The sequence below is a fragment of the Streptomyces sp. WAC 04229 genome, assembly GCF_003947455.1.
Lineage (GTDB): Bacteria > Actinomycetota > Actinomycetes > Streptomycetales > Streptomycetaceae > Streptomyces.
The window spans coordinates 1-51,972 of sequence record NZ_QHJH01000036.1 but is presented as its reverse complement, the minus strand read 5'-3'; the positions used below and the strand labels follow the sequence as shown (position 1 = coordinate 51,972).

Genomic DNA, 51,972 nt, shown 5'->3' with positions numbered 1-51,972 from the left:
CCGCCGGGGGCCCAGCGGCGGGCCCGCGCCGGGCTCGGTCGGCACGCTGTCCGCGGGCGTGCCCGGTGTGACACGCTCGGCGTCGGCCGGGCTGTGACACGCCGGTCGTCATGTGGAACGTCGGCGGGCCCCGAGCGGGGCCGGCACCGTGGAGAGGCGACGGCATGCGTATCGGACTGCTCGGCACCGGCCCCTGGGCCGACATGGCACACGCCCCAGCCCTGGGCGGGCACGACGGCCTGGACTTCGTCGGGGTGTGGGGGCGGCGTCCGGACGCCGCCAAGGAGCTGGCCCAGCGGCACGGCACCCGCGCCTACGACGACGTCGACACCCTGCTCGCCGACGTGGAGGCCGTCGCCGTGGCGCTGCCCCCGGGCGTGCAGGCCGAGCTGGCCGTGCGCGCGGCACGGGCCGGGCGCCATCTCCTGCTCGACAAGCCGCTCGCGCCGACGGTGGCGCAGGGGCGGGCGGTGGTGGAGGCGGTGCGTGCGGCGGGCGTGGCCTCGGTCGTCTTCTTCACCGCCCGGTTCCAGCCCGAGACCGAGGCGTGGATCGCCGAACAGGCCGAGGAGGAAGGCTGGTTCACCGCGCGGGCGCAGTGGCTCGGCTCCGTCTTCGGCGGCGACGACAGTCCCTTCGCGCACTCCCCGTGGCGCCGGGAGAAGGGCGCCCTGTGGGACGTGGGTCCGCACGCCCTGTCCGTGCTGCTGCCGGTCCTCGGGGACGTCCGGCGTGTGCCGGCGGCGGTGCCGGGTCCCGGGGACACGGTCCATCTGGTCCTGGACCACTCCGGCGGGGCGTCGAGCACCCTCACGCTCAGCCTGACGGCGCCGCCCGCCGCGGCCGGGGCGACGGTGGAGCTGCGCGGGCGGGCCGGTGTGACGCTTCTCCCGGAAGCGGTGGAGGGGCCGGTGCCCGCGCTGCGGCGGGCCGCGGACGCGCTGCGCACAGCGGCGGGCGGTGGGCGGCCGTCGCCGTGCGACGCCGCGTTCGGGCTGCGGGTCACGGAGATCCTCGCCGACGCGGAGGCCCTGCTGACCGACCGCCGGTGACCCGGCTCAGCCGTCGACGCCCGCCCGTTCGAACGGTTCGTCGCTCCACCGGAACCACGCCCGATCGCCCTCGATGTGCAGCAGGAACTCCGCGACCGGGCCGTCCGGCGAGAGCAGCCGCACGCGCCGTTCGATCTCGGCGCAGACCTCTTCCCACTCCGCCCGGTGGCCCGCGTCGTCCCGTTCCACGAGGGCGAGTTCGCGGGCGAACAGGTCCTGGACCGCGGCGTGGGCCGGTCCGGGCCGGAACCGTCCCGACAGCCAGGGGAAGTCGGCGTCGTCGATCAGGATCTCCCCGACCAGGGCGCCCGCCGCCCCCTCACCGCAGTCGCGGGAGCGCACCTGCCAGATCTCGCCCTCGAACCCCGCACCGCCTCCGCCACGCACTCCGGCGGTCACCGGCCCGCCACCGGCGGACGGAAGTTGATCCGCTCGCGCACCACGGGGTAGCCGGCCTTGGCGAAGTTGGCGGCCATCGGATGGTTCCCCCGGTCCGTCGCGGCGGACACGAACTCGGCGCCCCGCTCGACCAGGACGTGGGTGCACTCGACGAGCAGGTCGTAGGCGTACCCCCGGCCGCGGTGCTCCGGCAGGACGCCGATGAAGGCGACGCACGGGCCGGACGGATTGTGCGCGGGGATGTGGATGCCCCCGAGCTCGCCCTCCGCCGTGTACGCCACTTGCCACCACGCGCGCGGCGAGGGGCACCAGTGGAAGAAGTCCAGCTCGGCCTGGGCGGCGCGGTCGAGGCCGTGCTCCTCGATCTCCCTCAGCGCGTGGGCGTCGAGCGTGGCGGAGTGGATGCGGCGCAGCGCGTCGAGGAACACCGCGTCGTCCGGTTCGGGCCGGAACTCCAGGCGCCCGGGGCGGGCGGGGAGCCCGCACTCCGGGGTCCACCGGTACAGGAAGCGTTCGACCAGGGGGGCGTAACCGGCCGCCTCGGCCGCGGTGAGGCGGGCCTCGACGGCGGCCCGCCCGGCGGGGTCCTCGCGCCAGGTGCCGGGCGCGTTCAGTTCGAGTTCGACCTGCCAGGGGGCGGTGCGCAGGAGTTCGGCTCCCGCGTCCTCCTCGCCCTCGGCCACGTCGAACCAGTTGACGTTGACGGGTTCGGTGTCGTCGGGGCCGCCCCACCAGGCGGCGCGGGCGACCACGGTGCCGTCGCGCAGGGCGACCCGCTTCCAGTCGGGCCGGTGCCGGGTGAGCCGGTGGCCCTCACGGGCGCCCAGCGGGTCGGGCATGGCGTCGAAGAGGGCGACGTCGCTCTCGTCGAGCGTGCGGATGACCGGCTCGGTCACGGAACCTCCGGGGTGCGACGGGCGCTCGCGTGACCCGGACGGTCTCGCGTCGGCCGAACGGTACGTGAGGCGTACGCGAGGGGCCACCGGAATTCGAGGCGGGATTAAGCGAGTCTTAAGCACCGGTTAAGCGTTCCTCCCCCCGCACCCCGGGCGCCAAGTCCCATCAGGAACAACGCACTTGAGGACGGACGGAGCCGGTTGGCCGGCCCATCCTCCGTGCGTACCATCGGCGCACCGCGTGAGAGCGCTCTCAGGAGCCCTGCCGGATCCCCACTCCCACGCCGTCATGTCCCGATCACTCTGGAGACCCCCCACATGACTCCTCGTCACCAGCGTCCGCTCGCCCGTCGCAAGCTGCTCGTCGCCCTCGGCGGAGCCGTCGTGGCCGCGCCCGTCGCGGCGGCCGTCGCCCCGCACGCCCTCGCCGGCGTCGGCTCGGACGGCGCGGCGGACTCCCCCGCGACCAAGGCCGCCGGTGCCCTGCCGCTGACGATCGTCAACAGCACCGGCACCTTCGGCAACGCGGACGTCCACGTCTACATCGTCGGCAACCTGGACGGCCGGCAAGTACGCGTCACCTCCGACGGGTCCGTCGCCCCGGTGGCGCTGTCGGACAACGGCGCCGACGGATACACCGACTACGCCATCGGCCTCGCCGGCAGCGGTGAGACGAAGCTGAACCTGCCGTACCTCTCCGGGCGGATCTACGTGTCCCTCGGCGAGAAGCTGAAGTTCAAGGTGGTCGCGGACGGCGCAGGAAACCCCGCCCTGCAGTACCCGGCGGGCTGGGTGGAGTCCGACCCCAACCACGGCGTGCTGCACGACTGCGCCGAGTTCACCTACAACTCCTCCGGCATGTTCTGCAACACCACGATGGTCGACATGTTCAGCGTGCCGCTCGCCATCCGGCTGACCGGCGCCAAGGACCAGACCACCGGCACCGTGCGGCCGGGCGGACGGGCGGCGGTGTTCGACGCGCTGCGCCGGGTCGAGGAGTTCGCGCCGCTCGTCGTGGACGACACCCGGGTGATCGCCCCGGGGCACGGGCTGGACGCCGGCCTGTTCGCGAAGGACTACCTCGCCCCGTACATCGACGAGGTCTGGAGCACCTACACCGGCAAGGACCTGCGGATCACCACCAACGCGGGCACCTTCACCGGCCGGGTGCGCGGCGGGCGGCTCACCTTCGACGGTCCCGCCCAGGTGTCCTTCGCCAAGCCGTCCACCCGGGACGTGCTGTTCTGCGACGGCGCCCTCGCCGCGCCCAACGACGGCACGACCGGCCCCGTCGCCGCGGTCCTCGGCGCCGGTTTCAACCGCTCCACGCTGGTGTCCTCCGCCGAGCAGCCCACGACCGACCCGGCGACGTTCTACGGGACCGGCCTGACCAACCACTACTCCAAGGCGGTGCACGCGGCCACCGAGGACGGCAGGGCGTACGGCTTCGCCTTCGACGACGTGGCCGACTTCGCCTCGTACATCCAGGACACGGCGCCGACCGGCTTCCGGCTCACGCTGACCGCGTTCTAGCCACCCGCCGCGGGCCGCGACCCGCGCGGTTCGGCGTGCGGGCGGCGGGGCGGCGTAGGAGCGTGGTGGTGTGCGAATGGTGTCCGGCCCGCCGCTGCACCCGGGTGAGGACCGGCGGAGCTGGCTCAGCGGGGCCCCGCCGCCCCGCTGGGTGCGGCTGCTGCCGCCGGCCCTCATCCTGCTGATCTGCCTGGCGACGCTGCTCAGTGACGACCGTCTGGACATCGGTTTCCTGCTCGGCGCCATCCCGCCGCTGGCCGTGCTGTCGTACGGTCCGCTGGCGACGGCCGCGCTGTGCGGCGCCGTGATCACGCTGCTGACCGTGCCGGTGTTCCAGCTCGACCGGCCGGGCGACGCCGACCTGCTGACCGTCGTCTTCGTCGCGGTGCTGAGCGTCTTCGTGTCCTTCGTGCGCAGCCGGCGCGACGCCCAGCTGGGGCTGGAGCGCGCGGTCGCCGAGGCCGCGCAGCGGGCGGTGGTGCCCCCGCTGCCCGAGCGGGTGGGGGCGGTGCGCTGCGCCGGGCTGTACCGGGCGGCGCAGCGCGGGACGCTGGTCGGGGGCGACTTCTTCGACGTGCGGGACGGCCCGTTCGGCGTACGGGTGGTGACGGGGGACGTACAGGGGCACGGGCTGTCGGCGGTGTCGACGGTCGCCTCGCTGCTGGGCGCGTTCCGGGAGGCGGTGCTGGACCGGCCGGACCTCGCGTCGGTGGCGGGGCGGATGGACCGCAGGCTGCTGGTGGACTCGGCGGACGCGCGGCACGCGGAGCTGTTCGCGACGGCCGCGCTGCTGGAGTTCTCCGCGGACGGCCTGGAGGTGCGCGTCGTGGTCTGCGGCAACCCGCCGCCGCTGCTGCTGCGGGACGGGCGGGCCACGGAGCTGGAGGTCGCCCCGTGGACGCCGCTCGGGCTCGGACTGGCGGACGCGGGAGCCATCGAGGTGTGCACGGTGCGGCTGCGCCCCGGTGACCGTCTCTTCCTCGCCTCCGACGGCGTGGTCGAGGCACGCGGCGACGGCGGCGCCTTCTACCCGCTGGCCGAACGACTGGCCGCGCTGGCGGGCGCCGACCCGTCCGCGCTCCCCGGGCTGGTCTGGGCCGACCTGCTGCGGTTCTGCCCGGACGTGCAGGACGACGTGACGATGCTCGCCCTCACCCCCGCGCCGCCCGCCCGGGGCTGACGCCCCCTTCGTGCTCGCCCTCCGCGTCGATGTGCGGGAGGATCCGGTCGAGCCACCGGGGCGTCCACCAGGCGTGCCGTCCGAGCAGCGTCATGACGGCGGGCACCAGGAGCAGGCGGACGATCGTGGCGTCGATGAGCACGCTCACGGCGAGGCCGAGGCCGAGCATCTTGACCACGATGTTGTCGCTGATGATGAACGCGGCGAAGACGCTCACCATGATCAGGGCCGCACAGGTGATGACCCGCGCGGTGATCTCCAGGGCGTGGGCCACCGAGTCCTTCGCGTTCCCGGTGCGCAGCCAGGCCTCGTGGACCCGGGAGAGCAGGAAGATCTCGTAGTCCATGCTGAGTCCGAAGATGATCGCGAACATCATCATCGGGACGTAGCTCTCGATGGGCACGGTGCCGGAGACCCCGAGCGCCGGGCCGCCCCACCCCCACTGGAAGACGGCCACCACGACGCCGTAGGAGGCGGCGATCGACAGCACGTTGAGGACGGCGGCCTTGAGGGCGACCAGCGGGCCGCGGAAGACCGCCAGGATGATCAGGAAGGCGAGCGCGACCACCACGCTGATGATCAGCGGCAGGCGTTCGGCGACGATGTCGCGGAAGTCCACCTGCGAGGCGGTGGCCCCGGTGACGTAGCCCTCGGCGTCCGTGCCGGCCACGGCGTCGGGCAGGGTGCTGTCGACCAGCCGGTTGGCCAGGTCGGTGGTGGCGGCGCTCTGCGGGGCCTCCTTCGGGTACACCGTGGCGAGCAGCACGTCGCCGTCCTGGGTGGGGGTCACCGGTGTCACCGCGGCCGTGCCCCAGACGCCGTCGAGGCTCTTGGTGACCTGCGAGGAGAGGTCCGAGCGCTGCGACTGGGGTACGCCGCTCTGGTCGACGACGACGGTCAGCGGGCCGTTGGAGCCGGGCCCGAAGGCGTCGGTCATCAGGTCGTAGGCCCGCCGGTCGGTGAAGGAGGTGGGGTCGGCGCCGTCGTCGATGTGGCCGAGCTGTATTGAGAACACGGGGACGGCCAGCACGACGAGGGCCGCTACACCCGCGGCCAGGAAGCGCCACGGCCGCCGCTCCACCCGCCGTGCGTAGCGGTGCCAGGTGCCGTGCGGTTCGCTGCCGGGCTCGGCGTCGGTCTCGGCGACCGGACGGCGTACCCGCAGCCGGTCGATGTGCCGGCCGACGAGCCCGAGCAGGGCGGGCACCAGGGTGAGGGCACCGAGGACGGCCGAGACGACGGTCACCGCGGCGGCGATGCCGAGCTTGCCGATGAAGGACACCCCCGACGCGTACAGGCCGAGCAGCGCGACGATCACCGTGCAGCCGGAGACGAGGACCGCCCGGCCGCTGGTGCCGGTGGCGTGACCGGCCGCCCGCACCGGGTCGGCGCCGTCCATGAGGTTCTGCCGGTGCCGGGTGATCAGGAACAGGGCGTAGTCGATGCCGACGCCCAGGCCGATCATGGTCGCCAGGGTCGGGGAGACGGTGGCGAAGGTGAACGCCGCCGCGAGCAGGCCGAGGCAGGCCAGCCCGCCGACCACCCCGATCAGCGCGGTGACCAGCGGCGCGACCGCGGCGATCATGCTGCCGAAGCCGATCAGCAGGACGACGACGGCGACGCCGAAGCCGATGAGTTCACTCACCCGGTCGTCGGCCGCCGGACGGGCCAGCTCACCGAGTGATCCGCCGTACTCGACCTCGGCGCCCGCCGAGCGCAGCGGGTCGACGGCTTCGTCCACGCCGTCGAGGTAGCCGTCGCCCAGCTGGGCGGGCTGGATGTCGAAACGGACGGTGATGTAGCCGGTGCGGCCGTCCGTCGAGACGGGGCCCGCGTTCTGCTGGGAGGAACCGGACTGCGGGGTGGCGGTGAGCGGGTTCTGGGCGGACAGGACGTGCGGGAGCTTCCCCAGATCGCTCACGGTGGTGGACATCTGGGAGCCGAGCGAGGTCATCCCCTTGTCGTCGTGCACGACGATCTGGCTGCTGTAGCCGCCGGCCGCCGGATCGTGCCGCTCCAGGACGTCCAGGCCCTGCTGGGACTGGGAGGAGGGCAGGTTGAAGTCGTCGGCGTAGTCGCCGCCGAAGGAGCGGTTCGTCAGGGTCAGCGCGACCAGTGCGGCCAGCCAGGCGACGACGACTATCACTGCGTGCCGGGCGCACCACTCGCCCCAACGCCGCAGTCCTCCCCCGCCGCCTGTCCCCCGTCCCCCGGCGCCGGTGCGCCTTCGTGCCATGGCCGTGGTCCTTCTGCCGGGCGACAGGTTCGATCGGTCCGCCGTCGCGTGCCCTCCATTACACGCCGGGGCACCCCGGGCGGCACGTCGGATCGTCCGGCACTCCGGATGCGCGGGCGGAATCCGCATTGAATGGTGTTATCGGGATATTCGGGACCGACAACAGCACGGCACCGAAGCAGCGATCCGGATCCGAGGAGCACTGATATGTCGACGTCACAGCCCGACGCCTCCCGACCGTCCGAAGCCCGTCCCGGCGACGACCGCGCCACGCCGGACGACCTGCTCCACGCGCGCACCGGCACGGAGGTGTCCCCGGAGGACGTCGTCCTGGCGGCCGGCCGGGACGTCACGCCCAAGAACCTGGAATGGGCCAGGCGGAAGCTGGCCGACGAGGGCCCCGCGGCCCTCGACAAGCTGCTGCCCTGACCCTGCGGGCCCGGGTTTGCCCGGCCCCGGCGGGTCAGCCCGTCCGGCCGGGGCCCGTTCCGTCGTCCTCGGCGTCCGCGGGCGCCGTCTCGTCCGGTACGACGTGCATGGCGGCCTCCTCGGCGCCGGCGGCTCCGCCGTCGATGCCCACGTCCTCGGCCACCGTCTCCTTGGTGGTGTCGGCGCGTACGCCCTCGTCGGGGGCGACCAGGCGCCCCGAGCGTTCCGTGCCCGCCTCCGGGTCGACCGGTTCCCCCTCGCCGTCGGGCTGGTCGCCCACGCCGTCGCCGTCCGGCACCGCGACGTCGGGCACCTCCTCGGCGAGCCGCTCGTCGAGGCTCTCGCCGTCGTGCTGCTCGGCGGCCGTGGTGCCGTGCCGGTCGACGCCCAGGGGCTTCTCCGGCGGGGAGTAGCCCTCGTCGAGCGTGTCGTCGTAGGTCCGCTCGTCGACGGCGTCCTGGAGGTCGAGGGGCGCGGCGTCGGCCTGCTCCTCGTTGGTTCCGGTGGGCTGGTAGGCGTCGTCGGCCATGGGGTCGGTGCCCATCACTGCCTCCCTCTCGCGCTGCGTCGGACGTCTCGTTGCCCGGTTCGCGTTTCCCGATACGCGATCTTTAACCCGGGGGTGCGACGCGGACGCTCAGGTCGGTGATGCGGTGCGGGGTCCAGTCGCGGGCGTAGCCGGGCGCGGTGCCGCCCGGTCCGGTGATCGCGGCGACCGGGATCCTGGACGCGGTGTCCACGATCTCGGCGGCGGTGGTGTTCCCGTTGTTGCCGCTGGTCTCGCCGGACGAGCAGCCGGTGTAGTACCCGATGGGGATCGACTCGTGGCCGGTGACCAGGCAGGGCGGGCGCACGCCGAGCCGGTGCAGCTCGTCGGCGACGCGGGTCCAGTCCTGGCGGCTGTCGACGTTGCGGTTCACGGCGCCCATGAGAACGGCCGTCTGGGCCGCGAGGTGCCCGGCCAGGGCGAGTGCCACCAGCGGGGCGAGCACCGGCCGCCACCGGCCGCGCCCGTTCCTGACCAGGTGCCACAGCGCGTCGGCGACGGGGACGGCCAGCAGGGCGTAGGCGGGCTGGAGGAAGCGGGGCGCCGCGTACCCGATCATGAACAGGTACGGCAGCGCGGACGTCACGGAGCAGGCGAAGGGGACCAGGGCCGTCGCGGTCCGCCGGGCCCGGACCGCGACGGCGACGCCGAGGGCGGCGAGCAGCGGGAGCACCACCCACCACAGGGTGACCAGCGGGTTCGGCATCGCTCCGGTGCAGGGTCGGCACAGCCCGCGTCCGCCCAGGCTGCGCATCTGGTCGTCGACGGCGAAGTTCCAGCCGAGGCCGCCCTGGATCTCGGAGGCCCTCGACAGCCGCTCGCCGAGACCGCCGTACCAGGCGTACGCCTCGATCACCCACTCCAGCCCCCCGGCCGCCAGGCCCCCCGCCAGCGCGACCAGCAGCATCCAGTGGCGGCGTGCGAGGACGAGCAGCAGCAGCGGTACGGCCACCCAGACGGCGTCGGTCGGCCGCATCAGGGCCATCAGGAGGGCGCCGGCCGCCACGCCCCAGAGCGCACGCCGGCCGGCCTCGCCCCGCAGGACCCGGAGGAAGCAGCCCACGCAGATCAGGGCGCCGACGGCGACCCAGTAGTTGGGCATGGCCTGCGGACCGTAGAAGAGGGTCACCCACAGGGTGGCGAAGAAGGCTCCGGCCGTGGCCAGGACGTGGGACGGGAACAGGCCGCGCCAGGCGCGCAGCGCCAGATACAGGCCCACGCCGGAGAGCACGGCCAGGTAGACGCGCAGCAGTTCGGTGGAGGCCGACCAGGAGGCGACGGGTGCCACCAGCAGGGGGACGCCCCGGGAACGCGGTGCGCTGAAGAAGGCGGCCGGGTGATGGGTGGTGACCTGGCTGACGTAGACCGTCTCGTCCCAGCCGAGACCCATCGAGGGATGGACCAGGACCAGTTGGGCGACGGTGAAGACGGCGGCCACCGCCGCGAGCAGGAGGTCCACGGGCAGGCGCCGAGGAGTGCCGGGCGTTGCCCTCTCGCCCCGCCGTCCGCCGACGAGAATGGCGTTCGCGCCGCCGGCCATCGTGCACCCCTCACCCCCGCACCTCGCGGGGCCGCTCGGTCTTCACCTCCTGCCGCCCGTGGCGGGAGCCCGGAAACCCGGAGATCAAGGTCAAACTAACCTGCGGCTCAGCGAAGTGCAGGATGGAACTCGGCCAGTCGGGCGGTGTCGTGCGTCACGGTGTGCTGAGGTTCGACGCCAACCGGTCAGCGGTCGTTGGGGCGCCGGTGCAGAGGCTGTTCGGGTGTCGGGCGCCGCTTCGGCGCCGGGACGGGGAGGGTGACGGGGCCGTCCCCGTTCACGTGGACCTCCGTCCCGTGGTGACGGATGGTCAGGGGATCGCCGGTCAGCAGCCGGTACGTGGCCCGGTCGGAGTCGATCTCCACGCTCAGGCACCGGCCGCGGAACTGGAGCCGGAAGGCGAGGCGGCTGAACTTCTCGGGCAGGCGCGGTGTGAACCGGAGGCTGTCGCCGTCCCTGCGGGTGCCGCCGAAACCGGCGACCAGGGCCATCCACGTACCGGCCAGCGAGGCGATGTGGAGTCCGTCACGGGTGTTGTGCTCCAGGTCCGCCAGGTCCATCAGGGCGGCCTCGGCGGCGTAGTCGTAGGCCAGGCGCAGATGCCCGGTCTGGGCGGCGACGACGGCCTGGCAGCACGCGGACAGTGAGGAGTCCCGCACGGTCAGCGGCTCGTAGTAGGCGAAGTTCGCGGCGATCTGGTCCTCGTCGCAGTGGGCGTCGAACCAGCTGCCGCAGGTGTACATCGCCAGCACCAGGTCGGACTGCTTGATCACCTGCTTGCGGTACAGGTCGAAGTAGGGGAAGTGCAGCATCAGCGGGTACTGGTCGGCTTTGGTGGCAGCGAAGTCCCAGCGCTGGTAACGGGTGAAGCCGGCGTGCTGCTCGTGGACGCCGAGCTCGTCGTTGTAGGAGATGTGCACGGACTCGGCGGCGTCCCGCCAGGCGGCGCTCTCCTCGTCGTCGACGCCGAGGTGGGCCGCCTCGTCCGGGTGGCGTTCGCAGGCGTCGGCCGCGGCGAGGAGGTTCGAGCGCGCCATGAGGTTGGTGTAGGTGTTGTCGTCGGCGATGGCGCTGTACTCGTCCGGGCCGGTGACGCCGTCGATGTGGAAGACGCCGTGGTGGTCGTGGTGGCCCAGGGAGCGCCACAGGCGTGCCGTCTCCACCAGGAGCTCCAGGGCCGTGTCGCGTTCGAAGTCGGTGTCGCCGGTCGCCGCCGTGTAGCGCACCGCGGCGTGCGCGATGTCGGCGGCCACGTGGAACGCGGCGGTGCCGGCCGGCCAGTACGCGGACCCCTCCGACCCGTCGATCGTGCGCCACGGGAAGGCGGCGCCGCCCAGCCCGAGTTGGGTGGCGCGGTCCCGGGCGGCGGGCAGGGTGTCCTGGCGCCAGCGCAGCGCCTCGGCGACGGCCTTGGGGGCGGTGTAGGTGAGCACGGGCAGCACGAACATCTCGGTGTCCCAGAACGCGTGCCCGTCATATCCGGAACCGGTGAGTCCCTTGGCCGGAATCGCCCGCTGTTCGGCGCGGGCCCCGGCCTGGAGGACGTGGAACAGGGCGAACCGCACCGCCTGCTGGATCTCCTCGTCGCCGTGCACCTCGACGTCCGCGCTGGCCCAGAAGTCGTCCAGGTAGGCGCGCTGTTCGGCGACCAGGCCGTCCCAGCCGCCGTGCGCGGCGGCGGCCAGCGCCGCCTCGACCTGGTCGCTCATCGCGGGCCGGGAGCGGGCGCCCGACCAGCCGTGGGCGACCGTCTTCTGCACCCGCAGCCGCTGTCCCGGCTCCAGGACGGAGGTGATGGTCAGCCGGGCCACGTCGTCGTTGCTCTCCACCCCGGTGGTGGTCTCCCCGGGGGCGTCCACCACGTGGTCGGCGGCGACGGCGACCCTGAGCCCGCTGCGGCGGGTGCGGTGGACCAGGCGGAGCCGGGACCCCTGGGCCAGGTGTTCCTCCGGCTCCAGCGGGGACTGGAGCGCCTGGGCCGCCCTGGGGTCGCCGTCGGGCTCGGGCAGGCTCTCGTTGGTGACGAGTTCGGACTGGATGACCACCCGGGTCCGGCTGTCGAGGGGCTCGACCTCGTACTCCACGGCGGCGATGGCGCGCTGGGTGAGGGAGACCAGCCGGGTGGAGCGCACTCGGATGGTCGTACCGGCCGGGGAGGTCCACTCGCAGGTCCGCTCCAGGACGCCGCGCCTGAAGTCCAGGGTGCGTTCGTGCTTGCGGAGCCGTCCGTAGCGCAGGTCGAAGGGCTCGTCGTCGACGAGGAGCCGCAGCAGTTTGCCGTTGGTGACGTTGATGACGGTCTGGCCGGCCTCGGGGTAGCCGTAACCGGCTTCGGCGTACGGCAGCGGGTGCAGTTCGTACACGCCGTTGAGGTAGCTGCCGGGCAGGCCGTTGGGCTCGCCCTCGTCGAGGTTGCCGCGCCACCCCACGTGTCCGTTGGACAGGGCGAAGACGGACTCGCTCTGGGCCAGGAGGTCGAGGTTGAGGGACGTCTCGCGCACGCGCCACGGTTCCACGGTGTACGTCCGGTTGGTGATCACGCGCGGCCTCCCAGCTCGGCGAGGTCCTTGACGACGCGGTCCGCGCCGTGCGCGTAGAGGGCGTCGGTCTGGCCGACGCGGTCGACGCCGACGACGAAGCCGAAGTGTCCGGAGCGGCCCGCGTCCATGCCGGCCAGCGCGTCCTCGAAGACGGCGGCGCGGGACGGGTCGACGCCGAGGTCGCGGGCGGCGGCGAGGAAGGTGTCGGGGTGGGGCTTGCCCGGCAGCTTCCGTTCCCGGGCGACCACGCCGTCGATCCGCACGTCGAACAGGCCCTCGGCGTCGATGGAGTGGAGCACGTCCCGGGTGTTGGCGCTGGAGGAGACGATCGCGGTGGCGAGGCCGGCGGCGCGGACCGCGTCGATGTAGCGCAGGGTGCCCTCGTACGGCTCCACGCCGTCGGAGCGGATCTTCGCCAGGAGCAGTTCGTTCTTGCGGTTGCCGACACCGTTGACGGTGGGCGCGTCCGGTGGGTCGTCGGGTCCGCCCTCGGGCAGATCGACACCCCGGGAGGCGAGGAAGGAGCGGACGCCGTCGGCGCGGGGGCGGCCGTCGACGTACTCGTCGTAGTCGGAGTCGGTGAAGGGGCGGAAGTCCGCGCCGTCGCGCTCACGCAGGAAGGCGTCGAACGTCTCCTTCCAGGCGGCGGCGTGCACCACCGCCGTCCTGGTGACGACCCCGTCGAGGTCGAAGAGACAGGCTTGGATGTCCTCGGGAAGTCCCAGCTGCGTACTCATACACCCCACAGTTCCCCGCCGGGGCCCGTCCCACCGGGTGACACACTGTGCGGTGTGCCGCTGACCTTCGACGACCTCCTCGCCCGTGCCCGGTCCCTCCCGTCCGGTGGACGGCGCGCGGTCCTGGGCATCGCGGGCTCCCCCGGCGCCGGGAAGTCGACGCTCGCCGAGCGTCTGGTGCGGGAGCTGAACGGCTCGGGCGGGCCCTGGGCGGCGCACGTCCCCATGGACGGCTTCCACCTCGCGGACGCCGAACTGGACCGGCTGGGCCGCCGGGACCGCAAGGGCGCGCCGGACACCTTCGACGCGGCCGGGTACGCGGCGCTGCTGGGCCGGCTGCGCGAGGAGGACGACGACGGCATCGTGTACGCGCCCGGCTTCGAGCGGGTGCTGGAGCAGCCGCTGGCCGGGGCCGTGCCCGTGCCGCCGTCGGCGCGACTGGTCGTGACGGAGGGCAACTACCTGCTCCTTGGGACCGGTGCGTGGCAGCGGGTGCGGTCCCGGCTCGACGAGGTGTGGTTCTGCGGGCTCACCGAGGCGGAGCGGATCCGCCGGCTGGTCGCCCGGCACGAGCGGTTCGGCAAGTCCCCCGAACAGGCGCGCGCCTGGGCCCTCGGCACCGACCAGGCCAACGCGGACCTGGTCGCCGCGAGCGGGCACCGGGCCGACCTGGTGGTACCGGCGGAGGTGCTGGGCGGCTAGGAGGCGTCCGAGGTTCCCGTCGTCGCCCGGCCCGGCCGTCCCGGCGGGCGGGTCACTCCTCGGCGTAGTCGTCCGGGCGGACGTGCGCCTCCTCCAGGGCCTCGCGCAGGGTCCGGCCGGTGCCGCCCGGCGGGCGCGGCGGCTCGTCCTCGCGCCGGTCCGGGGCGGCTTCGGTGGTGTCGGTCTTCGGCCGGTTCTCTTCCGGGACGGTCATGACCGGGCTCCTCGTCCGTGTCCGCGTGCTGTTCCGTGTCCGCGGGCCGCACGGGCCGGCGGGACCTTCCGTCGCGGCGGGTTCCCGGACGGCGCGCCGCTATCCCCCGCCGGGCGGGCTCGTCGGAGCGCCGTGCCCGCCACGGGGGGTGAGCTATGTTGACCTTCGTGGGAGACAAAGGAGGCGCACCCGTGCCATCGCCGCAGCAGGCACGCGCACAGGCATCGGCGATCACCTCGGGACGGGCGGCCCCGGAGGCGGCGGCCTCCCCCACCTCCCGGCTCCGCACGCTGTTCGACCGGCCCCGCCTCTCCCCCGGACAGCGGCGCATCGCCCAGTACCTGATCGAGCACCTGCACGAGGCGGCGTACCTGTCGATCACCGACCTCGCCGACCGGGTCGGGGTGAGCCAGCCCTCGGTGACGCGGTTCGCGTCGGCGGTCGGCTTCAGCGGCTACCCGGCGCTGCGCGAGCGGCTCCAGTCGATCGCGCTGGGCAGCCGGGGCACGGTGGCGGCCGAGGAGAACCGGGGCAACGAACTCCAGGCGGCCGTGGACGCCGAGATCGAGAACCTGGAGAACCTGCGGCGCGACTTCGCCGACGCCGACCGGGTGATCGACGTCGGCCGCAAGCTGGCCGCCTCGGCGCCGCTGACCGTCCTCGGGCTGCGCATCTCCGTCTCGCTCGCCGAGTACTTCGCCTACGCGGCCCGCCGGGTCCATCCCGACGTACGCCTGGTGACCCGGGGCGGCACCGTCGCCTACGACGCCCTGCTCCAGTCCCGGGAGGCGGGCGGCACCTGGGTGCTGGCCTTCTCCATGCCCCGGCACGCCCACGAGACCCTGGGCGCCGTGCGCGTGGCACGCGGTGCCGGCCTCAAGGTGGCGCTGATCACCGACCTGGCGCTCGGCCCGGTGGTGGACGAGGCCGACGTCACCTTCGCCACCGGCACCGGTTCGCGGCTGGTCTTCGACTCCTACGCGGCGCCGGGCGTGATGTGCGCGGCGCTGCTCCAGGCCATGACCGACGCCGATCCGGAACGGACGCAGGCGCGGCTGGAGGAGTACGAGCAGGTCGCCGACCAGCACCACTTCTTCCTGCGGGACTGAGCCGCGGGGACGGGTCGCCTCCTCGACGAGGGGGCGGCGTGGAGATTGGTCGGCGCATACGGGGGCCATCCACGGCAAAGCAGGCATGAATGTTTTCATACGTCTTGCAAAGCGGATGGCATATATAAATACTGCTCACGGATCGCGACCCGGCCGTCCCGGACCGCGTCCACACCTGCCGCGAACATCTCCGGACGCCGATTCCTACCCGCTCCGGCGCACCGGGATGTTCCGGTCGGGCATCGCCAGCGCGAGCGCCCGCGGCGGTCCCGGTCGTCCCCTGGACCGGGACCGCCCCCACCCGTCGCCCACCCCGTCGACGCCGCACACCCGGAAGCGATGATCATGCCCCTGACGACCACGCGCATCAGCCCGGACTGGCCCTGCCAGGTCAAGGCCCCCGGCAGCTACGACTGGGAACGCTCGGCGGCCAAGTGGCTGCGCGAACTGGTGCCGGCCCGGTACGCCGGCTATCCGGCGCTGATCCGGCACCCCGTGCTGCTCGCCCGCCACGCGCAGATCCAGGTGCAGCACGAGATCCGGGTGGCGCGCACCGCGCTGCAGACCGCGCGGGCGGACCTGCCGCGGCTCGGTCTGCACGAGGGGGTCATCGAGCACACCATCAAGCTGTACGCGGCGGAGGTGCTCCAGTTGCAGCACATCGCACGCAGCGTGCGGGCCGTCACCGAGGCCCTGGTCGAACGGGGCTCCGCCGGACGCTGACCCCGCGCCGGGGTCAGTCCACCGGGTGGCCGGGGCGGATGGCGCGGGCGTCGTCGAGGCGCAGCAGCGGTCCGGAGGACGTCTCGCGCCCGCCCCACTCGACCGGTTCGAGGACGAAACCCACGTGGTCGCCCCCGGGCGCCCGCGCCACCACCCGTCCTACGAACCACGCCTCGGCGTCCTCCAGCACGACGGCCCCGCCGTACCCCTCGCGCCGGCGTACCCCCTGGAACTTGTCGACGTCGTCGCCGGTCCGCCCGCCGAACAGCTCGGCGGTCCCGCGCTGGTCGCGGGCGAGGAGATGCACGGCCAGGACGTCGGCGGACGACGCCACCCGGTAGGTCCGGTTGACCTCGGAGAGCCACACGACGTACCGGACGGGGTCGATGGAGCACTGCGAGGAGAACCCGACCAGGCACCCCGCCCGCTCCCCGCCCGCCGCGGCCGTCACCACGCACATGTCGGGGTCGAGCCGGTGCAGGAAGACGTCCATGGCGGCCATGGCGGCCATGCTAGGTCCTGTCGGCCTCGGCGGGCCGGGTCGCCAGGAGGCGACGCAGGGCGGTGCGCAGCGCGCCGACGAACGCGTCGCGGGCCGGTTCGTCCAGGGCGTCGAGCGACAGGTACGGGTTGAGGTCCTCCAGTTCGACCAGCAGCAGCTCACCGCCGGGCGCCCGGCAGGCGTCCACGCGCTGCACGCCGTGGTCGACGCCGTTCCACTCGATGAACCGCCGCGCGAAGTCGAGGTCGGCCACGGTGGCGTCGTACGGCTCCAGTTGCCAGCGCCGTTCGGGACGCGGCGCGTACAGGGCGTACTGGAAGTCGTGGTCGACGAAGTAGAAGGACACCTCGTACGCGAAGTCCACGCGCGGCTGGACGAGCAGGTCCCCGGCGCCGGTGCCCAGCGCCTCGCGCACCCGGCTCGCGGGCACGATCCGCAGGCCCGCCGAGTCCGCGCCGAGCCTGGGCTTGACGACGTACTCGTCGGCCACGGGCAGCAGGTGCAGGTCCTCGGCCCGGTCGGCGGTGGGGATGACCGGGAACCCGGCGGCGGTCAGGTCGAGCAGGTACTGCTTGCCGGCCATGTCGGCCCGGCCGGTGAGCTGGTTGTAGACGAGGGTTCCGCGCTCGGCGGCCCGCTCGCGGAAGGCGTCGTACGCGGCCTCGTGGCCCAGCACCGGGCCGCTGTTGCGGACGACGACGGCGTCGAAGGCGTCCAGCAGCGCGGCGGCGTCCCGCGGGTGGCACAGGGCCAGGTCGAACTCCTCGCGCAGCCGGGAGGCCAGGAAGATGTCCTCGTCGCAGTAGCGCCGTCCGCGTGCCTGGTAGGCCAGGTCGGTGACGTACAGGAGGCGGGGGCGGGCGGACGGCATGCGGACTCCTCGTTGCTGATCGGAGGTGATCGTATGCGACCGGGACTGCCCGGCGACGAGCGCACTCAGTTCCCTCTGCGGGCTGCACTCAGTGCCATGATCGTTGGTGAGCTGCTACGTTCCCCCTCATGAGCACCAGCAGTGCGGCGCCCCGCCGCGGGGACGGGACGGACGCGGCGGGTGCCCGGCCGCCGATGCGGGAGGCGCTGGTCGCGGCGGCCTTCCGGCTGTTCCTGGAGCGCGGCTACGAACAGACCACCGTCGACGACATCGTCGCCCTGGCCGGGGTCGGACGGCGGTCCTTCTTCCGCTACTTCCCGTCCAAGGAGGACGTGGTCTTCCCGGACCACGAGCGGTGCCTGGCCGACATGACGGCCTTTCTGGCGGCCTCGCCCGAGGACGCCGACCCGGTGCGGCGGGTCTGCGACGCCGCCCGTCTGGTGCTGCGCATGTACGCCGAGAACCCGGACTTCTCCGTGCAGCGCTACCACCTCACCAAGCAGGTCGCCGGGTTGCGCGCCTACGAGCTGTCGGTGGTGTGGCGCTACGAGCGGGCCCTCGCCGAGTATCTGCGCGGGCGCCTGGGCGCACGGCCGGACGGCCGCCTGCGCGCCGACGTGATCGCGGCCGCGGTGGTCGCGGCGCACAACAACGCCCTGCGGAGCTGGCTCCGTTCGGACGGCCGGGACGACGCGGGCGCCGCGGTGGACCACGCGCTCGGCTACGCCCAGTCCACGTTCGGCGACGTCCCGGTGGCGCCCCGGAGCGGGTCGCCCGAGGACCTGGTGGTCGTGGCCGCGCGGCGCGGGACGCCCCTGTGGCAGGTCCTCCGGGAGATCGAAACGGCCTTCACGGACGACTGTCCGCCCAATTGAGGGTACGGAGTGCCTTTACGTGTGACACTGAGTGCCATACGCTCGTCGCGTGCACGGTGGCACGGACCAGCCGCGCACACGCGTGCCCGGTGACCGCGCACGCGGGATTCCGGCCCGAGTGCAGGGAGTTGACCAGCGTGTACCACCACTCAGGAAACGTCGCTCAGCGGACAGCCGGCTCCCCGACGGGCGTCCTCGACCCCCAGGCGCCCGACACCGAGGCCGTCTTCTTCCAGCGCTGCACCTGGTGCGGCACCGCGATGTACCACCGGGTGCTCTGCCCGGTCTGTCGCGGCAGTGAGCTGCGCACCGAACGCAGCGAGGGCACGGGCACGGTGCGCCACGCCACGGTGGTGCACCGCAACAGCCCCGCCGCGCGCAACGTGTCCCTGATAGAGATGGCCGAGGGCTTCGTGCTGCGCGGCCGTGTCATGGGTCCGCTCATCGGCATCCACAGCGGCGACCGGGTGCGCCTGTCCACGGCCAAGGACCCGGTGCGCGGCGAGCCGGTCTTCCAGCTGGTCGACGAGCCGTACCGGGCCTGGACCTGAGGGGCGGTCAGGGCCCGGGCGTGATGCGGATGCCCACGGTGCCGTCCAGCCCCCGGCGCAGCCGGCTGCCGAAGAGGGTGAGCCTGCCGAGGACGCCGTACTTGCGGGCGAGCAGCTTGCGGTAGCGGGCGGTGGTGGCCGCGTCGCAGATCTCCGCCGTCCCCGGTACCTGGTCGCCGGTCGGCCGGCCGCGTACGTCGCACGGGCCGATCAGCACGTCGGCGCGGTTGCGCACGCGCTTGACCTTCCAGGAGTCGGCGGCGGTCCAGACGCCGAGCGCGTCGCCGTCCCGTACGACCCACACCGGCGTGGCCACCTGGGTGCCGTTCTTCCGGTAGGTGGTGACCAGCAGGTACTTGCCGGCGCCGAGCCGGTCCAGTGACGCGTCGTCCATAGTCCCGAAGTCTAGGCCCAGGCCCCCGGTTCACACCGTGCGCCCGTCACCCCGTCCTTCACTCCAGGGCCGCCCGCATCCGCCGCACCGCCTCCGTGATCACCTCCGGCGAGGTCGCCAGGTTGAGCCGCAGGTGCCCCGCCCCGCCGGTGCCGAACGGGATGCCGGAGCTGAGGGCCACCCGCCCCCGGTCGAGGAAGACCCGAGCCGGGTCGTCGCCGAGACCGAGCGCCCGGCAGTCGAGCCACGCCAGGTAGGTCGCCTCCCCGGCGCGGTGGACGACCCCGGGCAGCTGCTCGGCGAGCAGGCCGGTGAGCAGCCGCCGGTTCTCGTCGAGCCCCGCGAGTACCGCGTCCAGCCAGTCCGTGCCGTCGCGCAGGGCGGCGGTGTGGGCGAGCACGCCCACGTGACTCGGCCCGTGGCCGACCTCCTCCGGCATCCGGGCCAGGTCGTCGGCGGCGCCGGGTCCGGCGAGGGCGAGTGCGGCCTTGAGCCCGGCCAGGTTCCAGCCCTTGGACGCGGACATCAGCGCGAGCCCGCGCCCGGCGCCGGGGACGCTCAGGTAGGGCACGAACCGCGCGTCCCCGGTGACGACCGGCGCGTGGATCTCGTCGGCGACGACCCGGACGCCGTGGCGCTCCGCGAGGGCGGCGACGGCGGCCAGCTCGTCGGCGGTGTGCACGGTGCCGGTCGGGTTGTGCGGGCTGCACAGCAGGTAGGCGGCCCGCCCTCCGCCGGCCACGGCCGTCCGGAACGCCTCCTCCAGCGCCCCGAGGTCGATCCGGAGGCCGGGGCCGAGCGGCGCCTCGACGATCCGCCGGTCCATGTGGCCGACGAACTGGTAGAACGGCGGGTACACGGGCGGGTTGACGATCACGGGGTCGCCGGGCCCCGTGACGAGCCTGAGCATCTCGACGACGCCCAGCATCACGTCGGGCACAATCGCCGTGCGCTCCACCGCCAGGCCGTCCCAGCCCCACCTCTTGCCGGCGAAGTCCGCGAGGGCCTCGGCGTAGGCGGTGCCGGCGGGGTAGCCGGTGTCGCCGAGTTCCATCGCCTCGGTGACCGCGCGCACGACGGCGGGGGCGAGCGGCACGTCCATCTCGGCCACCCACAGCGGCAGTACGTCGGCGGGGTAGGTGCGCCACTTCATGCTCGTACGGCGGCGCAGCCGGTCCAGGGTGAGAGCGCGCAGGGGGTCGGGGTCGCCGGGCCGGTCGTGCGGGATGCGGGTCATGGGGCACAAGATAGGCCGCCCCGCCGGAGCGGGGAAACAAGGCCACCGGCCCGGTGAACACCCGCGTGTCCGTCCCCGTATGGGAGGAGGGCGCTCGACGTCCGGAGGCCCCCGCGGTGGTGACGCCGCGTGTCGGGGTTCGGGAGCGCACGCATGAGGCACGCACGACGACGCATGGTCCGGCGAGCGGCACGGCTGGCCGCCGTCGGCGGACTGCTGGTCGGGGGGACGATGGTCACCCGGGCCGTGGCGAGCGAACCGCCCGACGTGTCGGCGGCGCCGCGCACCCTGGCGCAGACGGCGTCCGGCGCCGGTGCCGGCCTGGTGTCGGAGCTGGGCGAGGAGCGCACGGCGGGCCACTGGGTCGGTGCCGACGGGCGGCCGGTCGTCGCGGTCACCGACGAGCGGACGGCGGAGACGGTGCGGCGGGCCGGTGCCGGGGCGAAGGTCGTACGACACAGCATGTCGGAGCTGAGGTCGGCGGCCTCGACGCTGCGTTCGGCACCCCGGGTGGCGGGCACGGCGTGGGCGCTCGACTACCGGTCCAACGAGGTGGTGGTCCGCGGTGACCGCACCGTCTCCACGTCGGACTGGTCGCGCCTGACGGGAGTGGCGGAGGGCATCGGCGGTTTCGTCCGCATGGAGCGCACCGAGGGGGCCTTCACCACGCGCCTGAACGGCGCGGTGCCGATCCTGTCCACGGCGGGTCGCTGTTCGGCGGGGTTCAACGTGACCGACGGGCGCAGTGAGTTCATCCTGACCGCCGGTCACTGCGGGCCGACGGGGTCGGTCTGGTTCGGTGACGGCGGGAGAGACCGGCAGGTCGGCAAGACCGTCGCGGGCAGCTTCCCCGGGGACGACTTCTCCCTGGTGGAGTACGCGAACGGCAAGGCGGGCGACGGCGCCGACGTGGTGGCGGTGGGCGACGGCAAGGGGGTGCGCATCACGGGCGTAGGCGAACCGGCGGTCGGACAGCGGGTGTTCCGCAGCGGCAGCACCAGCGGGCTGCGGGACGGGCAGGTCACGGCGCTGGACGCGACGGTCAACTACCCGGAGGGCACGGTCACCGGGCTGATCGAGACCGACGTGTGCGCCGAACCCGGGGACAGCGGTGGGCCGATGTTCTCCGAGGGCGTCGCTCTGGGAGTGACCTCGGGCGGCAACGGCGACTGCGCGAAGGGCGGTACGACGTTCTTCCAGCCGCTGCCGGAGGCCATGGAGTCGCTCGGCGTCCGCCTGATCGTCGCCGGGCAGCAGGGGACCGGGCCGGGCGCCGCGCCCTCGGCGCCGGCCGCCGGTGGCGGCGCTCCCGGCGCCGCGGCACCGGGGGCGGCGGCTCCCGTGACGGGCGTCGACGGCTCGACGCTGCTCGCCCGGCTGACGGACCGACGCAACGTGGGCCCGGGACTGCTGGTCGTGGCGGGCAGTCTCATGGCCCTGGTGGCCACGCGGTGGATCCGCGCCGAGGCGGACCGCAAGGCGTACCGGCGGCACTACTCGGCGACGTGGGGCTGAGCCGGGGGCGACGAGAAGGGCGTCCGCGTGGGGCGGACGCCGCGGGCCGGGGGCGCCGATGCGCCGAGGAGGGCTCGGGCGGCCGTCAGGCGGCCTTCGCCGCCTCCGGGGCCGCGTTGGCCCACTCCATGACGAGCCGCTGGTACTCCGCGCGCTGCTCGACGCTCAGTGTCCCGCCCGACCGGAGCCAGAGGGCCCGGATCTCCTCGTTGACCTCGGCAGCCGATCGCTCGGAGGAGGGTTCAACAGTGGTGGACATGCTGTGAAGCATACGGCGACGGACGTGAAGACGATGTGAGTAATCGCGAGCCAAACGGACATATCGGACCGTGTTGCTGGTCACGTCGTGCGACTCATCTGTCAAGGCCCACCTGCGAGTTCGTCACCGCCGCACGTGTCCCACCGCACACGGGGGCCGACTTCAGGCCTGCGCCGCCCCCAGCACCAGTACCTGGATGGCCAGTACGGCCGCGCCGCGCGCCCAGTCGTGGAAGTCGGACACCTTGGTCTCCAGGGCGACAGGTGCCGCCTGCGGGTGCCGGTTGTCGCGGACGGCGTCCTCGACCACCTTTCCCGCCACGTCCATCAGCCCCACCCCCTCCCCCGCGAGCAGGATCTTCTGCGGCATCACGAAGTTGGCGATCTGGGCCACCAGGGTGCCCAGGGCGCGTCCGGCCTCCTCGGTCACCCGGGCGGCCATGGACTCCTCGGCGGCGGCGGCCGCGAGGATCTCCTCCCAGGTCAGGTCATGTCCGGTGGCCGCCCTGACCTGGTAGCGGATGTTGGGGATGGTCAGCAGCGACACCGCGCTGCCGCGCCGCCCGTCGGGGGTGAGCGGGCCGTGCGGGTCGACGATCCAGTGACGCCCGAAGCCCCGGTCCTCGTCCCCCGCGTACGGCACCCGCCTGCCGCCGAGCACGAGCCCGTAGCCGATGCCGGCACCGATGGTGAGGACGACGAACCGGTCCAGACCGCGCCCCGCCCCGAACCAGGTCTCGGCCTCCACGAAGGCGGCCGTGTCGTTCTCCACGACGACCGGCAGCCCGGTCCGCTGCTCGACGAGCGCGGCGAGCGGCACGCCTCGCCAGCCGAGGAAGGGTGACTCGCCGACCACGGCCCGGTCCTCGACGAGTCCGCCGACACCGATGCCGATCCCGGCGACCCCGGGGCGCCCGCGCGACAGCTCGCCGGTCATCCGGGCCAGCAGCGCGGCGACCTCGGTGGGATCACGGGTGGTCAGCGGCCGGTCGTGCCGGGCGACGATCTCACTGCGGAGGGTGGTCACGACGCCGTACACCATGTCCTGGGTGACCTTGAAGCCGACGAAGTAGCGGGAGTCCGCGACCACGTCGAGCGGCTGGGACGGGCGCCCCTGCCGCACCTCGGCCATCCCGCCCGCCTCCGGGACCTCCACCAGCAGTCGCGACTCGACGAGCGGCTTGGTCAGCCGGGTGAGGCTGCCGGGGGACAGACCCAGCCGCCGGGCGATCTCGGTCCGGGACAGCGGGCCGTGCACGAGCACCTCGATCGCCACGGAACGCTCGCCGGGGCTCAGCGGGGGCCAGCTGGGAGCGGCTGCGGCCATGAAGATCGAACCTCTTTTTTCCGTGCCGGAAACAACATGGCCAGACTACGACTCGAAAGCCAGGCCGCGGAAGGATGCCCGCACCCCCTTGACGGCTTGATTCTTCCGCCTCAAAAGTATGTGACGCCAGGACGAGCCACCGCCCCTGCGAGGAGTCCCCCGATGACCGCCGGCTCCAACAGTCCGCCGTCCCGCCCCCGGGTGACGGACGCCTCGCCGCCCGATGCTGCTGCTCTTCGGCGTCTTCGCTCGCCGCATCGTCAGCACCATCGGCTTCACCGGCGTCAAGTGAGGGGACGGGCATGCGTTTTCGTACGGTCGCGGCGCTGACCGGGGCGCTGGCGCTGTCCCTGGTGAGCGGCTGCGCGCGGGGCGGCTCCACCGGGGGCTCCGGGAACACGGTCACGTACTGGCTGCGGGACGCCAATCACTGCCCGCGTACCAGGCGCAGTTCGCCGACCTGGGGGTGCTGGAACCGCTGGACGGCCTCGGTATCGAGGACGCCGACCACCAGCCGGGCCTGGCCGCCGGCTGGCTCGGCCCGGACGGTCACCGCCACGGCGCCCCGAAGGACTGGGACACCGTCGCCCTCTTCTACAACGAGGGGATGGCGAAGGACGCCGGACTGAGCGCCGACGAGCTGAACGGCCTCTCCCGGAACCCCGGGGACGGAGGGACCTACGAGAAGGCCGTCGCGCACCTGACCGTGGACGAGCAGGGCAGGCGGGGCGAGAAGGGCGTCGACGTGTCGGCCTTCACGCGGCCCGTCGACGACCCGGAGGGCTTCCGGACCTTCACCTACCCGATCACGGACCACGCCGCTGACGTGCTGGCCCTCATGCAACCCGCCATGCAGGACGTCTACGGCGGCGGCAAGCCGGTCACCAGCCTCGACGCGGCCAGCGACCAGATCAATCTCATCCTCGACCAGTGAAGGGCACCCCATCCATGACGTTCTCCCTCGGCATCGTCGGTGCCGGCCAGTTCTCCGGCCAGTTCGCCAGGCTGTTCCTGGCCCACCCAGGTGTGCGCGACGTGTACGTCACCGACCTGCTGCCGGAGCGGGCCGAGCGGCTCGCCGCCGCCGAAGGCCTCGCCGGCACCTTCCCCGGTTACGAGGCGATGCTGGAGTCCCCGGCGGTCGACGCCGTCGCGGTCTTCACCCAGCGCTGGACCCACGGCCCGCTGGTCCTCCAGGGCCTGGGCGCGGGCAAGCACGTGTACTCGGCGGTCCCCATGGCGATCAGTACGCAGGAGATCGCGGAGATCATCGACGCGGTCAAGGCGACCGGGCTGACGTACATGATGGGTGAGACCAGCCAGTACAACCCGGCGACCGTGCACGCCCGCAACAAGATCGCCGAGGGGGCCTTCGGGCGGCTCTTCTACGCCGAGGGCGACTACGTCCACGACATGGACCTGGGCTTCTACGAGGCGTACCAGTACAGCGGCGGCGAGCAGTGGAAGGCCACTGCCAGCTATCCGCCGCTGCTGTACCCGACGCACTCGGTGGGCGGGGTGCTGGGCGCGTGGGGGACGCACGCGGTGAGCGTCTCGGCGCTCGGTGTGGTGGACGAGCGCGGAGACGGCGTCTTCGACCGGTCGGTCAGCCGGTTCGACAACGACGTGTCCAACGCGACGGCGCTGTTCGAGGTGACGGGCGGCGGGTCGTTCCGCACCAACGAATTCCGCCGGGTCGGCTACCCCTCGCACATCCGGGAGTCCCGTTTCCGGTTCTTCGGCACGGAGGCGAGCATGGAGCAGCTGGCGACCGTGGCGCTGTGGCAGGACAAGACCGGGGTCGAGGACATCAGCGAGCTGCTGGAGCCCAAGCCGACCATGGCGCCGGACGACCCCTCGCTCCAGCACATCGCGCCGGAGCTGCGGGCCGCCTTCACCTCGGGTTCGGCACCGGTGCACGACCGGGCGCGGCTGCCCCGGGCCTTCGACCACCTGCACAACGGCCACGAGGGCAGCCACCACTTCCTGGTGGACGACTTCGTGACCGCCGTGAACTCCCGGACGCTGCCGTCCGTGAACGCGTGGGTCGCCGCCCGCTACACCCTGCCGGGCATCGTCGCGCACGAGTCCGCGCGGCAGGGCGGGGTCAGGCTGGAGATCCCGGACTTCGGGGACGCGCCCCGGCCGTGAGGCCGTCGCGCGAGCCGGGTGCCCGTCGGTCTCAGGTGCCCGGCTTGCGGCCGTACACGTAGACGTCGTCGTTCTTCTTCAGCAGCGACCAGTACTTCTTGGCGTCGGTCTTCGTCATGTTGACGCAGCCGTGCGAGCCGGGCGGGCTCCACACGCTGACGCCGACGGAGTGGAAGGCCTGGCCGCCGTCGAAGAACTGGCTGTAGGGCATCGGCACGTCGTAGATGGTCGAGTGGTGGTTGAGGTTGCGCCAGTAGACCTTCTTCAGGCCGGTGCGGGTCTCGTAGCCGTTCCGGCCCGTGCGGACCGGCACCGGGCCGTAGACCAGCTTCTTGCCGTCCTGGATCCAGCTGAGCTGGAGGGTGAGGTCGACGCAGGCGATACGACCCTTGTTGACCGGGCATTTGCCGGATTTGTTCGGGTTCTTGCCGACGGCCTTCTGCTTCGTCATCAGGTCCATCACGCCCCAGGTGATGGGTCCCGCGTAGCCGGCGTTCGGCGTGATGCCGTGCTTGGTCTGGAAGGCGCGGATGGCCTGGCAGTCGGCGGTGGACTGCTTGCCGTCGGCCGGGCGGCCGAGGAACTTCTCCACCTTCTTCTGGTACGGGCCCGTCGTCGCGGTGCAGCTCGCGGCCTGGGCCGGCGCGGCCGTGAGCACGAGCGTGAGCGGTGCCACCAGTGCGGTGACCCCGAGTGCGACGAGTGCTCGTCTGCGTATGTCCCCCATGGCCGGCCTTTCCCGAAGCGGTGAGGTGGTGGGAGGTCGCCGTGGTGCGTCCCCCCCGCCTGATAGACAGCCGCCGGGCCGATTCGGTTGCCCTGCCGCGCCCACTGGCCACGAAAGCGTGACAAACGCCACCGGGTTCGCGCCACCCTCAGTCCGTCTCGCCCCACGTTCGCGTGGCCTGCCGGAACCCCGTGTTGACCGCGGTCAGACCGCCGTCGACCGCCAGCGTGGTGCCGGTGATCCACGACGCGTCGCGCGAGGCCAGGAAGGCCACGGCCGCCGCGATGTCCTCCGGCTCGCCGACCCGGCCCAGCGGGTACAGGTCCCGTACCGCCGCCAGTTCCTCGTCCCGGCCCTCCCAGGCCGTGGTGCGCACCGTGCCCGGCGTCACGAGGTTGACGCGGACGCCGCGCGCGGCGGCGTGTCCGGCGAGGGTGCGGGTCAGCGAGCCGAGACCGGCCTTGGCGGCGCTGTAGGCGTGGTTGCCGAAGTCCTGGACGCCGTTGACCGAGCCGACGCTCACGATCGCGCCCCGCCCGGTGGCCGCCAGGTGGGGCAGCGCGGCCCGGCAGCAGCGGTAGGCGCCGGTGAGGGTCACGTCGAGGTCGCGGGCCCAGACCTCGTCGGGTTCGTCCTCGAAGAGCGGTGCGTCGGGGGTGCAGGCGTAGGCGTTGTTGACCAGTACGTCGAGGGCGCCGAAGGTGTCCACGGCGTGCGCGACGGCCGCTTCGACGGACGCCCGGTCGCCGACGTCGCAGGCGAACGCCTCGGCGCTGAGCCCCTGTTCGGTCAGCGCGTCCGCCGTGCGCCGGGCCGCGGGCAGGTCGATGTCGGTCAGCAGCACCTTCGCCCCCTCGGTGGCCAGCCGGCGTGCGGTGGCCGCGCCGATGCCCCGGGCGGCGCCGGTGACGAGTACTCCGTGGTCCGTGAAACGCCTGATGTCCGTCATGGGCCCGACCGTAGTGCCGGGGCGATCACCGGGCGGCTACCGTGCCGCCATGTCAGCATTTCTGCAGCAACTCCCCGCGCTCCTGGGTGTCGTGATCGGCGCACTCGGTTCCTATCTCGCCGTGGTCCGCAGTGACCGGGCCCGGCTGCGGCGGGAGACCGAGGCCCGCTGGGAGGAGCGCAGGCTGGCGGTGTACGCCGACTACGCGCGGGTCCTGAAGACCTCGGTCACCCTGACCTACCGGATAGCCGCCCACCTCGGCAACGACCCGCACCCGCACCCCCTCGACCCGCGCGACGCCGCCGCCGCGCAGGCAGAGGCGGCGGTGTCGCGGGATCCCGCCGGGGAGGCGCTGCTGCTGCTGGGCAGCAGGCAGGTGGTGGAGAAGGCGCGGGTGTGGGTCGTCGCGGTGCTCGACATGGAGCGCTTCCTGCGTGAGGAGACGCGTGACCCCGCCGCCTGGCAGGCCCTCCTGGAGCGGCACCGGGCCGCGCGGGAGGACTACTACGCGGCGGTGCGCGAGGATCTGGCCCTGCCGCCGGGGCACGGCGCCCGGTGGACGCTGCCGCCCGTCAGCGATACCCGGTGACGTCGGCCGGACGCCCGGCGTCCTGGACCTCGACGAGGTAGCGCCAGGCGTCCGGGCGGCTGCCGTCGAGGTCGGTGAAGCCGTACTCAAGGGCGAGCCCCCCGCTGGAGAGGGAGCGGCCGTTGAACCGCGCCACGTCGGGGTCGGCGGCCAGCGCGGCCACGGCCCGGCCCACGTAGCGGGGCGTCTCGGAGATGGCGAAGTGCGGGACGCGGTCGAGGGCGTCCCGCCAGTTGTCCTCGCGTACGCCGAAGTGGTCGAGCATGATCTCGGAGCGCAGCCAGCCCGGGGTCAGCGCCACGGCGGTGGCACCGCGCGGTCCGAGTTCGTGGCCGAGCGCGAAGGCCATGCGCACGACGGACGTCTTGGCCAGGTCGTAGAAGAAGGAGTTGCGGTAGTGGTCGCGGTTGTAGTCGTCGGTGCCGTCGGTGACCTCGACGACCAGTCCGCCCGACCCGCGCAGCAGCAGCGGGAGGGCGTAATGGCTGGTGACGGCGTGCGTCTCGACCGCGAGGCGCAGCAGCCGCAGTCCTTTGTCGAGGTCGTGCTCCCACACGGGGCTGTCCCACTCGAAGAGGTTCTCGCCGCCCCAGATGTCGTTGACCAGGATGTCGAGGCGCCCCTGCTCGCGGGCGATGCGGTCGACGAGCCGGGCGACCTGATCCGGTTCGAGGTGGTCGGCGGGCACCGCGATACCGTGCCCGCCGGCCTCGGTGACCAGGTCGGCGGTGTCCTCGATGGTCTCGGGGCGGTCGTACTCCGAGCGCCGGGCGCGGGTGCTGCGGCCGGTGACGTAGACGGTGGCGCCGGCCGCGCCCAGTTCGACGGCGATGCCCCGTCCGGCGCCCCGGGTGGCTCCCGCGACCAGTGCGACCCTGCCCGCCAGCGGACTCTTCGGTGACTGTGCCATGTCCGGCTTCCCGTTCCTCTCCCGCACGAATGCTGTCGGGTCCGAGGGTGCCCGGGAAGCCGGACATCTTCTGTCACCTTTTCCGCGTGTCCCGCACGGGGGTCAGTGCCCCCGGTCGATCCACTCCTTGAGGTGCGGGGCCTCGGCGCCGATGGTGGTCGCGTCGCCGTGTCCGGTGCGCACCTCGGTCTCCGGCGGGAGCACCAGCAGCCGGTCGCGGATCGAGTCGACGATGGTCGGGAAGTCGGAGTAGGACCGGCCGGTGGCGCCGGGTCCGCCCTGGAAGAGGGTGTCGCCGGTGAAGACGGTGCCGAGCCCGGGGTCGTACAGGCAGACCGCGCCGGGAGCGTGCCCGGGGGTGTGCAGGACGGTCAGGTCGGCGCCGGCCGCCTCGATGACCTGGCCGTCGGTCAGCCAGGCGTCGGGGTCCCGGTCGGGGTGGGTCTGCCGCCACAGCGGCAGGTCGTCGCGGTGCAGCCAGATGGTGGCGCCGGTGCGGTCGGCCAGGGCGGGCGCCGCACCCACGTGGTCGTTGTGGCCGTGCGTGCAGACGATGGCGGTCAGGCGCCGGTCGCCGACGGCCTCGGCGATCGCGTCGGCGTCGTGGGCGGCGTCGATGACGACCACCTCGTGGTCGTCGCCGACCAGCCAGACGTTGTTGTCGACGTCCCAGGTGCCGCCGTCGAGCTTGAACTGGCCGGAGGTGACGAGGCGTTCGATGCGCGCGGACATCAGAGCACCACCACCGAGCGGAGCACGTCGCCGGCGTGCATCCGGTCGAAGGCCTGCTCGACCTCGTCCAGCCGGATGGTCTCGGTGACGAACTTGTCCAGCGCGAGGCGGCCCTGGAGGTGCAGGTCGATGAGCATCGGGAAGTCCCGGGAGGGCAGGCAGTCGCCGTACCAGGAGGACTTCAGCGAACCGCCGCGCCCGAAGACGTCCAGCAGCGGCAGTTCCAGCTTCATCTCGGGCGTCGGCACGCCGACCAGGACGACGGTGCCGGCCAGGTCGCGGGCGTAGAAGGCCTGCCGGTAGGTCTCGGGACGGCCGACCGCCTCGATGACGACGTCGGCGCCGAAACCGCCGGTCAGTTCGCGGACGGCCTCGACGGGGTCGGTCTCGCGGGAGTTGACGGTGTGGGTGGCGCCCATGGAGCGGGCGGTCTCCAGCTTGCGGTCGTCGATGTCCACGGCGATCACCTTCGCGGCCCCCGCCAGGTGGGAACCGGCGATGGCCGCGTCACCGACGCCGCCGCAGCCGATGACGGCGACGGTGTCACCGCGCCCGACGTTGCCGGTGTTGATGGCGGCGCCGATGCCGGCCATCACCCCGCAGCCCAGCAGACCGGCCACCTGCGCGGAGACGGCCGGGTCGACCTTGGTGCACTGCCCGGCGGCGACCAGGGTCTTCTCCGCGAAGGCGCCGATACCGAGGGCCGGGGACAGCTCCTGCCCGGTCGAGGCGAGGGTCATCTTCTGCTCGGCGTTGTGGGTGTCGAAGCAGTACCAGGGGCGACCGCGCAGACAGGCCCGGCAGGTGCCGCACACGGCACGCCAGTTGAGGATCACGAAGTCGCCGGGGGCCACGTCGGTGACGCCCGCGCCGACCGACTCCACGACACCGGCGGCCTCGTGGCCGAGCAGGAAGGGGTAGTCGTCGCTGATGCCGCCCTGCTTGTAGTGCAGGTCGGTGTGGCACACCCCGCAGGCCTGGACCTTGACCACGGCCTCGCCGGGGCCGGGATCGGGCACGACGATCGTCTCGATCCGGACCGGCTCGTCCTTGCCCGGTGCGATCACGCCGCGTACTTCCTGCGCCATGCTTGTGACCCTTTCCTCGGCCGTTCAGCTTCCCTCCCGACCCTACGCGCAACAGATCGGGGAGGGGCGCTTCGGCGCCCTGCGGGCTCCACGTAGCCTGAGGCGTCGCCCGCCTGCCGAAGGAGTCCCGTGAGCGCCGCCGATCCGGAAGCCGGCCCGCCCGCCTGGCGGCTCCTCCTGTCGTACGTACGGCCGCACCGGCGAGCCCTGTTCGCGGGCGCCCTGCTCTCGCTGGTCACGGGCGGCACGGGGCTGCTGCTGCCACTGGTGGCGCGGGAGCTGATCGACGACCTGGCCCACGACCGGGCCATCACCGGTGCGCTGCTGGCCATGTCGGGGCTCGTGGTCGCCAACGCAGCGCTCGGGGCGCTCGGTTCGTACGTGCTGCGGCGCACCGCCGAGTCGGTTGTGCTCGGGGCGCGGCGCACGCTGTCGTCGTACCTGCTGCGGCTGCGCGTCTCGGCGGTGGACCGCACCGAGCCCGGCGACCTGATGGCCCGGATCACCTCCGACACCACCCTGCTGCGCGAGGTCACCACCGACTCCCTGATCGGCGTGGGCACCGGCGGGCTCACGCTGGTGGCGACGCTGGTGATGATGGGCGTCGTCGACCCGGTGCTCCTCGGGGTCACGCTGGCGGTGGTCGTCGGGGCCGGACTGGTGCTGGGCCTGATCGTGCCGCGCATCAACCGGGCGAGCCGCCAGGCGCAGGACGCGGTCGGGGTGATGGGCGCCGCGCTGGAGCGGATCCTGGGCGCGCTGCGCACGGTGAAGGCGTCCGGCGCCGAGCCCCGGGAGGAACGGGCGCTGCACGAGGCCGCCGAGGAGTCGTGGCGGCAGAGCGTGCGGGCCGCCAGGTGGTCGGCCGCCGCGGGCAACACGGCGGGGCTGGCGATGCAGATCGCGTTCATCACGGTGCTCGCGGTGGGCGGGGCGCGGGTGGCGACGGGCGCGATCGACGTCGGCACGCTGGTGGCGTTCCTGCTGTTCGTCTTCTATCTGATGTCACCGATACAGGAGGTCGTCGGCGCGGTCACGCAGTACCAGACGGGCCGGGCGGCGCTCGCCCGGATCCACGAGGCGATGCGGCTGCCCGCCGAGCCGGCGCTCCACCCCGCTCCGCTGCCCTCGCCGGGCGCGGAACCGGCGTCCGTCTCCTTCCGCGACGTCCGCTTCCGGTACGCCGACGATCTGCCGTACATCCACCACGGGGTGACCTTCGACGTGCCGGGCCGGGGGCTGACGGCGTTCGTCGGCCCGTCGGGGGCGGGGAAGACCACCGTGTTCTCGCTCATCGAGCGGTTCTACGACCCGGGGTCCGGGGAGATCACGCTGGACGGGCGGAGTCTGGCGGACTGGGAACTGGCCTCGCTGCGCGCCTCGATCGGCTACGTGGAGCAGGACGCCCCGGTGCTGTCCGGTTCGCTGCGGGACAACCTGCTGCTGGGCAGTCCCGAGGCGGACGAGGACGCCGTCCGTACGGTCCTCGAGACCACCCGCCTCGACGCTCTGGTCGCCCGGCTGCCGAACGGTCTGGAGACGCTGGTGGGGCACCGCGGGACCAAGCTGTCCGGCGGTGAGCGCCAGAGGGTGGCGATCGCCCGCGCGCTGCTGCGCCGCCCTCGGCTGCTGCTGCTGGACGAGGCCACCTCGCAGCTGGACGCGGTGAACGAGGCGGCGCTGCGCGACACGGTGGCCGAGGTGGCCCGTACGACGACGGTGCTGGTCGTCGCCCACCGGCTGTCCACGGTGACGACGGCCGACCGGATCGTGGTGATGGACGCGGGGCGGGTCCGCGCGGTCGGCACGCACCGGGAACTGGTCACCGCGGATCCGCTGTACGCGGAGCTGGCGGCGACCCAGTTCCTGGCGGCCGGCGGCTGAGCGCCGGCCTCGAGGGGTCAGCCCAGGGCGGGGACGGCACCGAACAGCGGCGACACCAGGTCGGTGACCTGCTGGAGCTGGTCGAGGTCGTTGAGCCGGTTCAGCTGCTGGGAGGGGAGCGGCACCTGGGCGCGGTCCTCGGCGGGCATGTCGCCCACCGCGAGCGAGTCGAGGGTGTTGGTCACGCTGAGCTTCTCGGTGCCCAGCGGGCCCCCGCCCGCCGCGCTCGCCATCGGGGCGGCGAGAGCGGTGACACCGGCGGCGAGCCCGACAACGGCGACGATACGTCGTGTGGAGATCATGCCGTGAGCAACGCCGACGGGCCGCGGGCGGACACGGGCGGCCCACTCCGCTCACCCGTGAGGCGCAACGGTCCGGCCGCGATTGCCCCGGGAGCCCGGACGGAGGAAGCTCAAAGGAGAGGGCCGGCGACGGCCCGTCACCCCCTCGGGCCCGGTCCCTCGAAGGAGGTCGTCATGGGTACCAGCACAGGCCGGGGCTTCGACGCCGAAGCGCTGCGCCGGGGCATCGAGGGAGACTCGGCGGATCCACTCGTGTCGCTGTACGCGCAGGACGCCCGGGTCCGCATCGTCGACCGCTACGACCAGCCGAGCCGTCCCAAGGTGCTGCACGGCCGGCAGCAGATCGCCGAGATGCTCGACGACGTCTACAGCCGTGACATGACCCACCGGATGGAACGCTGTGTCGTCCAGGATGACAACGTCGCGTTCACCGAGGAGTGCACGTATCCGGACGGAGTGCGGGTCCTCGCCGAGTCGATGCTGTCGTTGCGGGACGGGGAAATCGTGGAGCAGACCACCATCCAGGCCTGGGACGAGTAGCCAGGGGCGCCGCGGTCAGGGGGTCCGGGCGCGGTACTCCATGACGTCGCCGGCCGGCGCCACGGCTCAGCGTCGGGGCAGCCTGTGCAGTTCCACGTCCGCGAGCCGGCCGTCGGCGACCGTGGCCGTCATATAGGTGCAGTACGGCTGGCGGCGCCGGTCCGTCGGCGAGCCCGGGTTCAGCAGGCGCGGGCCGCCGGGCGCGGTCGTGTCCCACGGGATGTGGCTGTGCCCGAAGACGAGGACGTCGAGCCCGGGGAAGCGGGCGGCGCAGCGGGCCTCGCGTCCCTGGGCCGCGCCCGTCTCGTGGACGACTCCGAAGCGCAGGCCGCCGAGGTCGGCGTACGCCACCTCGGGGAGGCGGGCGCGCAGCCTCGGTCCGTCGTTGTTGCCGTACACCGCGACGAGCCGTCGGCTGCGGCTCTCCAGCAGGTCGAGGGTGGCCGTGTCGACCCAGTCCCCCGCGTGCAGCACGACGTCGGCGCGCGGGATCTCCGCCAGCAGGGGCGCCGGCAGTTCCTTCGCCCGCTTGGGCAGGTGGGTGTCGGACATGAGGAGCAGACGCACGGGTCCAGGGTAGCAATCAACAGGTAAAACTGTGCAGTCTTAACTGGACAGTCTTAGCTGTAGAAATTAGCGTGCCGGTATGGAGGCGAAAGGTCTCCGGCGTTCCGCGAAGCATCCGAAAGGCACCCCCTGATGGCCGTCACCACCCTCGACCCCCGCACCGCCCTCGTCGTGATCGACCTCCAGGCGGGCATCGTCGCCGCACCGACCGAGCCCTTCGGCGGCGCCGACGTCGTCGCCCGCAGCGTCGAGCTGGCGGACGCGTTCCGCGCCCGCGACCTGCCCGTGGTCCTGGTCCGGGTCTCCTTCGCCGCCGACGGGGCGGACGCCGTGCCCGGCCGCACGGAGACCGGACCCGGCGGGGCCCGGCCCGAGGGTTGGGACGTCGTCGTCGATGAGCTGGCCGGCCACCCCGGCGACCTCACCGTCACCAAGCGCAACTGGGGCGCCTTCCACGGCACCGGCCTCGACGTCCAGCTGCGCCGCCGCGGGGTCACCCAGATCGTGCTGACCGGCATCGCCACCAGCATCGGCGTGGAGTCCACGGCCCGCGCCGCCCACGAGCACGGCTACCACGTCACGCTCGCCACCGACGCGATGAGCGACATGAACGCGGAGGCGCACCGCAACAGCGTCGAGCGGATCTTCCCGCGGCTCGGGGAGACGGGTACGACGGCGGAGATCCTGGAGCTGCTGGCCAAGGGCCACTGAGCACCCGGCCCCGTCGGACCCTCACTCCCCGCCGACGCGCCGCTTGAGCGGCTCCCACCAGGCCCGGTTGTCCCGGTACCAGGCGACGGTCCCGGCCAGCCCGGCCGCGAGGTCCCGGCGGGGACGGTAGCCCAGCTCGTCGCGGGCCTTGCCCCAGTCGACCGAGTAGCGCAGGTCGTGCCCCTTGCGGTCCTCGACGTGCACCACCCGGTCCCACCCGGCGCCGCAGGCGTCGAGGAGCAGGCCGGTGAGGTCGTGGTTGCTCAGCTCGGTACCGCCGCCGATGTTGTATACCTCGCCGGCCCGGCCCCGGGTCCGCACCAGGTCGACGCCCCGGCAGTGGTCGTCCACGTGCAGCCAGTCGCGTACGTTGCGCCCGTCGCCGTAGAGCGGCACGCTCAGCCCGTCCAGGAGGCGGGTGACGAACAGCGGCACGATCTTCTCGGGAAACTGGTGCGGGCCGTAGTTGTTCGAGCACCGGGTCACCCGAACGTCCATGCCGTGGGTGCGGTGGTACGAGAGGGCCAGCAGGTCGCCCGAGGCCTTCGAGGCGGAGTAGGGGGAACTGGGCCGCAGCGGGTGTTCCTCGGTCGCCGAACCGGTGTCCACGGAGCCGTAGACCTCGTCGGTGGAGACGTGCACGAAGGGGCCCACGCCGTACCTCAGGGCCGCGTCCAGCAGGGTCTGGGTGCCGACGACGTTGGTGAGGACGAAGTCCGCGGCGGCGTCGATCGAGCGGTCCACGTGCGACTCGGCGGCGAAGTGCACCACCTGGTCGGCGTCGGCCATCAGCTTGTCGACGAGTCCGGCGTCACGGATGTCCCCGTGCACGAACCGCAGCCGGCGGTGGTCCGCTTCGAGGTTGGTGAGGGTGCCCGCGTAGGTGAGGCCGTCCAGCACGGTGATGTGCGGCGCTCCGGGAGCGTCGGAGGCGAGGAGCGTCCGGACGTACCGGGAGCCGATGAAGCCGGCGGCGCCGGTGACCAGGAGGTGCATGAACGCTGCCTTGCTGCGGTCGGGAGGAGTGGCGGGACGGTACCGACGTTACCCGCGCGTCCCGTGTGGCCCGCTGCCGGGCGGTCTCAGTCCTCGCCCCGCACGATGTTCGACTCCTGGCCCGTGCGCGGTGCGCGGGGAGCCCCGCGGTCCTCGACGGCGGGTATGCACGTGTGCATGGCACCCCTGGCGCGCAGCCGACGGGCCTTCGACCAGCCCGTCTCCGGCCTCCGGACGACGATGTGCTCGCTGGTGTCCGTTCTCACGGGGTTTCATCCTCCTTGTATCCGTTGTGTCTGTACCTCCTCGGGTCCCCGGGCAGGACGCCGCGAAACACCGGGCGCACGGGCCACACGGGCACTACGGGCCCGATGTGGCGCGGGTCACCACTCGCGTGCGGCGTGCAGCAGATGGTCCCGGACGAGAGGCACGTGCGGGTTGTCGAAGGCGCCGGGGCGGTGCACCAGGTAGGCGGTGTTGATCGGCGCGTCCTCGGGTTCTTCGAGCGGGACGAGCGCGCCGGAGTCCAGTTCGGCGGCGCACAGGTACCGCGGCAGGACGCTGAACCCGGACCCGGCGGCGACCATCGCGACGACCGCCCGCAGGTCGGGCACGGAGACGGCGGCCCGGCAGGTCAGGCGCCGGCCGAAGACGTGCCGCCAGTAGCGGCGGACGATCGGGAGGTCCTCGGCATAGCTGATCAGGGGGGCCTCGTGCAGGGCACCGGGCCCCTCGGCGGCGAGGGCGGGCCGGAGCCGGCCGGCCAGGGCCGGGGCGGCGACCAGGACGAACTCCTCGTCCGCCAGGGGCACCGCGGACAGTCCGCGGCCGCGCGGGCGGCTCGTGGCGATCACCAGGTCGTGCCGCCCGGCCCGCAGTTCCTCGAGGAGCGGGTCGGTCAGTCCGGGACCCACCCGCAGCCGCACGCCGTCGGCGACCAGGCCGGAGAGCGCGGGGAGGGCGCGGGTGGAGAGCAGTTCGGCGGGTCCGGCCAGGTGGACCGGCCCGGGCCGGGTGCGACCGGTCGGGTCGTGCCCGGCGGCCGCCGCGAGCGCGTCGAGGGGCGCGGCGACACGCGCGGCGAGTTCGTCGGCCACCGCGGTCGGGGCGACTCCGCGCGGCAGTCGCTCGAACAGTTCGCGGCCGGTCTGCCGCTCCAGCGCGCGCATCTGCGTGGTGACGGTCGGCTGGGACAGGCCGAGGAGCTGGGCCGCGGCCGTGAAGGACCCGGAGCGGTGGACCGCGAGGAAGGTCCGCAGCAGGTTGAGGTCGGGCGGCGCGGCGGCCGGGGTCGTGGTGCCGGCGGGGCCCGTCGCGGGGTCACTGTGTCGCACCCCTGAACCCTACGGCGGTGCGGCGGGACGCTGCCATACGGATTCCTATGGCTGTCATCGGCCGTGGCATTGGCGATGCGCAGGGCTCGGGTCCTAGTTTCGGACGCAGCGCCGCGTACGACGGATCGCGGCCCGTCCTTCCGGGAGACCCCACATGTCGAAGATCCTCTTTGTCCTCACCGGCGCCGACCACTGGACGCTGGCCGACGGCACCCGGCACCCGACGGGCTTCTGGGCGGAGGAGGCCGTCGCCCCGTACGAGGCGTTCACCGCCGCCGGTCACGAGGTCGTCGTGGCCACGCCGGGCGGGGTCGTGCCGCCCGTCGACCGGGCGTCGCTGGCCCCCGAGGTCAACGGCGGCCAGGAGAACGCCGACCGGATCGCCCGCGCGCTGGAGGGCTTCACGGAGCTGCGGCACCCGGTGAGCCTCTCCGACGTCCGGCTGCGGGACTACGCGGCGGTCTTCTACCCCGGCGGCCACGGGCCCATGGAGGACCTCGCCGTCGACGCCGACTCCGGCCGGCTGCTGACCGAGGCGCTGCGTGCCGGGACCCCGCTCGGAGTGGTCTGCCACGGCCCGGCCGCGCTGCTGGCCGCCGTGGACGCCGAGGGGGCCAACGCCTTCGCGGGCCTGGAGGTGACCGCGTTCACCAACGAGGAGGAGACGCAGGGCGGTCTCGCGGAGCGGGCCTCGTGGCTGCTGGAGGACCGGCTCGGCCGGGCCGGGATCGTCGTCCGCGCGGCCGAGCCGTGGGCCCCGCACCTGGTCGCCGACCGGAACCTGGTCACCGGCCAGAACCCGGCGTCCGCCGCCCCGCTCGCCGAGGAGCTGCTGAAGCGGCTCGGCTGAACCGGCCGGGGACGCTCACGGGTTCAGCGGGATCTCGCTCCAGACCAGCTTGCCCCCGCCGACCGGCAGCGTCCCCCACGCCGCCGACATCGCCTCGACCAGGAGGATGCCGCGCCCGCCCGTGGCCTCCCAGCCGATGCTGGTCGGCTTGACCGGCGTACGCGGTGAGGCGTCGGCGACCGCCACCCGCATCCGGCCGCCGATCAGGGCGAGGTCGAGCCGGACCCGGCCGTCGGTGTGCACCAGGGCGTTGGTGACCAGCTCGGAGACGATCAGGAGCACCGCGTCGATGCCGTCGTCGGGCACGCCCCAGGAGCGCAGGGTGCGCCGGGCGAAGCGGCGGGCGTGCCGCACGGCCTCCGGCAGCCGCCACACGGACCAGCTCTCCCGCAGCGGGCGCAGTGCCATGCCGTCGTAGCGCACCAGGAGCAGGGCGACGTCGTCGCTGCGCCGGGCGTTGCCGAGCAGCGCGTCGGCGACGAGCCCGAGGTGGGCGGGGTCCGACGCGGCCAGCGCGTGCGCGAACCGGTCCATGCCCTCGTCGATGTCGGTGTCGGGGGACTCCACGAGACCGTCGGTGGTGAGGGCGATCAGCGTGCCGGGCCGCAGCCGCAGCGGGCTCATCGGGAAGGCGGCCTGCGTCACCACGCCGAGCGGTGGGCCGCCGGGCACCTCGGCGATGTCCGTGCTGCCGTCGGCGTGGCGCAGCACCGGCGGCAGATGTCCGGCCCGGACGCACCAGGCCGAGCCCTCCTCCATGTCGAGGTCGACGTAGACGCAGGTGGCGAAGAGGTCGGTCTCCATGCCCGTCAGCAGCCGGTTGGCGCGGGAGACCACGACGTCCGGCGGATGGCCCTCGACGGCGTAGGCGCGCAGGGCGGTGCGCATCTGGCCCATCAGGGTGGCCGCCCCGGCGCTGTGGCCCTGGACGTCGCCGATCACGAGGGCGACGTGGTGGTCGGGCAGCGGGATCACGTCGTACCAGTCGCCGCCCAGCTCGAGCCCGGCCGTGCTGGGCAGGTACCGGGCGACGGCGACCGCGCCGGGCAGCTTCGGCAGCCGGCGCGGCAGCAGCTGGCGCTGGAGCATGCCGACGAGTTCGTGCTCGGCGTCGAAGGCCCGGGCGCGGGTCAGGGCCTGTCCGGCGAGGCCGGCGGAGGCGGTGAGCAGGGCGCGTTCGTCGGGGCCGAAGTCGTGCGGGGTGTCCCAGCCGATCAGACAGGCGCCGGCCATGCGGCCGGCGGCGGGCAGCGGCAGTACGGCGAGGCCGCCGGGGCCGACGTCGGCGAGGGCGGGTTCCAGGTCGCCGGTGCCGGCGGGCCAGATCCGGGCGCGTCCCTCGCGCAGCGCGGCGGCGAGGGTGGGCATGGCCCGGACCGGCGCGTCCGGCCACTCGGTGCGCCACTCGAGCCGCCACAGCTCGGGCCAGGACTCCGGTTCGGGCGGGTCCAGGACGGTGACGACGAGCCGGTCGTTCTCCAGCTCGGCCAGGGCGATCCGGTCGGCGCGCAGCGGTCTGCGCAGGGCGGCGACCACGGCCTGGCCGACGTCGCGGACGGTACCGGCGGTGGCCAGCGCGGCGGCGAGCCGCTGCACGCGGGCCACGTCGGTCACGTCCGGGCGCAGGGTCGATGCGTCGGCGACGGTGCCGACCAGGCGGGTCGGACGCCCCTCGCCGCCGGGCAGCAGGCGTCCGCTCAGCCGGAGCCACTTCGGCGGGCCGGCCGGTTGCAGCACCCGGAACTCCAGCTCGCGGTCGCCGATGGTCATGTGGTCGGACTCGGTCACCGACATCAGGGACGGCAGGTCCTCCGGCACGGTGAGGCCGAGCAGCGTCTCCACCTTGCCGTCGAATTCGTCGGGGGTGAGCCCGAACAGGCGCAGGATGTCGTCGCCGACCTCGACGCGGCCGGTGTCCATCGCCAGGCTGAAGGAGTCCGGCCGCAGATCCCCGTCCTCCTCGGCCTCGGCCGGGGCGGGGCAGGTCAGTGCCTCGGCGACCAGTTCGAGGCAGGCCCGGTCCTCCGCGTCGAACCCGTCGGGACGCTCGGTCAGGGCGAGCAGGCAGCCGCCGCCGTCCCCGCGCACCGGCAGGGTGGCGAGGGAGAAGCCGCTGGAGGGCACGTGCCGCGACTCGGCCGATCCGGCGAACTCCTCGGGGCCGATCCACACCGCCTCTTTGCCGCGGTGGGCGTCGGCGACCGGTGAGCCGCCGGACGCCGGGTAGCTGTCGCGTACTCCGTACAGGGTCCGCGGCACACCGGCCGAGGCGGACAGGCAGAGCAGCTCGGGGTCGTCGCCGGGGGTGTAGAGGGCGGCGAGGGAGGCGCCCGCGAAGACCAGCGCCTGTTCGAGGATCCGGCGGGGCCGCTCCTCCTGCTCCGGGCCGGACGCGATCGCCTTCAGGGCACCCTCGGCACGCAGCGTCCTCGATCCGCGTTCCGCAGCGCCCTGTCCGACCACCTCGCCATTACAGCGCTTACAGGACATCCGCGCAGCCCCTACGGCCCGGGGAGCGGCGAGCAGTGGCCCGAAGACGCGAAGGGGCGGTCCGGTCCTCCCGCCGGAGGTCCGGACCGCCCGTCGGTGTGCGGTCAGCCGGTGAGGCCGGAGCCGTCGTCGGCGCCCGTGCCGTCGTCGGAGCCGCCGACGCCGCTGCCGGTACCGTCGCCGGCACCCGCGTCACCGGCGCCGGCGCCGCCACCGGCCTCCTCGCCACCTGCCTCCTCACCGCCGACGGCGTCGCCGCCCCCGGCCTCCTCGCCGCCGGCCTCTTCACCGCCGACCTGGTCGCCCGCGCCTCCCGCCGCGTCGCCGCCGAGGGTGGCGCCGACCGCCTCCAGGGCGGTGGTGACCGGCTGGAAGAAGGTCTCGCCGCCGGCCGTGCAGTCACCGCTGCCGCCGGAGGTCAGGCCGATCGCCTGTCCGTCCTGGGTGAACAGGGACCCGCCGCTGTCGCCGGGCTCGGCGCAGACGTCGGTCTGTATGAGGCCCGTGACCGTGCCCTCGGGGTAGTTGACGGTGGCGTCCAGGCCGAGGACCTGACCGTCCGCCAGTCCGGTCGTGCTGCCCATGCGGAAGACCTGCTGACCGACCGTCGCCTCGGCGGCCTGGCCGATGGCGACGGTCTGGTCGCCCAGATTGACCTCGCTCGGCGCCTCGGTCGCGGGGTCGTCGTACTTGACCAGAGCGAAGTCGCCCTCGCCCGGGAAGACCGCCTGGTCGACGGTGCCGATCGGCGCCCCGTCCTGGGCGTCGGACCACTGTTCGGTGGCGACCCCGCAGTGACCGGCCGTCAGGAAGGCCGGGGAGCCGTCGCCGGCGGTGACGTTGAAGCCGAGTGAGCAGCGCGCGCCGCCGCCGAAGATGGCGTCGCCGCCCGACACGAAGGTCCGGAAGGTGCCGGCGGACTTCTCGAGGGTGGCCATGCCGGAGCCGAGGCCCTGGACGGTGGACTCCAGCTTGTCCCACTTCTCGCCGGTGACGGTGGAGTCGGCGGTCACCAGGATCTTGTTGGTGCGGGGGTCGATCGCCCAGGAGGTGCCGGGAATGGTCGCCTCGGACTTCAGCGTCGACGCGCCGCCGCGCAGCTCGCCCATGCTGTTGTCGACCTCGCGGACGTCCGCGCCCGCCTTCTTCGCCTCCACGATGACCTGGTTGTTGTCACCGGGTACGACGTTCACCACGAGCTGCTGCTCGCCGGTGTCGTAGTACGAGCCGGCGAAGGCGTCGCCCAGCATCCCGGCGAGTTGCGAGGCGAGATCCGACGCGTCCGCCGCCTTGAGGGTCCTCGGCGCCGCCGCGGCGTCCGAAGACCCGCCGTCCTGGGAGGCGTTGGCGTTCGGGAGGAGGATGGCGGCCGCGCCGAGCGCCACCACACCGCCCGCCGCCATCGCGGCCCTGCGCTTCGGAATTCGCTTGTGACTCAACCTACTCGACCTCCTGGGACCGGGACGGTGCCGCGGTCCGGCAGCTGTTGGGGGGCGCCCGGACGGCAGTTGGTACGCACGCACCCGGCGGGGCGTTCAGCCGGGCCCTCCGATCCCGTTCGGTCGGCACTCTCCGCGCCCGGAAGGACACGTACGGTGCCGATCGCGGAGCGGAATCCCTGCTTCAGCGAATCTGCACATCGAATGCCCAACCCGGTCACCCCGGCTGGGGGATCTGCACAACCGCGCGGCGCCACCCACGCCTTTGGGGCGGGAGTGTCCCAATCGGCCCGGTGCGGGCAAGGGGTCGCGCGGGCCGATGTCGCCCGCCGTGTGAAGAAGTGGCCGCGAAGCCGTGCGCGCGCCTGCACCTTTGGGTGCCCCTTGGTCGCAAGAGCCCTGGTGGGAGGGGGTGAGTGATTGGAAGCCCGGACCGGCCGCGTGCTTTGATCCATCGCACCGCGGGAGCCGCGGAGGCTCCGGAAACGGGCGTCCGGCACCTGCGGTCGCGGCCGTCATCTGTCCCCAGAGGGGGCCGCTCCCCCCTTGTGAAATGGCTATACGAAGGGAAGTTCCATCATGAACTCCACCCCCCAGGTTGAGACCGTCGAGATCTCGGACGCGGACCTCGACAACGTCTCCGGCGGCCTGAACGTGAACGCCGTCGGCACCGTCACCGGCCTGGTGGACGGCATTGCCCCGGTTTCCGGTCTGCTCAACACGGCCGTCGGCACCGTCGAGGGTGTCACCGGCCTGAACACCGCGCCGGTCACCGGCCTGGTCGCCGGTCTCTGATCCGGCCCCTGTGCCGCTGAGTCCCGGAGCCACCCAGGCTCCGGGGCTTTTCGGCCGTTCCTCACAAGCGTCTCCAGCCTCCGGGGCGTCCCCTCGCAGGCTTTCTCCGGGAATCACTGGGATACGTCCGACGTGCAGTTCCGCCAGCAGGCCCTCTCCAAGCTCCAGTCACCGGAGGAACTAGACCTCCCGGTGCGTTTCGCCCGCCCGCAGGGCTGGCTGGTGCTGTCCGTGACCGTGGTCGCGATGGCCGCCGCGTCCGTGTGGGCGGTGGGCGGCTCGGTGGCCTCCACCGTCGGCGCACCCGCCATCCTCACCCACGGGCAGGGCAGTTACCTCCTGCAGAGCCCCGTCTCGGGGCAGGTCACGGCGGTTCTCGCACGCCCGGGCCAGCGGCTGGCCGCCGACTCCCCCGTGCTGAAGGTGCGTACCGCCGACGGCGAGAGCGTGGTCCGCGCCGTCGACGCCGGACGGGTCAGCGCCCTCGCGGCGACCGTCGGGCAGATCATCCGGACCGGCGCGAACGTGGCCTCCGTCGAGAAGGTCGCCGACCCCGGCGATCCGCTCTACGCCACCGTCTACGTACCCGCCGAGAAGGCCGCCGCGATCCCCGCGCACGCCTCCGTCGACCTGACCGTCCAGTCGGTGCCGACCCAGCAGTACGGCGTCCTGCACGGAAAGGTGAAGTCGGTGGACCGCTCCGCCCAGTCGGCGCAGACCATCTCCGCGTTCCTCGGGGACAGCCAGCTCGGCGAGCAGTTCACCGAGGACGGCAGGCCGGTGGCCGTGACGGTCCGGCTGGACACCTCCAAGTCCACGAAGAGCGGCTACGCGTGGTCGTCCGCCGACGGGCCGCCGTTCGAGCTGACCTCCATGACCATGGCCACCGGTTCCATCCGGCTCGCCGACCAGCGTCCCGTCGACTGGCTGCTGCCGTGAGCACCGCACAGGAGACCCGGGGCCGACGCCGGGCCGCCCCGCCGGCCCGCCGCGCGCCCAGGAGCAGCGCGAAGACCGTCCGCACGCCCACCGTGCTCCAGATGGAGGCCGTCGAGTGCGGCGCCGCCTCCCTCGCGATGGTGCTCGGCCACTACGGCCGGCACGTACCGCTGGAGGAGCTGCGCATCGCCTGCGGTGTCTCCCGCGACGGCTCGCGCGCCAGCAACCTGCTGAAGGCGGCGCGCGGTTACGGTCTGACGGCCAAGGGCATGCAGATGGACCTGGCCGCCCTCGCCGAGGTGACGACGCCGGCCATCCTGTTCTGGGAGTTCAACCACTACGTCGTCTACGACGGCATCGGGCGCCGCTTCGGCCGGCGCGGGGTGTTCATCAACGACCCGGGCAAGGGCCGCCGGTTCGTGACCCTGGAGGACTTCGACGGGTCCTTCACCGGAGTCGTGCTCACCATGGAGCCCGGCGAGGACTTCACCCGCGGCGGCCGCAAGCCCGGTGTGCTCGGCGCGATGCCCGCCCGGCTGCGCGGCACCGCGGGCACGCTGCCCGCCGCCGTGCTGGCGAGCCTGCTGCTGGTGGCGGTCGGGGCGGCGGTGCCCGCGCTCAGCCGCACCTACATCGACATGTTCCTGATCGGGAAACAGACCTCGCTGCTCGGCGTGCTGTTCGCCTCGATGGGGGCCTGCGTGCTGCTCACGGTGGTGCTGACCTGGCTCCAGCAGGCCAACCTGCTGCACGGCCGCATCATCTCCTCCACCCTCTCCAGCGCCCGCTTCCTGCGCCACCTGCTGCGGCTGCCGGTGACGTTCTTCTCCCAGCGCAGCCCGGCCGACCTGGTGCAGCGGCTCCAGTCCAACGACGCCGTCGCCGAGACGCTGGCCCGCGACCTCGCCGCCGCGGGCGTGGACGCGATCGTCGTCGTCCTGTACGCCGTGCTGCTGTACACGTACGACCCCCAGCTCACCTTCGTCGGCATCGGGGTGGCGCTGCTCAACATCCTCGCGATGCGGATCGTCATCCGGCTGCGCGCGACCCGTACGGCGAAGCTGCGGGCGGACACGGCACGGCTGACCAACACCGCGTACACCGGCCTCCAGCTGATCGAGACGATGAAGGCGACCGGCGGCGAGGACGGCTACTTCCGCAAGTGGGCGGGGGAGCACGCCACCACCCTGGAGGAGCAGCAGCGGCTCGGGGTGCCGAGCGCCTGGCTGGGTGTGGTCGCGCCGACGCTGGCGACGCTCAACAGCGGTCTGATCCTGTGGATCGGCGGCATGCGGGCGGTCGAGGGGCACATCTCGGTCGGTCTGCTGGTCGCGTTCCAGGCGCTGGTGGTCCGCTTCACGGCACCGCTGACCCGGCTGAACGGCGTCGCGGGCCGGATCCAGGACTTCGCGGCGGACGTGGCCCGGCTGAAGGACGTGGAGAACTTCCGGGCCGACCCGCTCTACGACCGTCCCGGCGGCGCCGACTCCACCCGGCGGCTGCGCGGGCAGGTCGAGCTGCAGAACGTCTCCTTCGGCTACAACCCGCTCGACAAGCCCCTGCTCACCGGCTTCGACCTCACCGTCGGGCCGGGGCAGCAGGTGGCCCTGGTGGGCGGCTCGGGCAGCGGCAAGTCCACGGTGTCCCGGCTGATCTCGGGCCTCTACGCCCCCTGGGACGGTGTGATCCGCATCGACGGGCAGCGGCTGGAGGACATCCCGCGCGGGGCGCTGGCGTCCTCCGTCTCCTTCGTCGACCAGGACGTGTTCCTCTTCGAGGGCTCCGTGCGCGACAACATCGCCCTGTGGGATCCGTCGGTCCCCGACAGCGCGGTGGTGGACGCGCTCAAGGACGCCGCGCTGTACGACGTCGTGATGCGCCGGCCGGGCGGCATCCACAGCCCGGTCGAGCAGGACGGCCGCAACTTCTCCGGCGGGCAGCGCCAGCGGCTGGAGATCGCGCGGGCGCTGGTGCGCCGGCCGAGCATCCTCGTCCTGGACGAGGTGACCAGCGCGCTGGACGCGGAGACCGAGCAGGTCGTCATGGACAACCTGCGGCGGCGCGGCTGCGCCTGCGTGGTGATCGCGCACCGGCTCAGCACCGTGCGGGACAGCGACGAGATCGTCGTGCTGGCGCACGGCACGGTCGTGGAGCGCGGCCGGCACGAGGAGCTGGTGGCGCACGGCGGCGCCTACGCGGCACTGGTCAGGGAGCGCTGAGATGACGACCGTGCACGAAGGGCAGGGCGACCTCGTCCTCGGGGCGCTCGGCTCGCTGGGCACCCGCGTGGACTGCGCCGGGTTCAACCGCCTCGACCTGGAGGGCCCCCAGGTGCTGTGGCTGGTGGTGGCCGGCGCGGTCGACCTGTTCGCGGTCGACGCCGGGGAGCAGGGCCACTGGCACCACCTCGGGCGCCTGGAGGCGGGCTCGGTGCTGCTCGGGCCGGTCGCCGGGCCGCAGCACACGCTGGTCGCGCGCCCGCTGCGGGACTGCGTGGTGCACCGCATCGGGCTGCGCGAGCTGTACCAGCCGGCGAACACGCAGACCTGGTCGTACGACGAGTACGGCAACCCCCAGTACGTGCCGCCGACGACGAGCCCGCTGGAATACGGGCTCGCCCTGGGGGTGGGCCGGGGACTGACCGTGCTCTTCCAGGCGCCGATGGCCACCGAGCGGGCGGCGGCGCCCACCGACGACGACGTGTTCTGGATGCAGGTGCCGCCGGGCAGCGTGCAGTACGGGGCGCTGTACGGCGAGGAGGCCGCCGCCGACCTGCTGATGGACCCGGCGCTGTGGCAGAGCCTGGTCGACCAGCAGCACCGGCTGCTGACCACGCTCGACCGCTGGATCGAGCAACTGGAACGCACCCACGAGACCCGGACGGCGGCCGGCATCAAGGCCGGTGAGGCGGTGCGCGCGCAGGCCGACCGGACGCTGCTGGCGTCGATCGGCAAGCGGTCGGCCGGGCGCACCACGGCCGCCGACGCCGACGCCACGTACGCGGCGTGCCGGCTGGTCGCCCGCGCCGCCGGCATCGCGCTGGCCGAGCCCGCGCAGAACGGCACCGAGAGCGAGCGGCTCGACCCGGTGGAGCGCGTCGCCCTGGCCTCGCGCGTACGCACCCGCGGCGTGCGGCTGGAGGACGGCTGGTGGCGGGACGACGTGGGTCCGCTGGTCGGGCACCGCACCCTGTCGGGGGCGCCGGTGGCGCTGCTGTGGCGGCGCGGCGGCTACGTGGCCGTGCATCCGGGGACCGGCCGGGAGACCCCGGTGGAGAAGGCGAACGCCGAGGAGTTCGAGCCGCGCGCGGTGATGTTCTACCGGCCGCTGCCCGAACGCCGGCTCAGTCCGCTGCGGCTGCTGCGGTTCTGTCTCCAGGGCACCCGCCGTGATCTGACCGGTCTGCTGCTCGCCGGGCTGGTGACGGTGGCGCTCGGCGCGCTGGTGCCGGTCGCGACCGGCAAGGTGCTCGGTGAGTTCGTGCCGAAGGCACAGACCGGGCTGATCGTGCAGGTGTGTCTCGCGGTGATGCTGAGCAGCGTCGTCGCGGCGGCCTTCATGCTGATGCAGAACCTCACCATCCTGCGCCTCGAGGGCCGGATCGAGGCGACCCTCCAGCCCGCCGTGTGGGACAGGCTGCTGCGGCTGCCGACGAAGTTCTTCACCGAGCGGTCCACCGGCGAGCTGGCGAGCGCCGCCATGGGCATCAGCCAGATCCGCAGACTGCTGGCGGGCGTCGGCCCGACGGTGGCGCAGTCGGTGACCGTCGGGGCGATGAACCTGGGGCTGCTGCTCTGGTACAGCGTGCCGATGGCGCTCGCCGCGATCGGCATGCTGGTGGTCGTCGCCGGTGTCTTCCTGGCGCTCGGGCTGTGGCAGGTGCGCTGGCAGCGGCGGCTGGTCAAGCTCACCAACAAGCTGAACAACCAGGCGTTCCAGACCCTGCGCGGGCTGCCGAAGCTGCGGGTGGCCGCCGCCGAGAACTACGCCTACGCGGCCTGGGCGGAACGCTTCGCGCACAGCCGCGAGCTCCAGCAGCGGGCGGGACGGATCAAGAACCTCAACGCGGTGCTGGGCGCGGTGTACCTGCCGCTGTGCACGCTGCTGATGTTCATGCTCCTCGCGGGTCCGGCGCGCGGTTCGATGTCGGCGGCGGAGTTCCTGACCTTCAACGCCTCGGTGACGATGCTGCTGACCTCGGTCACGCAGCTGACCGGCTCCTTCGTGTCGGCGGTGGCCGCGCTGCCGCTGTTCGAGGAGATCCGTCCGGTGCTGGACGCGACACCCGAGGTGCGCACCGCCAGCACCCGTCCGGGTCCGCTGTCCGGCGGGATCGAGGCGCGGCGGCTGTCGTTCCGGTACACCGACGACGGGCCGCTGGTCCTGGACGACGTCTCCTTCGAGGTGCGGCCGGGCGAGTTCGTGGCGGTCGTCGGCCCCAGCGGATGCGGCAAGTCGACCCTGCTGCGGCTGCTCATCGGCTTCGACCGGCCGCTGTCGGGCAGTGTCCTGTACGACGGACAGGACCTGGCCGCGCTGGACCAGTCGGCGGTGCGGCGGCAGTGCGGGGTGGTGCTCCAGCACGCGCAGCCGTTCACCGGATCGATCCTGGACGTCATCTGCGGTACCGAGCCGTACACGCCGGAGGAGGCGATGGCGGCGGCCGAGATGGCGGGGCTGGCGGAGGACATCAAGCGGATGCCGATGGGCCTGCACACCATCGTGTCGGGCAGCGGTGCCGTCTCCGGGGGCCAGCGGCAGCGGCTGATGATCGCGCAGGCGCTGATCCGCCGGCCGCGCATCCTCTTCTTCGACGAGGCGACCAGTGCCTTGGACAACGACACGCAGCGCACCGTGATCGAGTCCACCAAGGCGCTCAACGCGACCCGGATCGTCATCGCGCACCGGCTCTCCACGGTGCTGGACGCCGACCGTGTGATCGTGATGGAGGACGGGAAGGTCGCCCAGCAGGGGCCGCCCGCCCAGTTGCTCGCGGACACCGGCGGCCGGCTGCACGAGCTGGTGCGGCGGCAGCTGGCCTGACCGGCCCGGGCCGGCGGGCCACGCGGTTTCCGGTCGTACCGTCCCGGAGCGCATTGGACCGGCGCTCGGATGGGTACGTGGCCCCTCATGCGGATCAGCGTGGTGGATGTGGGGTCGAACACGGTCCGGCTCATGGTGGCGGACGCGGAGGGCGGGGTGCCGCTGCCGGTGCACACCGAGAAGTGGCGACTGCGGCTGTCGGAGCAGGTCAAGCCGGGTGCCCCGGTCCCTCAGGAGGCCGTGGAGCGGCTGGTGGCGGCGGTGGCCGACGCGTGCCGGACCGCGGACCGGTGGGGAGCGTCGAACCCGCCGGCCTTCGCGACCGCCGTGGTGCGTGCCGCGCCGAACCGCCAGGAGGTGCTGCGCGCCGTGCGCGCCCGCACCGGGGTCGCCCTGTGCACCCTGCCCGGCGAGGTGGAGGCGGAGCTGACGTTTCTCGGGGCCCGGCGCTGGATGGGCTGGCGGGCCGGGCCGCTCGCGCTGCTGGACATCGGCGGCGGATCGCTGGAGGTCGCCTTCGGGCGCGGCCGGCTGCCGGGCTTCGTGGCCTCGCTGCCCCTGGGCGCGGCGCGGCTCACCCACGAGTTCCTGGCGGGCGGCCAGGACCCGGCGTCGCCGGAGCAGATCAAGGCGCTGCGCCGCAAGGTCCGGCATCAGCTGCGGGACGTCGCTGCGCGGATCCGCTGGGAGGGCCCGCGTACCGCGGTGGCGACCTCCCGGACCTTTCAGCAGCTGGGGCGGCTGTGCGGCGCCTCGCCGGGCCGGCACGGGCCGTTCGTGGAGCGGCGGATGCGCTGCGCGGACCTCGGGGACGCCGTCGGCCGGCTGGCCGCCCTGTCCGCCGCCGAGCGGTCCCGGCTGCCCGGCATCTCCGCACCGCGGGCCGCGCAGAGCGTGGCCGGGGCGGTGGTCGGGCACACCGCCATGAAGCTCACCGGAGTGGACGCGGTCACGCTGTGTCCCTGGGCGATCCGCGAGGGCATCCTGCTGCGCCACATAGAGGAGGGGCCGTCCTGGTGGAAGGAGGTCGTCCGCCTCAGCGACGAGGCCGTGGGCCGGCCACCGGCGCCCCTCCGCCTCGCGACCACGCCGGACTGACCGCGGACCAGGTGCCACAGAGGTCTCCGGGGGTACTCGCGGCGCATGGAGTACGACCGTGAAGGACCACAGCTTCCGACGGCCCGGGGCCCACTCTCCGCGGCCGTCGGCGCGTACCTGCTCGGGACCGGGCCACTGCCCGGACCGGAGGAGGCCGCCGCCGCGCAGGCGTACGGCGACGATCTCCAGCTCGCGCTGTACCAGTGCTACGAGCTGCACTACCGGGGTTTCGCAGGTGTGTCCCCGGGCCTGGAGTGGGATCCGGACCTGCTGCGCATCCGGGCAGCGCTGGAGCAGAACTTCCTCACCGCCCTGCGGGCCGACACACCGGTCCACGACAGTGTGGAGGACGCGATCGGGGCGCTGCTGGTCGAGCCCGTGCACGGGGAGGGCGTCAGCCATTTCCTGCGCGACGAGGGAGAGTTGTGGCAGCTGCGGGAGTACGCGGCCCAGCGCTCCCTGTACCACCTCAAGGAGGCCGACCCGCACGCCTGGGTGCTGCCGCGGCTGTGGGGGCGGGCGAAGGCGGCGATGGCGGCGGTCGAGTTCGACGAGTACGGCGGCGGCCGCGCCGACCGGGTGCACGCCCGTCTGTTCGCCGACCTGATGACGGACCTGGGACTGGACACGACGTACGGACGCCATCTCGACGCGGCCTCGGCCGAGTGCCTGGTCACGGTGAACATGATGTCGCTGTTCGGCCTGCACCGGGCGCTGCGCGGAGCCCTGGTGGGTCATTTCGCGGCGGTGGAGATCACGTCCTCGCCCGGCTCCCGGCGGCTCGCGGAGGCGATGCGCCGCACCGGCGCCGGGCCGGCCGCCGAGCACTTCTACGACGAGCACGTCGAGGCGGACGCGGTGCACGAGCAGATCGTGCGGCACGAGGTGATCGGCGGCCTGCTGGAACAGGAGCCGCACCTCGCGGCGGACATCGTGTTCGGCATCGACGCCACCGGGCACGTCGAGGACCGCTTCGGCGCCCGGCTGCTGGACGACTGGCGGGCCGGACGATCGTCGCTGGTCGTACCGCTTCCCGAGCCGGAAGGTGAGCATTCCGGAATTTCTTTTATTTCATGACTGGCCGGGTACCTGGCTCGCGTGAACTTCATGGTGCTGCCGGGCGTCTACGCCCCTCAGGAGGACACCGCCCTGCTGGCCGCGGCGTTGTCCGGGGAGCCGCTGCCCCCGGGCGCGGCGGTCCTCGACGTCGGGACCGGCACCGGCGCGCTCGCGCTGGCGGCGGCGGTGCGGGGCGGTCGGGTGACCGCGGTGGACGTGTCGTGGCGCGCGGTGTGGGCGGCGCGGCTCAACGCCGCCCGGGCGGGGCTGCGGATCCGGGTCCTGCACGGCAATCTCTTCACGCCGGTGCACGGCGCGTCGTTCGACCTCGTCCTGGCCAATCCGCCGTACGTGCCGGCACCGGCCGGTGGGCGACGCCCGCGCGGTGCGGCCCGGGCCTGGGACGCGGGCCACGACGGGCGGATGGTCCTGGACCGGATCTGCCGGGAGGTGCCCGGCCTGCTGCGGCCCGGCGGTGTGCTGCTGCTCGTGCAGTCGGGGCTCAGTGATCCCGCCCGCACCGTCGCTCTGCTGCGCGAGGCGGGGCTGAAGGCCGCGGTGGTCCGGCGGCGGCGGATCGCGTTCGGTCCGGTGGTGCGCGGCCGGGAGCGCTGGCTGCGGCAGCGCGGACTGCTGTCCCTGGCCGAGAACGAGGAGGAGCTGGTGGTCGTCCGTGCCGAACTCCCCGTCTGACGACGCCCGTACACCCGGCGCCGCCCGCCGGGTCAAGGTCCAGCGGCGAGGGCCGCTCCTGGTGGAGGGCCCGGTGGAGGTGGAACTGGAGGACGGGACCACGGTGTTCTCCGACCGCTTCCGAGTGGCGCTGTGCACCTGTCGGCGCAGCCGGCGCTTCCCCTGGTGCGACACCAGCCACCGCGCCAGATCCGCCGGGCCCGGTGACGGGCCGACCGCGGACTGAGTCCCGTTGGGACGCTCGCTCGTACCGGGAGGACGGCGGACGGCCCCACTCCGTCCGCCGTCCCCGGTGCGGGACCGCGGGTCCGTACGGTGGCGCTCGCACTCCCCAGTAGCGAGCAACCGGTCACGCCGCACGGGCCGGGCGGCCCCGGTCCCTCAGAACGTGAAGACGCTCGCGCTGCCCGCGTTCTTCACGCACTCGTTGGCGAAGGTCCGCTCGTAGGAGAGGCGCCGGCCCTGCCAGACTCCGTCGACGGTGACGGTCACGGGGGCGTACTCCCGCGTGCACATCACCCCGTCGGCGGCGGACAGGGCGTCGAAGTCGCCACCGGCGTGGCGGAGTTCGGCGCAGGCCGCGCCGGCCGCGGGGTGGGTCCCGGAGGCCGTCGGGGCGCAGGTGAGAGTGACCGCGCGGAGCGGTGAAGTGGTGGCAGCGCTCTCTCCGTGACCCACCGTCAGCACCAGGGCCGAGGGGGCGTAGAGCGACGCGGGGG

Annotated in this window: 51 protein-coding genes and 2 pseudogenes; 25 read left to right on the top strand and 28 right to left on the bottom strand. The window is 73.3% G+C overall.

What is annotated here, in order from left to right:
* Positions 1 to 164: 164 nt before the first annotated feature.
* Positions 165 to 1,052 carry a Gfo/Idh/MocA family protein gene (locus DMH12_RS13385; RefSeq protein WP_125491790.1) on the top strand — a complete coding sequence of 296 codons (888 nt, stop codon included), beginning with the start codon at positions 165 to 167 and terminating at the stop codon, positions 1,050 to 1,052.
* Positions 1,053 to 1,058: 6 nt separating this feature from the next.
* Here DMH12_RS13385 and DMH12_RS13380 read toward each other — a convergent pair whose 3' ends face one another.
* Together DMH12_RS13380 and DMH12_RS13375 are read right to left on the bottom strand one after the other, a co-directional pair.
* The gene (locus DMH12_RS13380; protein WP_260474205.1) at positions 1,059 to 1,451 is read right to left on the bottom strand and encodes a hypothetical protein; all 393 of its coding nucleotides are present in this window, start codon (positions 1,449 to 1,451) and stop codon (positions 1,059 to 1,061) included.
* Entirely contained in the window at positions 1,448 to 2,347 is a 900-nt protein-coding gene (locus tag DMH12_RS13375; protein ID WP_125491789.1) for a GNAT family N-acetyltransferase, read from the bottom strand. The genes DMH12_RS13380 and DMH12_RS13375 overlap by 4 nt, the downstream gene beginning before the upstream one ends.
* Positions 2,348 to 2,665: 318 nt before the next feature.
* Here DMH12_RS13375 and DMH12_RS13370 point away from each other — a divergent pair, with 318 nt between their 5' ends.
* Positions 2,666 to 3,880 (top strand): glycoside hydrolase family 64 protein, encoded by a 1,215-nt coding sequence (locus DMH12_RS13370; RefSeq protein ID WP_125491788.1) that lies wholly within the window; start codon positions 2,666 to 2,668, stop codon positions 3,878 to 3,880.
* A gap of 76 nt (positions 3,881 to 3,956) precedes the next feature.
* Entirely contained in the window at positions 3,957 to 5,060 is a 1,104-nt protein-coding gene (locus DMH12_RS13365; protein ID WP_185832299.1) for a PP2C family protein-serine/threonine phosphatase, read from the top strand.
* Here the strand turns inward: DMH12_RS13365 and DMH12_RS40475 are convergent.
* Both DMH12_RS40475 and DMH12_RS40470 read right to left on the bottom strand, forming a co-directional pair.
* The gene (locus tag DMH12_RS40475) at positions 5,032 to 5,997 is read right to left on the bottom strand and encodes an MMPL family transporter (RefSeq protein WP_399187213.1); all 966 of its coding nucleotides are present in this window, start codon (positions 5,995 to 5,997) and stop codon (positions 5,032 to 5,034) included. The two genes, DMH12_RS13365 and DMH12_RS40475, sit on opposite strands and share 29 nt — an antisense overlap.
* A gap of 141 nt (positions 5,998 to 6,138) precedes the next feature.
* A pseudogene (locus tag DMH12_RS40470) lies at positions 6,139 to 7,296 on the bottom strand (MMPL family transporter); the annotation flags it as partial.
* A 207-nt stretch (positions 7,297 to 7,503) separates the two neighbouring features.
* On the opposite strand from DMH12_RS40470, the gene DMH12_RS13355 reads away from it, so the two are divergent.
* On the top strand, positions 7,504 to 7,725 hold the full coding sequence (locus DMH12_RS13355; RefSeq protein ID WP_125491785.1) for a hypothetical protein: 222 nt from the start codon (positions 7,504 to 7,506) through the stop codon (positions 7,723 to 7,725).
* 34 nt (positions 7,726 to 7,759) lie between these two features.
* Here DMH12_RS13355 and DMH12_RS13350 read toward each other — a convergent pair whose 3' ends face one another.
* From DMH12_RS13350 to DMH12_RS13335, 4 genes are all read right to left on the bottom strand, one after another.
* The gene (locus tag DMH12_RS13350; RefSeq protein WP_125491784.1) at positions 7,760 to 8,269 is read right to left on the bottom strand and encodes a DUF5709 domain-containing protein; all 510 of its coding nucleotides are present in this window, start codon (positions 8,267 to 8,269) and stop codon (positions 7,760 to 7,762) included.
* Positions 8,270 to 8,336: 67 nt separating this feature from the next.
* Positions 8,337 to 9,812, bottom strand: coding sequence for a hypothetical protein (locus DMH12_RS13345; protein ID WP_125491783.1), 1,476 nt, complete (start codon positions 9,810 to 9,812; stop codon positions 8,337 to 8,339).
* Positions 9,813 to 9,997: 185 nt separating this feature from the next.
* Positions 9,998 to 12,352, bottom strand: a complete 2,355-nt coding sequence (locus DMH12_RS13340; protein WP_125491782.1) for a glycoside hydrolase family 65 protein — start codon at positions 12,350 to 12,352, stop codon at positions 9,998 to 10,000.
* Entirely contained in the window at positions 12,349 to 13,089 is a 741-nt protein-coding gene (locus DMH12_RS13335; RefSeq protein ID WP_125491781.1) for a beta-phosphoglucomutase family hydrolase, read from the bottom strand. The genes DMH12_RS13340 and DMH12_RS13335 overlap by 4 nt, the downstream gene beginning before the upstream one ends.
* 54 nt (positions 13,090 to 13,143) lie before the next feature.
* Between DMH12_RS13335 and DMH12_RS13330 the strand changes: the two genes are divergently transcribed.
* A complete protein-coding gene (locus DMH12_RS13330) occupies positions 13,144 to 13,791 on the top strand; it encodes a nucleoside/nucleotide kinase family protein (protein ID WP_125491780.1) in 648 nt (215 codons plus the stop codon).
* A gap of 52 nt (positions 13,792 to 13,843) precedes the next feature.
* Here DMH12_RS13330 and DMH12_RS39055 read toward each other — a convergent pair whose 3' ends face one another.
* A complete protein-coding gene (locus tag DMH12_RS39055) occupies positions 13,844 to 14,005 on the bottom strand; it encodes a hypothetical protein (RefSeq protein ID WP_163015713.1) in 162 nt (53 codons plus the stop codon).
* Positions 14,006 to 14,196: 191 nt separating this feature from the next.
* Between DMH12_RS39055 and DMH12_RS13325 the strand changes: the two genes are divergently transcribed.
* Both DMH12_RS13325 and DMH12_RS13320 read left to right on the top strand, forming a co-directional pair.
* Positions 14,197 to 15,114 (top strand): MurR/RpiR family transcriptional regulator, encoded by a 918-nt coding sequence (locus DMH12_RS13325; protein ID WP_185832297.1) that lies wholly within the window; start codon positions 14,197 to 14,199, stop codon positions 15,112 to 15,114.
* A gap of 339 nt (positions 15,115 to 15,453) precedes the next feature.
* Entirely contained in the window at positions 15,454 to 15,837 is a 384-nt protein-coding gene (locus tag DMH12_RS13320) for a hypothetical protein (RefSeq protein WP_185832296.1), read from the top strand.
* A gap of 13 nt (positions 15,838 to 15,850) precedes the next feature.
* Here DMH12_RS13320 and DMH12_RS13315 read toward each other — a convergent pair whose 3' ends face one another.
* Entirely contained in the window at positions 15,851 to 16,339 is a 489-nt protein-coding gene (locus DMH12_RS13315; RefSeq protein ID WP_125491777.1) for a flavin reductase family protein, read from the bottom strand.
* Between the two features lie 10 nt (positions 16,340 to 16,349).
* Positions 16,350 to 17,210 carry a hypothetical protein gene (locus tag DMH12_RS13310; protein ID WP_125491776.1) on the bottom strand — a complete coding sequence of 287 codons (861 nt, stop codon included), beginning with the start codon at positions 17,208 to 17,210 and terminating at the stop codon, positions 16,350 to 16,352.
* A 128-nt stretch (positions 17,211 to 17,338) separates the two neighbouring features.
* Here DMH12_RS13310 and DMH12_RS13305 point away from each other — a divergent pair, with 128 nt between their 5' ends.
* The gene (locus tag DMH12_RS13305) at positions 17,339 to 18,085 is read left to right on the top strand and encodes a TetR family transcriptional regulator (RefSeq protein WP_125491775.1); all 747 of its coding nucleotides are present in this window, start codon (positions 17,339 to 17,341) and stop codon (positions 18,083 to 18,085) included.
* Positions 18,086 to 18,222: 137 nt separating this feature from the next.
* Positions 18,223 to 18,636 carry a Zn-ribbon domain-containing OB-fold protein gene (locus DMH12_RS13300; RefSeq protein WP_125491774.1) on the top strand — a complete coding sequence of 138 codons (414 nt, stop codon included), beginning with the start codon at positions 18,223 to 18,225 and terminating at the stop codon, positions 18,634 to 18,636.
* A gap of 7 nt (positions 18,637 to 18,643) precedes the next feature.
* On the opposite strand, the gene DMH12_RS13295 is transcribed toward DMH12_RS13300, so the two are convergent.
* Entirely contained in the window at positions 18,644 to 19,030 is a 387-nt protein-coding gene (locus DMH12_RS13295) for a PPOX class F420-dependent oxidoreductase (RefSeq protein WP_125491773.1), read from the bottom strand.
* Between the two features lie 58 nt (positions 19,031 to 19,088).
* Positions 19,089 to 20,267, bottom strand: coding sequence for a MalY/PatB family protein (locus DMH12_RS13290; protein ID WP_125491772.1), 1,179 nt, complete (start codon positions 20,265 to 20,267; stop codon positions 19,089 to 19,091).
* Between the two features lie 153 nt (positions 20,268 to 20,420).
* Here DMH12_RS13290 and DMH12_RS13285 point away from each other — a divergent pair, with 153 nt between their 5' ends.
* Positions 20,421 to 21,782: a S1 family peptidase gene (locus tag DMH12_RS13285; protein WP_125491771.1), complete on the top strand. Its 1,362-nt coding sequence runs from the start codon at positions 20,421 to 20,423 to the stop codon at positions 21,780 to 21,782.
* Between the two features lie 85 nt (positions 21,783 to 21,867).
* Here DMH12_RS13285 and DMH12_RS13280 read toward each other — a convergent pair whose 3' ends face one another.
* Entirely contained in the window at positions 21,868 to 22,053 is a 186-nt protein-coding gene (locus DMH12_RS13280; protein WP_125491770.1) for a hypothetical protein, read from the bottom strand.
* A gap of 150 nt (positions 22,054 to 22,203) precedes the next feature.
* The gene (locus tag DMH12_RS13275) at positions 22,204 to 23,367 is read right to left on the bottom strand and encodes an ROK family transcriptional regulator (protein ID WP_125491769.1); all 1,164 of its coding nucleotides are present in this window, start codon (positions 23,365 to 23,367) and stop codon (positions 22,204 to 22,206) included.
* A gap of 302 nt (positions 23,368 to 23,669) precedes the next feature.
* Here DMH12_RS13275 and DMH12_RS13270 point away from each other — a divergent pair.
* Positions 23,670 to 24,301 (top strand): annotated as a pseudogene (locus DMH12_RS13270) (hypothetical protein).
* 14 nt (positions 24,302 to 24,315) lie between these two features.
* On the top strand, positions 24,316 to 25,518 hold the full coding sequence (locus DMH12_RS13265) for a Gfo/Idh/MocA family protein (protein WP_125491793.1): 1,203 nt from the start codon (positions 24,316 to 24,318) through the stop codon (positions 25,516 to 25,518).
* 31 nt (positions 25,519 to 25,549) lie between these two features.
* Here the strand turns inward: DMH12_RS13265 and DMH12_RS13260 are convergent, their stop codons facing one another.
* Positions 25,550 to 26,245: a L,D-transpeptidase family protein gene (locus tag DMH12_RS13260; protein ID WP_125491768.1), complete on the bottom strand. Its 696-nt coding sequence runs from the start codon at positions 26,243 to 26,245 to the stop codon at positions 25,550 to 25,552.
* 148 nt (positions 26,246 to 26,393) lie between these two features.
* Entirely contained in the window at positions 26,394 to 27,194 is an 801-nt protein-coding gene (locus tag DMH12_RS13255) for an SDR family NAD(P)-dependent oxidoreductase (protein WP_125491767.1), read from the bottom strand.
* Between the two features lie 49 nt (positions 27,195 to 27,243).
* Here DMH12_RS13255 and DMH12_RS13250 point away from each other — a divergent pair, with 49 nt between their 5' ends.
* Positions 27,244 to 27,783 carry a hypothetical protein gene (locus DMH12_RS13250; RefSeq protein ID WP_125491766.1) on the top strand — a complete coding sequence of 180 codons (540 nt, stop codon included), beginning with the start codon at positions 27,244 to 27,246 and terminating at the stop codon, positions 27,781 to 27,783.
* On the opposite strand, the gene DMH12_RS13245 is transcribed toward DMH12_RS13250, so the two are convergent.
* From DMH12_RS13245 to DMH12_RS13235, 3 genes are all read right to left on the bottom strand, one after another.
* On the bottom strand, positions 27,767 to 28,693 hold the full coding sequence (locus tag DMH12_RS13245) for an SDR family oxidoreductase (protein WP_125491765.1): 927 nt from the start codon (positions 28,691 to 28,693) through the stop codon (positions 27,767 to 27,769). The genes DMH12_RS13250 and DMH12_RS13245 overlap by 17 nt on opposite strands.
* 102 nt (positions 28,694 to 28,795) lie before the next feature.
* Positions 28,796 to 29,425, bottom strand: a complete 630-nt coding sequence (locus DMH12_RS13240; protein WP_125491764.1) for an MBL fold metallo-hydrolase — start codon at positions 29,423 to 29,425, stop codon at positions 28,796 to 28,798.
* On the bottom strand, positions 29,425 to 30,513 hold the full coding sequence (locus tag DMH12_RS13235) for an S-(hydroxymethyl)mycothiol dehydrogenase (protein ID WP_122615458.1): 1,089 nt from the start codon (positions 30,511 to 30,513) through the stop codon (positions 29,425 to 29,427). Before DMH12_RS13235 ends, DMH12_RS13240 begins: the two co-directional genes overlap by 1 nt.
* Positions 30,514 to 30,642: 129 nt before the next feature.
* On the opposite strand from DMH12_RS13235, the gene DMH12_RS13230 reads away from it, so the two are divergent.
* Positions 30,643 to 32,397, top strand: coding sequence for an ABC transporter ATP-binding protein (locus DMH12_RS13230; protein ID WP_125491763.1), 1,755 nt, complete (start codon positions 30,643 to 30,645; stop codon positions 32,395 to 32,397).
* Between the two features lie 17 nt (positions 32,398 to 32,414).
* Here the strand turns inward: DMH12_RS13230 and DMH12_RS13225 are convergent, their stop codons facing one another.
* Entirely contained in the window at positions 32,415 to 32,699 is a 285-nt protein-coding gene (locus DMH12_RS13225; protein WP_125491762.1) for a hypothetical protein, read from the bottom strand.
* A 174-nt stretch (positions 32,700 to 32,873) separates the two neighbouring features.
* On the opposite strand from DMH12_RS13225, the gene DMH12_RS13220 reads away from it, so the two are divergent.
* Positions 32,874 to 33,239: a nuclear transport factor 2 family protein gene (locus DMH12_RS13220; protein ID WP_125491761.1), complete on the top strand. Its 366-nt coding sequence runs from the start codon at positions 32,874 to 32,876 to the stop codon at positions 33,237 to 33,239.
* A gap of 66 nt (positions 33,240 to 33,305) precedes the next feature.
* Here the strand turns inward: DMH12_RS13220 and DMH12_RS13215 are convergent, their stop codons facing one another.
* Positions 33,306 to 33,806, bottom strand: a complete 501-nt coding sequence (locus DMH12_RS13215; protein ID WP_125491760.1) for a metallophosphoesterase — start codon at positions 33,804 to 33,806, stop codon at positions 33,306 to 33,308.
* Positions 33,807 to 33,938: 132 nt separating this feature from the next.
* On the opposite strand from DMH12_RS13215, the gene DMH12_RS13210 reads away from it, so the two are divergent.
* A complete protein-coding gene (locus DMH12_RS13210) occupies positions 33,939 to 34,517 on the top strand; it encodes a hydrolase (protein WP_122615195.1) in 579 nt (192 codons plus the stop codon).
* Between the two features lie 21 nt (positions 34,518 to 34,538).
* Here DMH12_RS13210 and rfbB read toward each other — a convergent pair whose 3' ends face one another.
* The 3 genes from rfbB to DMH12_RS13195 form a co-directional block, all read right to left on the bottom strand.
* On the bottom strand, positions 34,539 to 35,513 hold the full coding sequence (gene rfbB / locus DMH12_RS13205) for a dTDP-glucose 4,6-dehydratase (protein ID WP_125491759.1): 975 nt from the start codon (positions 35,511 to 35,513) through the stop codon (positions 34,539 to 34,541).
* Between the two features lie 86 nt (positions 35,514 to 35,599).
* Entirely contained in the window at positions 35,600 to 35,779 is a 180-nt protein-coding gene (locus DMH12_RS13200; protein ID WP_125491758.1) for a hypothetical protein, read from the bottom strand.
* Between the two features lie 117 nt (positions 35,780 to 35,896).
* Complete coding sequence (locus DMH12_RS13195; protein ID WP_125491757.1) at positions 35,897 to 36,847, bottom strand: LysR family transcriptional regulator; 951 nt, start codon at positions 36,845 to 36,847, stop codon at positions 35,897 to 35,899.
* Between the two features lie 154 nt (positions 36,848 to 37,001).
* Between DMH12_RS13195 and DMH12_RS13190 the strand changes: the two genes are divergently transcribed.
* The gene (locus tag DMH12_RS13190; protein WP_125491756.1) at positions 37,002 to 37,697 is read left to right on the top strand and encodes a type 1 glutamine amidotransferase domain-containing protein; all 696 of its coding nucleotides are present in this window, start codon (positions 37,002 to 37,004) and stop codon (positions 37,695 to 37,697) included.
* Between the two features lie 15 nt (positions 37,698 to 37,712).
* Here the strand turns inward: DMH12_RS13190 and DMH12_RS13185 are convergent, their stop codons facing one another.
* Positions 37,713 to 40,187 (bottom strand): SpoIIE family protein phosphatase, encoded by a 2,475-nt coding sequence (locus tag DMH12_RS13185; protein ID WP_125491755.1) that lies wholly within the window; start codon positions 40,185 to 40,187, stop codon positions 37,713 to 37,715.
* Between the two features lie 104 nt (positions 40,188 to 40,291).
* Positions 40,292 to 41,626 carry a S1 family peptidase gene (locus tag DMH12_RS13180; RefSeq protein WP_125491754.1) on the bottom strand — a complete coding sequence of 445 codons (1,335 nt, stop codon included), beginning with the start codon at positions 41,624 to 41,626 and terminating at the stop codon, positions 40,292 to 40,294.
* A gap of 579 nt (positions 41,627 to 42,205) precedes the next feature.
* Here DMH12_RS13180 and DMH12_RS13175 point away from each other — a divergent pair.
* The 8 genes from DMH12_RS13175 to DMH12_RS13140 all read left to right on the top strand — a co-directional run bounded on the left by DMH12_RS13175 (position 42,206) and on the right by DMH12_RS13140 (position 51,479).
* A complete protein-coding gene (locus DMH12_RS13175; RefSeq protein ID WP_003978108.1) occupies positions 42,206 to 42,421 on the top strand; it encodes a hypothetical protein in 216 nt (71 codons plus the stop codon).
* 132 nt (positions 42,422 to 42,553) lie between these two features.
* Positions 42,554 to 43,360, top strand: a complete 807-nt coding sequence (locus tag DMH12_RS13170) for an HlyD family efflux transporter periplasmic adaptor subunit (RefSeq protein WP_125491753.1) — start codon at positions 42,554 to 42,556, stop codon at positions 43,358 to 43,360.
* Entirely contained in the window at positions 43,357 to 45,579 is a 2,223-nt protein-coding gene (locus DMH12_RS13165) for an NHLP family bacteriocin export ABC transporter peptidase/permease/ATPase subunit (RefSeq protein WP_125491752.1), read from the top strand. The genes DMH12_RS13170 and DMH12_RS13165 overlap by 4 nt, the downstream gene beginning before the upstream one ends.
* Position 45,580: 1 nt before the next feature.
* Positions 45,581 to 48,403, top strand: coding sequence for an NHLP bacteriocin export ABC transporter permease/ATPase subunit (locus tag DMH12_RS13160; protein ID WP_125491751.1), 2,823 nt, complete (start codon positions 45,581 to 45,583; stop codon positions 48,401 to 48,403).
* Positions 48,404 to 48,490: 87 nt separating this feature from the next.
* Complete coding sequence (locus tag DMH12_RS13155; protein WP_125491792.1) at positions 48,491 to 49,501, top strand: Ppx/GppA family phosphatase; 1,011 nt, start codon at positions 48,491 to 48,493, stop codon at positions 49,499 to 49,501.
* A 45-nt stretch (positions 49,502 to 49,546) separates the two neighbouring features.
* Positions 49,547 to 50,578 carry an iron-containing redox enzyme family protein gene (locus DMH12_RS13150; protein ID WP_125491750.1) on the top strand — a complete coding sequence of 344 codons (1,032 nt, stop codon included), beginning with the start codon at positions 49,547 to 49,549 and terminating at the stop codon, positions 50,576 to 50,578.
* Positions 50,579 to 50,608: 30 nt separating this feature from the next.
* Positions 50,609 to 51,253: a HemK2/MTQ2 family protein methyltransferase gene (locus tag DMH12_RS13145; RefSeq protein ID WP_185832298.1), complete on the top strand. Its 645-nt coding sequence runs from the start codon at positions 50,609 to 50,611 to the stop codon at positions 51,251 to 51,253.
* Positions 51,234 to 51,479 (top strand): CDGSH iron-sulfur domain-containing protein, encoded by a 246-nt coding sequence (locus DMH12_RS13140; protein WP_185832295.1) that lies wholly within the window; start codon positions 51,234 to 51,236, stop codon positions 51,477 to 51,479. The genes DMH12_RS13145 and DMH12_RS13140 overlap by 20 nt, the downstream gene beginning before the upstream one ends.
* A 155-nt stretch (positions 51,480 to 51,634) precedes the next feature.
* Here the strand turns inward: DMH12_RS13140 and DMH12_RS13135 are convergent.
* The coding region (locus DMH12_RS13135; protein ID WP_125491748.1) for a subtilase-type protease inhibitor at positions 51,635 to 51,972 on the bottom strand (338 nt) is incomplete at its 5' end.

Excerpts from the sequence above, each read along its gene's own strand:
- DMH12_RS13385 (WP_125491790.1), top strand. The coding sequence starts at position 165 with ATGCGTATCGGACTGCTCGGCACCGGCCCCTGGGCCGACATGGCACAC.
- DMH12_RS13370 (WP_125491788.1), top strand. The coding sequence starts at position 2,666 with ATGACTCCTCGTCACCAGCGTCCGCTCGCCCGTCGCAAGCTGCTCGTC.
- DMH12_RS13365 (WP_185832299.1), top strand. The coding sequence starts at position 3,957 with ATGGTGTCCGGCCCGCCGCTGCACCCGGGTGAGGACCGGCGGAGCTGG.
- DMH12_RS40475 (WP_399187213.1), bottom strand. The coding sequence starts at position 5,997 with ATGACCGACGCCTTCGGGCCCGGCTCCAACGGCCCGCTGACCGTCGTC.
- DMH12_RS13355 (WP_125491785.1), top strand. The coding sequence starts at position 7,504 with ATGTCGACGTCACAGCCCGACGCCTCCCGACCGTCCGAAGCCCGTCCC.
- DMH12_RS13350 (WP_125491784.1), bottom strand. The coding sequence starts at position 8,269 with ATGGGCACCGACCCCATGGCCGACGACGCCTACCAGCCCACCGGAACC.
- DMH12_RS13345 (WP_125491783.1), bottom strand. The coding sequence starts at position 9,812 with ATGGCCGGCGGCGCGAACGCCATTCTCGTCGGCGGACGGCGGGGCGAG.
- DMH12_RS13335 (WP_125491781.1), bottom strand. The coding sequence starts at position 13,089 with ATGAGTACGCAGCTGGGACTTCCCGAGGACATCCAAGCCTGTCTCTTC.
- DMH12_RS39055 (WP_163015713.1), bottom strand. The coding sequence starts at position 14,005 with ATGACCGTCCCGGAAGAGAACCGGCCGAAGACCGACACCACCGAAGCC.
- DMH12_RS13320 (WP_185832296.1), top strand. The coding sequence starts at position 15,454 with ATGATCATGCCCCTGACGACCACGCGCATCAGCCCGGACTGGCCCTGC.
- DMH12_RS13315 (WP_125491777.1), bottom strand. The coding sequence starts at position 16,339 with ATGGCCGCCATGGACGTCTTCCTGCACCGGCTCGACCCCGACATGTGC.
- DMH12_RS13310 (WP_125491776.1), bottom strand. The coding sequence starts at position 17,210 with ATGCCGTCCGCCCGCCCCCGCCTCCTGTACGTCACCGACCTGGCCTAC.
- DMH12_RS13305 (WP_125491775.1), top strand. The coding sequence starts at position 17,339 with ATGAGCACCAGCAGTGCGGCGCCCCGCCGCGGGGACGGGACGGACGCG.
- DMH12_RS13295 (WP_125491773.1), bottom strand. The coding sequence starts at position 19,030 with ATGGACGACGCGTCACTGGACCGGCTCGGCGCCGGCAAGTACCTGCTG.
- DMH12_RS13290 (WP_125491772.1), bottom strand. The coding sequence starts at position 20,267 with ATGACCCGCATCCCGCACGACCGGCCCGGCGACCCCGACCCCCTGCGC.
- DMH12_RS13285 (WP_125491771.1), top strand. The coding sequence starts at position 20,421 with ATGAGGCACGCACGACGACGCATGGTCCGGCGAGCGGCACGGCTGGCC.
- DMH12_RS13280 (WP_125491770.1), bottom strand. The coding sequence starts at position 22,053 with ATGCTTCACAGCATGTCCACCACTGTTGAACCCTCCTCCGAGCGATCG.
- DMH12_RS13275 (WP_125491769.1), bottom strand. The coding sequence starts at position 23,367 with ATGGCCGCAGCCGCTCCCAGCTGGCCCCCGCTGAGCCCCGGCGAGCGT.
- DMH12_RS13265 (WP_125491793.1), top strand. The coding sequence starts at position 24,316 with ATGACGTTCTCCCTCGGCATCGTCGGTGCCGGCCAGTTCTCCGGCCAG.
- DMH12_RS13260 (WP_125491768.1), bottom strand. The coding sequence starts at position 26,245 with ATGGGGGACATACGCAGACGAGCACTCGTCGCACTCGGGGTCACCGCA.
- DMH12_RS13255 (WP_125491767.1), bottom strand. The coding sequence starts at position 27,194 with ATGACGGACATCAGGCGTTTCACGGACCACGGAGTACTCGTCACCGGC.
- DMH12_RS13250 (WP_125491766.1), top strand. The coding sequence starts at position 27,244 with ATGTCAGCATTTCTGCAGCAACTCCCCGCGCTCCTGGGTGTCGTGATC.
- DMH12_RS13245 (WP_125491765.1), bottom strand. The coding sequence starts at position 28,693 with ATGGCACAGTCACCGAAGAGTCCGCTGGCGGGCAGGGTCGCACTGGTC.
- DMH12_RS13240 (WP_125491764.1), bottom strand. The coding sequence starts at position 29,425 with ATGTCCGCGCGCATCGAACGCCTCGTCACCTCCGGCCAGTTCAAGCTC.
- DMH12_RS13235 (WP_122615458.1), bottom strand. The coding sequence starts at position 30,513 with ATGGCGCAGGAAGTACGCGGCGTGATCGCACCGGGCAAGGACGAGCCG.
- DMH12_RS13225 (WP_125491762.1), bottom strand. The coding sequence starts at position 32,699 with ATGATCTCCACACGACGTATCGTCGCCGTTGTCGGGCTCGCCGCCGGT.
- DMH12_RS13220 (WP_125491761.1), top strand. The coding sequence starts at position 32,874 with ATGGGTACCAGCACAGGCCGGGGCTTCGACGCCGAAGCGCTGCGCCGG.
- DMH12_RS13210 (WP_122615195.1), top strand. The coding sequence starts at position 33,939 with ATGGCCGTCACCACCCTCGACCCCCGCACCGCCCTCGTCGTGATCGAC.
- rfbB (WP_125491759.1), bottom strand. The coding sequence starts at position 35,513 with ATGCACCTCCTGGTCACCGGCGCCGCCGGCTTCATCGGCTCCCGGTAC.
- DMH12_RS13190 (WP_125491756.1), top strand. The coding sequence starts at position 37,002 with ATGTCGAAGATCCTCTTTGTCCTCACCGGCGCCGACCACTGGACGCTG.
- DMH12_RS13185 (WP_125491755.1), bottom strand. The coding sequence starts at position 40,187 with ATGTCCTGTAAGCGCTGTAATGGCGAGGTGGTCGGACAGGGCGCTGCG.
- DMH12_RS13175 (WP_003978108.1), top strand. The coding sequence starts at position 42,206 with ATGAACTCCACCCCCCAGGTTGAGACCGTCGAGATCTCGGACGCGGAC.
- DMH12_RS13160 (WP_125491751.1), top strand. The coding sequence starts at position 45,581 with ATGACGACCGTGCACGAAGGGCAGGGCGACCTCGTCCTCGGGGCGCTC.
- DMH12_RS13155 (WP_125491792.1), top strand. The coding sequence starts at position 48,491 with ATGCGGATCAGCGTGGTGGATGTGGGGTCGAACACGGTCCGGCTCATG.
- DMH12_RS13150 (WP_125491750.1), top strand. The coding sequence starts at position 49,547 with ATGGAGTACGACCGTGAAGGACCACAGCTTCCGACGGCCCGGGGCCCA.
- DMH12_RS13145 (WP_185832298.1), top strand. The coding sequence starts at position 50,609 with ATGGTGCTGCCGGGCGTCTACGCCCCTCAGGAGGACACCGCCCTGCTG.